Origin of the sequence: Pseudomonas sp. NPDC047961 (genome assembly GCF_050272435.1) — a bacterium.
Lineage (GTDB): Bacteria > Pseudomonadota > Gammaproteobacteria > Pseudomonadales > Pseudomonadaceae > Stutzerimonas.
Map to the genome: position 1 here is coordinate 1 of NZ_JBNNMD010000008.1, position 56293 is coordinate 56293.

The 56293-nt window shown below is 58.1% G+C and carries 57 protein-coding genes and 2 pseudogenes (1 of these 59 cut by a window edge); 51 read left to right on the forward strand and 8 right to left on the reverse strand.

Annotated features, from left to right (window positions below):
- Positions 1-122 precede the first annotated feature (122 nt).
- The 7 genes from ACQKIK_RS21500 to ACQKIK_RS21530 all read left to right on the forward strand — a co-directional run bounded on the left by ACQKIK_RS21500 (position 123) and on the right by ACQKIK_RS21530 (position 5579).
- Positions 123-359, forward strand: coding sequence for a hypothetical protein (locus ACQKIK_RS21500; RefSeq protein WP_499137406.1), 237 nt, complete (start codon positions 123-125; stop codon positions 357-359).
- A 39-nt stretch (positions 360-398) separates the two neighbouring features.
- Complete coding sequence (locus tag ACQKIK_RS21505) at positions 399-1871, forward strand: DUF6094 domain-containing protein (RefSeq protein ID WP_121498529.1); 1473 nt, start codon at positions 399-401, stop codon at positions 1869-1871.
- 89 nt (positions 1872-1960) lie between these two features.
- Positions 1961-2230, forward strand: coding sequence for a hypothetical protein (locus tag ACQKIK_RS21510; protein WP_121498528.1), 270 nt, complete (start codon positions 1961-1963; stop codon positions 2228-2230).
- Between the two features lie 20 nt (positions 2231-2250).
- Complete coding sequence (locus tag ACQKIK_RS21515; RefSeq protein WP_499137407.1) at positions 2251-4479, forward strand: SNF2-related protein; 2229 nt, start codon at positions 2251-2253, stop codon at positions 4477-4479.
- Positions 4480-4606: 127 nt separating this feature from the next.
- A complete protein-coding gene (locus ACQKIK_RS21520; RefSeq protein ID WP_041015683.1) occupies positions 4607-4855 on the forward strand; it encodes a hypothetical protein in 249 nt (82 codons plus the stop codon).
- 87 nt (positions 4856-4942) lie between these two features.
- Complete coding sequence (locus tag ACQKIK_RS21525) at positions 4943-5269, forward strand: hypothetical protein (RefSeq protein ID WP_058148352.1); 327 nt, start codon at positions 4943-4945, stop codon at positions 5267-5269.
- 43 nt (positions 5270-5312) lie between these two features.
- Positions 5313-5579, forward strand: coding sequence for a hypothetical protein (locus ACQKIK_RS21530; RefSeq protein ID WP_125884080.1), 267 nt, complete (start codon positions 5313-5315; stop codon positions 5577-5579).
- 63 nt (positions 5580-5642) lie between these two features.
- Here the strand turns inward: ACQKIK_RS21530 and ACQKIK_RS21535 are convergent, their stop codons facing one another.
- The gene (locus tag ACQKIK_RS21535) at positions 5643-6326 is read right to left on the reverse strand and encodes a hypothetical protein (RefSeq protein ID WP_058148351.1); all 684 of its coding nucleotides are present in this window, start codon (positions 6324-6326) and stop codon (positions 5643-5645) included.
- 150 nt (positions 6327-6476) lie between these two features.
- On the opposite strand from ACQKIK_RS21535, the gene pilL2 reads away from it, so the two are divergent.
- The 26 genes from pilL2 (at position 6477) to ACQKIK_RS21665 (ending at position 29864) form a co-directional block, all read left to right on the forward strand.
- On the forward strand, positions 6477-7085 hold the full coding sequence (pilL2, locus tag ACQKIK_RS21540; RefSeq protein WP_121498525.1) for a PFGI-1 class ICE element type IV pilus protein PilL2: 609 nt from the start codon (positions 6477-6479) through the stop codon (positions 7083-7085).
- An 8-nt stretch (positions 7086-7093) separates the two neighbouring features.
- The gene (locus ACQKIK_RS21545; RefSeq protein ID WP_499137408.1) at positions 7094-7810 is read left to right on the forward strand and encodes a hypothetical protein; all 717 of its coding nucleotides are present in this window, start codon (positions 7094-7096) and stop codon (positions 7808-7810) included.
- A gap of 12 nt (positions 7811-7822) precedes the next feature.
- Positions 7823-8569: a TIGR03759 family integrating conjugative element protein gene (locus tag ACQKIK_RS21550; RefSeq protein ID WP_121498523.1), complete on the forward strand. Its 747-nt coding sequence runs from the start codon at positions 7823-7825 to the stop codon at positions 8567-8569.
- Positions 8566-9120 (forward strand): lysozyme family protein, encoded by a 555-nt coding sequence (locus ACQKIK_RS21555; RefSeq protein WP_041015686.1) that lies wholly within the window; start codon positions 8566-8568, stop codon positions 9118-9120. Before ACQKIK_RS21550 ends, ACQKIK_RS21555 begins: the two co-directional genes overlap by 4 nt.
- Before the next feature lie 47 nt (positions 9121-9167).
- On the forward strand, positions 9168-9659 hold the full coding sequence (locus ACQKIK_RS21560) for an integrating conjugative element protein (RefSeq protein WP_230387625.1): 492 nt from the start codon (positions 9168-9170) through the stop codon (positions 9657-9659).
- A 1-nt stretch (position 9660) separates the two neighbouring features.
- Positions 9661-11829: a type IV conjugative transfer system coupling protein TraD gene (traD, locus tag ACQKIK_RS21565; protein WP_121498521.1), complete on the forward strand. Its 2169-nt coding sequence runs from the start codon at positions 9661-9663 to the stop codon at positions 11827-11829.
- A gap of 281 nt (positions 11830-12110) precedes the next feature.
- Positions 12111-12860, forward strand: coding sequence for a TIGR03747 family integrating conjugative element membrane protein (locus ACQKIK_RS21570; RefSeq protein ID WP_499137409.1), 750 nt, complete (start codon positions 12111-12113; stop codon positions 12858-12860).
- 37 nt (positions 12861-12897) lie between these two features.
- Positions 12898-13197, forward strand: a complete 300-nt coding sequence (locus ACQKIK_RS21575; RefSeq protein WP_041015689.1) for a hypothetical protein — start codon at positions 12898-12900, stop codon at positions 13195-13197.
- Between the two features lie 143 nt (positions 13198-13340).
- Entirely contained in the window at positions 13341-13685 is a 345-nt protein-coding gene (locus ACQKIK_RS21580; protein ID WP_499137410.1) for an integrative conjugative element protein, RAQPRD family, read from the forward strand.
- 5 nt (positions 13686-13690) lie between these two features.
- Positions 13691-13924, forward strand: a complete 234-nt coding sequence (locus ACQKIK_RS21585; protein ID WP_041015690.1) for a TIGR03758 family integrating conjugative element protein — start codon at positions 13691-13693, stop codon at positions 13922-13924.
- A 47-nt stretch (positions 13925-13971) separates the two neighbouring features.
- Positions 13972-14358 (forward strand): TIGR03745 family integrating conjugative element membrane protein, encoded by a 387-nt coding sequence (locus ACQKIK_RS21590; RefSeq protein ID WP_230387627.1) that lies wholly within the window; start codon positions 13972-13974, stop codon positions 14356-14358.
- Between the two features lie 30 nt (positions 14359-14388).
- A complete protein-coding gene (locus ACQKIK_RS21595) occupies positions 14389-14796 on the forward strand; it encodes a TIGR03750 family conjugal transfer protein (protein WP_230387629.1) in 408 nt (135 codons plus the stop codon).
- Complete coding sequence (locus tag ACQKIK_RS21600) at positions 14796-15458, forward strand: PFL_4703 family integrating conjugative element protein (protein WP_041015691.1); 663 nt, start codon at positions 14796-14798, stop codon at positions 15456-15458. Before ACQKIK_RS21595 ends, ACQKIK_RS21600 begins: the two co-directional genes overlap by 1 nt.
- Positions 15458-16363 carry a TIGR03749 family integrating conjugative element protein gene (locus ACQKIK_RS21605; protein ID WP_121498520.1) on the forward strand — a complete coding sequence of 302 codons (906 nt, stop codon included), beginning with the start codon at positions 15458-15460 and terminating at the stop codon, positions 16361-16363. Before ACQKIK_RS21600 ends, ACQKIK_RS21605 begins: the two co-directional genes overlap by 1 nt.
- The gene (locus ACQKIK_RS21610) at positions 16350-17843 is read left to right on the forward strand and encodes a TIGR03752 family integrating conjugative element protein (protein WP_121498519.1); all 1494 of its coding nucleotides are present in this window, start codon (positions 16350-16352) and stop codon (positions 17841-17843) included. The genes ACQKIK_RS21605 and ACQKIK_RS21610 overlap by 14 nt, the downstream gene beginning before the upstream one ends.
- Positions 17824-18252 (forward strand): TIGR03751 family conjugal transfer lipoprotein, encoded by a 429-nt coding sequence (locus tag ACQKIK_RS21615; protein WP_041015693.1) that lies wholly within the window; start codon positions 17824-17826, stop codon positions 18250-18252. Before ACQKIK_RS21610 ends, ACQKIK_RS21615 begins: the two co-directional genes overlap by 20 nt.
- A 2-nt stretch (positions 18253-18254) precedes the next feature.
- The gene (locus ACQKIK_RS21620; protein ID WP_121498517.1) at positions 18255-21167 is read left to right on the forward strand and encodes a conjugative transfer ATPase; all 2913 of its coding nucleotides are present in this window, start codon (positions 18255-18257) and stop codon (positions 21165-21167) included.
- A gap of 7 nt (positions 21168-21174) precedes the next feature.
- Complete coding sequence (locus ACQKIK_RS21625) at positions 21175-21480, forward strand: hypothetical protein (protein WP_230387631.1); 306 nt, start codon at positions 21175-21177, stop codon at positions 21478-21480.
- A gap of 147 nt (positions 21481-21627) precedes the next feature.
- A complete protein-coding gene (locus tag ACQKIK_RS21630) occupies positions 21628-22053 on the forward strand; it encodes a TIGR03757 family integrating conjugative element protein (RefSeq protein WP_170915900.1) in 426 nt (141 codons plus the stop codon).
- Positions 22054-22094: 41 nt separating this feature from the next.
- Positions 22095-23045, forward strand: coding sequence for a TIGR03756 family integrating conjugative element protein (locus ACQKIK_RS21635; protein WP_121498533.1), 951 nt, complete (start codon positions 22095-22097; stop codon positions 23043-23045).
- A 46-nt stretch (positions 23046-23091) separates the two neighbouring features.
- On the forward strand, positions 23092-24468 hold the full coding sequence (locus tag ACQKIK_RS21640) for an integrating conjugative element protein (protein ID WP_121498516.1): 1377 nt from the start codon (positions 23092-23094) through the stop codon (positions 24466-24468).
- A 13-nt stretch (positions 24469-24481) separates the two neighbouring features.
- Positions 24482-24817, forward strand: coding sequence for a hypothetical protein (locus ACQKIK_RS21645; RefSeq protein ID WP_041015696.1), 336 nt, complete (start codon positions 24482-24484; stop codon positions 24815-24817).
- A 10-nt stretch (positions 24818-24827) separates the two neighbouring features.
- Positions 24828-26354 carry a conjugal transfer protein TraG N-terminal domain-containing protein gene (locus ACQKIK_RS21650; RefSeq protein ID WP_499137411.1) on the forward strand — a complete coding sequence of 509 codons (1527 nt, stop codon included), beginning with the start codon at positions 24828-24830 and terminating at the stop codon, positions 26352-26354.
- 110 nt (positions 26355-26464) lie between these two features.
- Positions 26465-26683 (forward strand): hypothetical protein, encoded by a 219-nt coding sequence (locus ACQKIK_RS21655; RefSeq protein ID WP_499137412.1) that lies wholly within the window; start codon positions 26465-26467, stop codon positions 26681-26683.
- Positions 26684-26976: 293 nt separating this feature from the next.
- A complete protein-coding gene (locus ACQKIK_RS21660; RefSeq protein ID WP_499137413.1) occupies positions 26977-28782 on the forward strand; it encodes an HsdM family class I SAM-dependent methyltransferase in 1806 nt (601 codons plus the stop codon).
- Entirely contained in the window at positions 28782-29864 is a 1083-nt protein-coding gene (locus tag ACQKIK_RS21665) for a BsuBI/PstI family type II restriction endonuclease (protein WP_499137414.1), read from the forward strand. The genes ACQKIK_RS21660 and ACQKIK_RS21665 overlap by 1 nt, the downstream gene beginning before the upstream one ends.
- A 25-nt stretch (positions 29865-29889) precedes the next feature.
- Here ACQKIK_RS21665 and ACQKIK_RS21670 read toward each other — a convergent pair whose 3' ends face one another.
- Together ACQKIK_RS21670 and ACQKIK_RS21675 are read right to left on the reverse strand one after the other, a co-directional pair.
- On the reverse strand, positions 29890-30867 hold the full coding sequence (locus ACQKIK_RS21670) for a tyrosine-type recombinase/integrase (RefSeq protein ID WP_499137415.1): 978 nt from the start codon (positions 30865-30867) through the stop codon (positions 29890-29892).
- Entirely contained in the window at positions 30860-31018 is a 159-nt protein-coding gene (locus ACQKIK_RS21675) for a hypothetical protein (protein ID WP_499137416.1), read from the reverse strand. Before ACQKIK_RS21675 ends, ACQKIK_RS21670 begins: the two co-directional genes overlap by 8 nt.
- Positions 31019-31205: 187 nt before the next feature.
- Here ACQKIK_RS21675 and ACQKIK_RS21680 point away from each other — a divergent pair, with 187 nt between their 5' ends.
- Both ACQKIK_RS21680 and mobH read left to right on the forward strand, forming a co-directional pair.
- Positions 31206-31544 (forward strand): DUF3742 family protein, encoded by a 339-nt coding sequence (locus ACQKIK_RS21680; RefSeq protein WP_041013389.1) that lies wholly within the window; start codon positions 31206-31208, stop codon positions 31542-31544.
- A 351-nt stretch (positions 31545-31895) separates the two neighbouring features.
- Positions 31896-33773 (forward strand): MobH family relaxase, encoded by a 1878-nt coding sequence (mobH, locus tag ACQKIK_RS21685; RefSeq protein WP_499137417.1) that lies wholly within the window; start codon positions 31896-31898, stop codon positions 33771-33773.
- A 748-nt stretch (positions 33774-34521) separates the two neighbouring features.
- Here the strand turns inward: mobH and ACQKIK_RS21690 are convergent.
- Complete coding sequence (locus tag ACQKIK_RS21690) at positions 34522-35388, reverse strand: DUF6685 family protein (RefSeq protein WP_499137418.1); 867 nt, start codon at positions 35386-35388, stop codon at positions 34522-34524.
- 104 nt (positions 35389-35492) lie between these two features.
- On the opposite strand from ACQKIK_RS21690, the pseudogene ACQKIK_RS21695 reads away from it, so the two are divergent.
- Both ACQKIK_RS21695 and ACQKIK_RS21700 read left to right on the forward strand, forming a co-directional pair.
- Positions 35493-35897: pseudogene (locus tag ACQKIK_RS21695) on the forward strand (tyrosine-type recombinase/integrase); the annotation flags it as partial.
- On the forward strand, positions 35894-38059 hold the full coding sequence (locus ACQKIK_RS21700) for a site-specific integrase (RefSeq protein ID WP_011914409.1): 2166 nt from the start codon (positions 35894-35896) through the stop codon (positions 38057-38059). The pseudogene ACQKIK_RS21695 and the gene ACQKIK_RS21700, both read left to right, overlap by 4 nt.
- 144 nt (positions 38060-38203) lie before the next feature.
- Here ACQKIK_RS21700 and ACQKIK_RS21705 read toward each other — a convergent pair whose 3' ends face one another.
- From ACQKIK_RS21705 to ACQKIK_RS21720, 4 genes are all read right to left on the reverse strand, one after another.
- Positions 38204-38767: a chlorite dismutase family protein gene (locus tag ACQKIK_RS21705; protein WP_026084028.1), complete on the reverse strand. Its 564-nt coding sequence runs from the start codon at positions 38765-38767 to the stop codon at positions 38204-38206.
- 23 nt (positions 38768-38790) lie between these two features.
- A complete protein-coding gene (locus tag ACQKIK_RS21710) occupies positions 38791-39153 on the reverse strand; it encodes a cupin domain-containing protein (RefSeq protein ID WP_071534424.1) in 363 nt (120 codons plus the stop codon).
- A 644-nt stretch (positions 39154-39797) separates the two neighbouring features.
- Positions 39798-42764, reverse strand: a complete 2967-nt coding sequence (locus ACQKIK_RS21715; protein WP_027590725.1) for a Tn3-like element TnAs1 family transposase — start codon at positions 42762-42764, stop codon at positions 39798-39800.
- A 3-nt stretch (positions 42765-42767) separates the two neighbouring features.
- Positions 42768-43328 carry a recombinase family protein gene (locus ACQKIK_RS21720; RefSeq protein ID WP_015648284.1) on the reverse strand — a complete coding sequence of 187 codons (561 nt, stop codon included), beginning with the start codon at positions 43326-43328 and terminating at the stop codon, positions 42768-42770.
- A 277-nt stretch (positions 43329-43605) separates the two neighbouring features.
- Between ACQKIK_RS21720 and ACQKIK_RS21725 the strand changes: the two genes are divergently transcribed.
- The 14 genes and pseudogenes from ACQKIK_RS21725 to ACQKIK_RS21790 all read left to right on the forward strand — a co-directional run.
- The gene (locus tag ACQKIK_RS21725) at positions 43606-44550 is read left to right on the forward strand and encodes a chromate resistance protein ChrB domain-containing protein (RefSeq protein ID WP_126152496.1); all 945 of its coding nucleotides are present in this window, start codon (positions 43606-43608) and stop codon (positions 44548-44550) included.
- Positions 44547-45779, forward strand: coding sequence for a chromate resistance efflux protein ChrA (chrA, locus tag ACQKIK_RS21730; protein ID WP_174236539.1), 1233 nt, complete (start codon positions 44547-44549; stop codon positions 45777-45779). Before ACQKIK_RS21725 ends, chrA begins: the two co-directional genes overlap by 4 nt.
- Positions 45780-45838: 59 nt before the next feature.
- Positions 45839-46432 (forward strand): superoxide dismutase, encoded by a 594-nt coding sequence (locus tag ACQKIK_RS21735; RefSeq protein ID WP_023443146.1) that lies wholly within the window; start codon positions 45839-45841, stop codon positions 46430-46432.
- Between the two features lie 2 nt (positions 46433-46434).
- Positions 46435-46899, forward strand: a complete 465-nt coding sequence (locus ACQKIK_RS21740; protein WP_003155013.1) for a chromate resistance protein ChrB domain-containing protein — start codon at positions 46435-46437, stop codon at positions 46897-46899.
- Positions 46899-48113: an MFS transporter gene (locus ACQKIK_RS21745; RefSeq protein ID WP_126152498.1), complete on the forward strand. Its 1215-nt coding sequence runs from the start codon at positions 46899-46901 to the stop codon at positions 48111-48113. Before ACQKIK_RS21740 ends, ACQKIK_RS21745 begins: the two co-directional genes overlap by 1 nt.
- 129 nt (positions 48114-48242) lie before the next feature.
- Positions 48243-49115 (forward strand): DinB/UmuC family translesion DNA polymerase, encoded by an 873-nt coding sequence (locus ACQKIK_RS21750; protein ID WP_499137419.1) that lies wholly within the window; start codon positions 48243-48245, stop codon positions 49113-49115.
- Between the two features lie 55 nt (positions 49116-49170).
- Positions 49171-49365 (forward strand): ribbon-helix-helix protein, CopG family, encoded by a 195-nt coding sequence (locus tag ACQKIK_RS21755; RefSeq protein ID WP_041013382.1) that lies wholly within the window; start codon positions 49171-49173, stop codon positions 49363-49365.
- A gap of 426 nt (positions 49366-49791) precedes the next feature.
- A complete protein-coding gene (locus tag ACQKIK_RS21760) occupies positions 49792-50370 on the forward strand; it encodes a hypothetical protein (RefSeq protein ID WP_052462828.1) in 579 nt (192 codons plus the stop codon).
- 913 nt (positions 50371-51283) lie between these two features.
- Positions 51284-52138 (forward strand): ParA family protein, encoded by an 855-nt coding sequence (locus ACQKIK_RS21765; protein ID WP_041013381.1) that lies wholly within the window; start codon positions 51284-51286, stop codon positions 52136-52138.
- Positions 52139-52509: 371 nt separating this feature from the next.
- Positions 52510-53853 carry a replicative DNA helicase gene (gene dnaB, locus ACQKIK_RS21770; protein ID WP_499137420.1) on the forward strand — a complete coding sequence of 448 codons (1344 nt, stop codon included), beginning with the start codon at positions 52510-52512 and terminating at the stop codon, positions 53851-53853.
- A complete protein-coding gene (locus tag ACQKIK_RS21775) occupies positions 53850-54377 on the forward strand; it encodes a hypothetical protein (RefSeq protein ID WP_041013379.1) in 528 nt (175 codons plus the stop codon). The genes dnaB and ACQKIK_RS21775 overlap by 4 nt, the downstream gene beginning before the upstream one ends.
- Positions 54374-54532 (forward strand): annotated as a pseudogene (locus tag ACQKIK_RS21780) (Arc family DNA-binding protein); the annotation flags it as partial. The gene ACQKIK_RS21775 and the pseudogene ACQKIK_RS21780, both read left to right, overlap by 4 nt.
- An 82-nt stretch (positions 54533-54614) precedes the next feature.
- On the forward strand, positions 54615-56249 hold the full coding sequence (locus ACQKIK_RS21785) for a ParB family protein (protein WP_041013377.1): 1635 nt from the start codon (positions 54615-54617) through the stop codon (positions 56247-56249).
- Between the two features lie 5 nt (positions 56250-56254).
- Positions 56255-56293, forward strand: partial view of a DUF2857 domain-containing protein gene (locus ACQKIK_RS21790; RefSeq protein ID WP_041013376.1) — the start only. 561 nt of this gene lie beyond the right edge of the window; only the first 39 of its 600 coding nucleotides appear in the window; its start codon is at positions 56255-56257; its stop codon lies off the right edge, out of view.

Genomic DNA, 56293 nt, shown 5'->3' on the forward strand with positions numbered 1-56293 from the left:
CTGCTCAAAAATTGAGCAGAAGCAGTTGAACACCTGGGTCAGTTTTCAGTCGGCAGAACAGCCTCTACTGGGTCAGTTTTCGGTCAGCGGCAACAATCGCACTTCTTCCTCCTGGCGAAGCCATGAGTGAGAACGTGATTTGGCCACTGGTTCGTGAGACATGCCCGTTGCCACTGCTTGAGCATTGGCAACGCCCTGTGCTCGATCTGCTGATGGAACAGCAAATGCTCGTGCCCTTGCCGGCGGCCCTCGGGCCAGTCAAAGCATGGCGGTTGAATCTCAAGCTTGACCTTCTGGAAGCCGCTCTCGGCGACCTTATCCGAAACGGAATCCTCACCACCAGCGCACAGCGGGCATAGCCCGCTGCGCTTTTCTATACCCCGAATCAGGAGGTTCACATGGGACTCATGTTTCCACGTCTGGCGCGCAACTTTGCCAAGAACGGGTACTACCCAACTGACGAAGCGACCCTGGAGCGTGCCATAAGCGCGCTCGCACCCTCTGCAGGATCGATGAGGATCATCGATCCGTGCGCAGGGGAGGGTGTTGCTATAGCAGAGGCTGCACATGCGCTAGGCCGGGAAGACGTTCAGGTCTATGCAGTCGAATATGACCGTGAGCGGGCAGAGCACACCAGAACCTTGGTGGACCATGCACTGCAGAGCGATCTCTTCGACACACTCATCTCCAGGCAGTCGTTCGGCTTGCTCTGGTTCAACCCACCCTATGGTGACCTTGTAGCCGATCACAGCGGATCCTCGCAGTACCAAGGCAAGGGCCGTCGCCGGCTGGAGAAAGCGTTTTACCAGCGATGCATCCACTACCTGCAGTACGGTGGTGTGATGGTTTGCATAGTCCCGAACAGCTGTCTGGATCAGGAGTTTTCAGGATGGTTGTGCAATCACTTCTCCGAGTTGCGGATCTTCAAAGCTCCGGAGCAGCAGTTTCGTCAGGTTGTCATTTTCGGCATCCGCACCAAACGCAAGGATCAGGACCGGACCGTTCCCCATGGGGAGCTCAAGGACCACTTTCTTGCGATCGGGACCGGAGAGAAAGAGCCAGACGAGCTGCCTCTTGAGTGGACACTGGAGCCGTACACAGTGCCAGCAGCAACAGGAGAGGTAGAGCACTTCTACCGCGTGACTTTGGAGCCTGAGCAGTTCCTCGAGGAGACCAAGCGGCTATCTGGACTCTGGTCCGACTTCGGGTTGCACTTTCATCACGTAGGGACGCAACCGCGCCCTCCAGTTCGAGCGTTGTCTTCCTGGCACTTGGCTTTGGCCTTGGCCGCGGGGGCTATCTCTGGAGTTGTCACCTCCAAGACCGGCAAGGTGCTGGTTTTGAAGGGAAACACCCACAAGGAGAAAACGCGGAAAACTGAGTTCACCGAGAACGAGGACGGCTCTCTCAGCGAGGTTCGGATTCTGACTGACCGCTTTGTACCGGTGATTCTGGCTTGGGATCTCACTCCTGGTTCAGAGCACCTGGGCAAGATCATGCGGATCAGTTCGTCGCCTGCAGTAGAGGCGGATCCACAAGCACCGGAATCTAGTCCTGAGGACGAGGTTCAGGCGCTGAGGCTCGCAGCAGAGTCCGCCAGGTTCCCCACCGGGCATCTGGTGTTCACCTGCGGTGTTCAGGCAGCCGTCGCTGAAGGGCTATTCAATCCTGCCACCTACATACGCCGGCATTTCGCCGGCGACTGGGGTGAGTTGGACGAATCAGACCGTCGCATGAACGAGGCTGCATTGCACAACGGAGATCGCTTGTTCTCCTCCTATGACATCGACGCCGGCGCTGAAACGCGGCTTTGGATCATCACAGAGGCGGACAGGAGCGTCACCACGCTGTTGTTCCCGTCCGAGTACTAACCAACGTAGCAATTCGCTGCAAAACCACCCCTGTGGGCCTCTGCAAAGCCCGTAGGGGCCGCGCATGCCCATTTACTGAGGAAATAGACATGCGTAACGACAATTGCTCCAACGGCGCGCGCTCCGGTGACGCCGATCTGCACACCATCATTGCTGCGCTGCGCTACTGGCAGCAGCAGGGGATGTGCGACCCAGTGAACCGCTCTGACTGCATGCATGAGCTAGCCACCAACGGTGGCGAGGTTTTGTCATCGCTCAATGATGAGGCTCTCGATGAGCTCGTGGTGAGTCTGAACTTCGGCACCGTGCTGTTGGTGCGCGAGGAAGAAAACCAAGCAACCGCCGCGTCTGGCCACTGATCGTCCGAGGGGAGAACACCATGAACGACCTTACCAGCGCTGCGCTTTCGATCGATCTCAACGACTTTGTCGGAGAGTTTGGCGAAGAGTTGCTTGATTCACTCAACCGATCCAACCCTCCGGTTTATGCCGGCGTCACGGATCACAAACGGGCGGCTGTGATGGCCTCCCTCAAACGGCAGGCATTTCCGGCGCAAGCGGACGTGGTGCAAGCCATTGCCGCTTTGTTGCTGGATCGTGGAGAGCAAGCAGGCGTGATCAACGCAGAAATGGGGACTGGTAAGACGATGATGGCCATCGCGGTAGCCGCAGTGCTTTACCGAGAGGGCTATCGCCGGTCTTTGATCGTCTCGCCTCCACACCTGGTCTACAAATGGCGTCGGGAGATCCTTGAAACCGTTCCTGATGCCCGTGTCTGGGTTTTGAACGGCCCCGATACTCTCACCAAGCTGTTGAAACTGCGCGAGCAGCTGGGCTGTGCTGATGATGGAAAACAGGAGTTTTTCATTCTCGGCCGGGTTCGCATGCGTATGGGCTTCCACTGGAAACCCGTCTGTCTTGCCAAGAAGGTAAAAGGCCTGGCAGTCGCGCAATGTCCTCGCTGTTTCACCAAACTCACGGATGACGAGGGCAACTATCGGACCGTTGAGCAGATCCAGCTCGATGAGCGTCGCCAGAACTGTCCTCACTGCGGCGAGCGGCTGTGGACGCTGATGCGTCCAGGGAAGCCGGAAGGCAGCAGCCGGCGTTCTGTGATTCTCAAGTCCATGTGTCGCATACCAACGATCGGCCCCGTAAAGGCTGAGCAGCTGGTAGGCCAGTTCGGAGAGGAGTTTCTCGCCTCGATGCTGGCCGACAACGTCCACGAGTTCATCAATCTGATGGATCGCGACGGCAACTTCGTCTTCAGCGACAAGCAGGCGAAGCGTATGGAGCGGGCAATGGCAAACATCGAGTTCGGTCTGGGCGAGGGCGGTTACCAACCGACCGAGTTCATCAAGCGGTATCTGCCGGACCACACGTTTGATCTGTTGATCGTGGATGAGGGCCATGAGTACAAGAATGCTGGCACCGCACAAGGCCAAGCGATGGGTGTCCTGGCAGCTAAAGCGCGCAAGACGTTGCTGCTGACGGGCACCTTGATGGGAGGCTATGCCGATGATCTGTTCTACCTGCTGTTCAGGATCCTTTCGAGGCGAATGATTGAGGACGGGTATCGGCCCAATGAGCGGGGAAGTCTGGCGCCGGCGGTGATGGCGTTCATGCGAGAGCATGGGGTGCTAAAGGACATCTACACCGAGAAGGACTCGCGGTCGCACAAAACTGCTCGTGGGAAAGCTGTGAGTGTGAGGTCTGTAAAAGCGCCAGGGTTTGGGCCGAAAGGGATTTTGAGGTACGTGCTGCCATTCACTGTATTCCTGAAGCTCAAGGACATCGGTGGAAACGTGCTGCCACCCTACGAAGAGGAGTTCGTAGAGGTGGATATGGATGATGAGCAAGCTGCGGCATACGCCCGGTTGGCTGCAACCCTGACAGCTGAACTGAGACAGGCACTGGCTCGTAGGGACACAACGCTTCTAGGGGTTGTGTTGAACGTCCTATTGGCATGGCCCGACTGTTGTTTCCGGGCCGAAACAGTGAAGCATCCTCGCTCCAAGGCGCTGTTGGCATTTGTGCCAACGATCTTTCCTGATGCAGAGCTGATGCCCAAGGAGCGAAAGCTGCTTGAACTCTGTCGAGAGGAAAAAGCCAAGGGGCGCAGGGTCCTGGCCTACTCGGTCTACACGGGGACGCGTGACACGACCTCGCGGTTGAAGGCCATCCTGGAACAGGGCGGCTTGAAGGTCGCAGTGTTGCGCGCTTCTGTCGACACGGCCCGCCGTGAAGACTGGATCCTCGATCAAGTGGATAAAGGCGTTGACGTGTTGATCACGAATCCCGAGCTGGTAAAGACGGGTTTGGATCTTCTGGACTTCCCAACCATTTGCTTCATGCAAACAGGCTGGAACGTCTACACGCTACAGCAGGCTGCGCGTCGGTCTTGGCGGATCGGACAAAAGCAGGCGGTACGGGTGGTGTTTCTGGGCTACGCCAAAACATCGCAAATCGCTTGCCTGGAGCTGATGGCCAAGAAGATCGCAGTATCGCAATCCACATCTGGTGACGTGCCTGAGTCTGGGCTCGATTCGCTGAACCAGGATGGTGATTCGGTTGAGATGGCGTTGGCCAGGCAGCTCGTCGCTTGTTGAATCACTTTAAACGCTAGCCCCCGCAAGGGGGCTTTTTTTCATCTGTCGAAAGGACTTGTGCGAGCCTAAGAGTAGGCAATGCGCTAAGGTCGAGATTTGTGCAAACCGTATGGCAAAAGAAAACGTGATGGACGATCTACTAAGCAGGTTACGGATCGCCGCTAGGCGATACCGCGACGCCAACCCCGAGCGCCAAGGGGGCATTGTGCTGGTTTTTCAGGGCAAGGTTTACGGCTGGAAAAACTGCTTGCGAGATGCGGGGCACGAGCAGCCTGGCGCGTATGCAGTGGACGAAGACGGTCACGTTTTCATCGCAGAAGGCGGCAATGAGTACGACGGAGCCAAATGCTGGGTCGCTGTCGGCACCTCAAACTGATCGAGGATAACGGCACCGCTCTAGCCCCGCATCGGCCTGGGCTGTAGGAGAGGAGCGATCTCCACCTCACTGAATCGAGGACTTGGTATGCAGCACAAAGGCGATTTGATCGTCAACGATCAGCAAGAAACCACCGGCCAAATTACCGGGACAACCTATGTCAAAGCTGGTGGGCTACTGATTGCCCGTGGCCAGCTTGCTGGCGGGCTGATTATTGAAGAGGGCGGTAAGGCGGTAGTCCATGGGCAGGTGTCTCGTAATGTCGTGAACCATGGAATGCTTGAACTGTTGGGGCAGGTTTCGGGGAAGGTCATTGGCAATGCTCCCGTTAACCAGCTGAAGCCGGAACAAATTGTCGGAGCGGATCTACAGGTCCCATTCCGAGGACGAACAATCTCCTGGACCTCTACCTGATGAACAAGGAAAACTCCATGAAAGACCCTGAGGAGAGGTTTCTATGAGCAATGCGGTAAGCGACGCCTTCGCCAGAATGCAGATTAAGATTGCCGGTTTTGCTGGTGGAAAAAAGGGAGTGGCAGCGGCGCGGTATCAACAGCTATGCGGCGAAATCGCAGGCCTCCGGGATAGCGGGGAAATAACCGACCAACAATATCTAGATCTGCTGGCTGAACTCGAAAACGCCTACCAACAGGTAAACGCAGCACCAGACGTTACAGAAACGCGTCGGCTGAATAAGGACTCAGGCAGTAGCTTCGAACCGTAGGGTAGGTTTAGGCGCCTTGCTAGCACCAGACCGGGCTATGGCCCGGTAATTACTAGCTCAAATTCAAATGGTGGAGAGGGCTGGCACTAACCTCATCAAGTCCATGCGGCCCATCATCCGTCCGTAATCCTCGGACCACTGGCAGTAGTTCTGGAAATCGCCGTCTATCAAGTCCGTCAGGGCTTTCTGATGGTAAACGAGGCCGGTCATCATCGGGATATGTCGGCGGACGACTGTACCCGGCTTGCCGGTGTAGAAAACCGCATCTTCAAAGGAAAGCGGTTTGCCTGCGCCCGCCTTCTTACGGTGTTGCGATGCCAAGATCGTAGCGTCGATAACCGAGCCGTTCTCCAGCGTGATCCATGCATGCGCATTGATTGGCTTGCCGGCGGGGCGACCCTCGACAGAATCGAGCTGATAGCCCTCCAGCACGTCCCGCAGCAGCTGCTCTGAGCTCACATTCACATATAGCCCGTCATTCAACTCAACATCGCCTACGGTAACGGTATGTCTGATCCTCAGATCAAACAGCACGTAGGACAGCTCTCGGGCCACACGGAAGCATTTCCCAGGCAGAACGTCAGTGTGAGGAAGGAACTCCGAAAAATCCTTCGCAATGGCTAACGCTACAGCCGGCAAGTCGATGAAGTGAGAGGGCTCTAGCTCTAGGGGGTAGTTCGATAAGCCACGCGAAACCGAGTTTGTCCGCTCCATTGCTTCGCGGAATAAACGGATGTACTCCTCCATCGGGATGTCGCTCTACAACTGGTCATGGGGGAGCGAAGATACAGCGGGACCTTCTCCAAAAAAATAGGAAGCGGCCGGTTTCGCATTGTTTGCTGCGATAAGAAACCCGCAGAGTCATCGTGCAAGCCATCTCGGAATGAGGGCTTACACATGGTTGATCCCAGACATTCGGCCGCAGCTGCCCGGGGCTGCATCCAGGCCGGCGCTCTGCTATTTGCGATTGCCCTTGCGGGCTGCGCCCAATCGACACATAGGTCAGAGTCTGGAGCATCAGCAGGGACTGGCAACGCCAGCCGCGTCCCTGAGCAAGTGCGGCCTGATCTCTATCCCAATGGGGCTGCGCCGGTACCGGAGCCGGTAGTGCGGTATGGACGGTACACACTGGTCAGTACCTCTCCCAGGGCTGAGCAGCGAGATCTGCTAAGTCAGATCATCGATGTCACCGTTCCGCAGTCGATGAACCCTAGCGTTCACGATGCAATGAGCTACGTGCTGCAACGCTCTGGATACCGTCTCTGCCCTGCGACTGATGAGATCAAGGTGCTTTACGGACTGCCCTTGCCGGCCTCGCAATATCAGCTTGGGCCTATGACGCTGCGGAATACTGTTCAGGTCCTTGCTGGACCCGCATGGCAGGTCATTGTCGACGAGGTCTCGCGCAACATCTGCTTCGAGAAGCGTCCAGGATATGAGCGTATCGCTACACCTACTCCGTTGGTGAATGCTTCTGCCACCCAAGTGGAAGGGGGTGCCCGATGACTCCCCCCATGGCGCCGGAGGAGCGCCGAGTAGCTGATCGTCGTGCTCAACCGAAGAAGTCGCCCGCTTTGCTAATCGCGATCGGGGCGGCGTTCGTTCTGCTAGCTGCTTGGGGTGGGGTTCAGCAATGGCAGATCGGGCGTTTATCCAGCGCGCAACAAGACAAGCGACTTGAGCTGCAGATCAAAGGAGTCAATGAGCACCTGGCCCTAGTGGACGAAGAGCTGACAGGCATTGTCGATCGCCAGAAACAGGTGCTGCAGCGGAGTGATTTCGAATCGGCACATGCCGCACTGACTCGGCAGTTCGAGACGCTCAAGAAGCAGGTCGAATCGCTCCGCAGTGACGACAGTACTGCTCGCGATCTGCTTGCCCTCACAGCGCAGATTGAGACCTTGCAGACCGGCATGGATGCGTTGGGCAAACGCGTAGCTGCACTCTCAGTGCGCAAACCACCAGCTCAAACCCAGCCTGTCTCACGTCCAACCCAGAAGAAGCCGGCACCGAAGCCCGTAGTACTCACTCCCCCCTTCGACGTGGTGGGGATTGAGGTGCGCGGCGGTGAACGATTTCTCTCTATCGCTCCTGTCGGTAGCACCAGGCTTGACCAGATCTCGCTGATCCGCCCCGGGGACATCAGGCAGTCCTGGAGGCTGGAACGAATCGGCACTAAAACCGCTGAGTTTGATGTGCGCGGGACCGAACAAGTCGTCTTTCTTCGATAGGTAGGAGCTCACATGCGCTTCGTTCGTATCCTCCCCCTGCTGCTTGCGCTCACCTCAACGGTTCACGCTGATGGTTCGTCCTCGACGATGGTGGACAGTCAAATCCGTAACACCGAGCTCGCACGCACCGCAGAGGAGAAAGCTGCCGAGTGGGGCCTGACGGCCGAGGATTGGAAGCGATACCAAGAGTTGATGGACGGGCCGAGGGGAATCTATTCGCCAGGCCTCGATCCGGTATCCGTGCTAGGTATCGAAGCGCGCACTGACGAGGAGCGCATGCATTACGCGCGGATTCAGGCACAGATGGAGACGCAGCGGATGCAGAAGGAGCTTCTGTATCAACGTGCTTACGACGAAGCTGTAGGCGTCGTTGTGCAAGGGCAGCAGGTGGTAAACCTCAAGCCTGAAAAGCCTATGTTCAGTAGCTCGGAAGCAAGGCTTCCCGCCTCTGGTGGGAGTGGCCGGCTAGCTCTCTTCGTGGCCAGTGATTGTGCTCCATGCGTTCAGAAGGCTATCGCTCTGCAGCGGTCAAACACTCCCTTTGATATATACGTGGTAGGCAGCGAAGGTGACGACTCTAAGGTTCGCAGCTGGGCACGAAGTGCTGGGATCGAGCCGGAGAGGGTCCGTAGCCGGCAAATCACTCTTAACCACGACGAAGGGCGCTGGGCGGAACTACAAGAGAGTTCGGACGCAAAACTCGGTACTGACTTGCCGTTGGCCCTCAGATTCGCCAACGGAAAGTGGGTGCTCCAATGAGGACATTTGCGAGCCTCGCGCTTACGGGATTGCTGGCCCCGGCGATCTTTGCTGCGGAAACCCCTCCGCCTGCCTATCAGCTGGCCGCGCAGTCGGTTGGTGTGCCGTCACCAGTGTTGTTCTCCCTCGCCCTGCAGGAGTCAGGGACGAGGCTTAACGGGCGATACATTCCTTGGCCGTGGACATTGAACATTGCTGGTGAGCCGTACCGGTTCGCCACTCGCAGTGCTGCCTGCACTGCTCTGCTCATCGGTATCCAGGAAGTCGGCGCCAAGCGAGTCGACGCAGGGATAGGCCAGGTGAACATCGGTTGGAACGGCCATCATTTCAAGACTCCGTGCGATGCACTGGACCCTTATCAAAACCTACTGGTAAGCGCGCAAATCTTGCGGGGCTGGTACGACGAAACAGGTGACTGGACTGCCGCTGCTGGTAAATACCATCGTCCTGCAGGTGGCGAGGCCGCCGCGCGTTACCGCCTTGCGTTCGGTAAACAGCTTCAGCGCGTCGCAGGAGACAAGCTGACGACTCTAGTGGTGACGAACCCATGAAAACGGCGACTCATTCCAGGGGGGGCCTCCCTACGCGTCGTGCTCGCATGTCGTTATGCATTGGCGGAGCGCTGGCACTGGCCTGCGGGTTTGCTACTGCGGATTTGAAGGTGATCGAGGACCGTGGAGGCGAGGATGCTTCCCGCTATTACGAAGCGCTAGGCGGCAAGCCCGCAGCCAGGGGGCAGGAGCAACCCCTGCGACAAATTTCCGAAGCGAACATGCTCCCAGTTCGCGCTCAGCGCGTCACCCCAGGTCGGGTCCAGAGGAGAGAGATAAATGCCCCGGGTCTGCGGCCCTTCTTCATGGTTGGCGATGATGACCTGTCGAGACAGTGGCTCGTTGAGCGAAGCGAGGCGTTGAGCGCCATGGGAGCCGTGGGCATGGTCGTGAATGTGGAAACAGCTGGGCGACTCGCTCAGTTGAGGGCGCTAGCTCCTGACTTGAGGATGGTGCCGGCCGCGGGAGATGACGTTGCCGAGCGTTTGGGGCTCGACCATTACCCCGTCCTGATTACTGCCAAAAGCGTAGAGCAATAACATGCCAGTCAAACAACACGCGATAGAGGCGCTACTGAGGCCTCCCGTTGAGCTTTATACGGTGTTCGTCTGTTTCTGCGGCGCCTTCCTGAGCATCTACTCACCATGGGCGCTCGCTTTGTCACCGGAGTTCGGTTACGTCACTGCGGTTTTCTTCCTTGCTTTTGGGGGCGTCCGACTGAGGCAAGGGCTGACTGTGCTCCGGTACCAACGCAACATACGTCGCCTCCCCCGCTACGTGATGACTAGTAAGCAGGTTCCGGTCAGTAACAAGCGTCTTTTCATTGGCCGTGGCTTTCGGTGGGAGCAGAAGCATACCCAACGGCTGATACAGACCTTCCGACCTGAGTACCGCAACTACGTCGAGCCTCGCAGCTCATACCTCTTCGCAAGACGGCTGGAGGAAAAGCTTGAGCGGGCGCCTTTCCCCATAAGTCTGTTGCCGAAGCTGACGAGCTGGGATGTTTGGTGCAATCCCGTGCGCCCCCTCCCGCCTGTCGGAGGGAGCCCTCGCCTCCACGGCATAGAGCCAGACGAGGTTGAGGTTTCGCTTCCACTTGGCGAGCGGGTTGGCCATACCTTGGTACTCGGCACGACTCGCGTCGGCAAGACCCGCCTTGCAGAGGTGTTCGTCACCCAGGATATACGTCGAGGCGAAGTGACGATCGTCTTTGATCCAAAAGGCGATGCGGATCTGCTCAAGCGAATGTACATCGAGGCCAAGCGTGCCGGCAGGCTCGGCGAATTCTACGTCTTTCACCTTGGGTGGCCTGACCACTCTGCCAGGTACAACGCTGTTGGCCGCTTCGGACGTATCTCCGAGGTGGCAAGCAGGATCGCCGGTCAGCTGCCGAGCGAAGGCAACAGCGCTGCGTTCAAGGAGTTCTCCTGGCGGTTCGTGAACATCATTGCGAGAGCTCTAAACGAGCTGGGTCAGCGGCCTGACTACACAAAGATACAGCGACACGTCATCAACATCGAGGGTTTGTTTCTGGAGTACAGCCAAAAGTACTTCGACAGCCGAGACCCGAAGGCCTGGGAAAAGATTGTGGCGATCGAGGGGAAGCTCAACGACAAGAACATCCCGTTCAACATGAAGGGCAAGCCGATTCGGGTTGTTGCGATCGATCAGTACCTGTCCCAGACGCGAGTCGAGGATCCGGTAATGGATGGGTTGCGGAGCGCAGTGCGCTACGACAAGACCTATTTCGACAAGATCGTCGCTTCCCTGCTCCCCTTGTTGGAGAAGCTGACCACTGGGCGGATGGCTGAGCTCATATCGCCGGACTACAACGATTTGAACGATCCGCGGCCGATCTTTGACTGGATGCAGATCGTCCGAAAGCGCGGAGTCGTGTACATCGGACTGGATGCGCTATCCGACCCTGAGGTAGCAGCGGCTGTTGGCAACTCCATGTTTTCGGATCTGGTTTCGGTTGCGGGCCACATCTACAAGTACGGCGTCGATGATGGTTTGCCAGGGGCAGATGGGGGGTCTAAAACGCCGATCAACCTCCACGCGGACGAGTTCAACGAACTCATGGGCAATGAGTTCATTCCCATGATCAACAAGGGTGGCGGTGCTGGAATCCAAGTCACCGCTTATACCCAGACCATGAGCGATATCGAGGCGAAGATCGGCAACAAAGCCAAAGCAGGCCAGGTGATCGGTAACTTCAACAACCTCTTCATGCTTCGCGTTCGCGAAACCGCCACCGCAGAGCTACTGACCAGCCAGTTAAGCAAGGTTGATGTCTACACCACCACGCAGGTCAGTGGTGCCACCGATACCTCAGATCCCACTGGTAACACCGCGTTTACCTCTCAAACTCAGGACCGCGTGAGCACGGTCACGGTCCCGCTCATCGAGCCCTCAAACGTGGTGAGCCTGCCGAAAGGCCAAGCGTTTGCCTTGATCGAGGGGGGGAACCTTTGGAAGGTCCGTATGCCTCTCCCAGCGTCCGATCCGGATGAGGATATGCCGAAGGACTTACAGGCTTTGGCCGGGTATATGAGGAAAAACTACCTGGACGGTGGCGACTGGTGGAACGGGTCTGGATTCGCTTCACCGATCGCGAATGCGTTGCCTGATGACCTTGAATTGGACCAGGGAGATGTCGCGCAGTCAGTGGTGATGCCTGAGCAGACGCAGCAGGAGCCGAGCGCATGATGATGCAACCCCAAACTCCTACCCGTTCTGAGATCCGACTCGTTGAACTTGCGGCCGAAGCGAATGCTCCGTTGTCTTTCGCGCTGGTTCGACTCGTTGGTTTAGCGCGTCTGGGTTGGCTCGATGGGCAGACATTGTTCGATCAGCTGAATCGCCAGGGTTTGGCCCCGGAATGGGTTAGGCGAAACCTCTCCCCGGCAATACGCGTGGTAGATCCCGTTGCCGGCCAAGTGGTTCTGCGCTGCGAAACGGCTGTCGTCACAATACATTAGGACCCCGCCATGGCTGACCTGGCAAACACTGCACAGCAACAACAGATCAGAGAACAAGGTTGGTTAGGGAAGACGATCTCTCTCCCCTTCCGCTTCATCGGGGTGATGCTGCTATCTCTGTTTCTCAGCGTCATTTTTGAATGGATCGGCCTCTACTTCTTCTGGGGTGATCAGGGGTGGCACCACGCCCGCGACATGATGTTCCTTGAGCTGGACTGGATTTCGGAAGACTTCACAAACAGCCTCATCCTCGAGGAGCCAGGGCTGACAGCAAGCCAACTGATTGAGGCTGCATACAAGGCAGGCTTTGAAGATACCGGCATCGTGGAGTTCTTCCATGGCCAATCCGAGGCCTACCATCTAGAGAGCTTACGGGGCGACGGAAGCTTCGACCAAGCGATCGGCTCGGCCATGGTGCTAATCGAAGACTATGCCTTGGCTGCTGTGTTTTCCGTTCTCACATTTCTCGTTCGGCTGATTGTGCTAACCCTGACCACGCCATTGTTCCTGATGGCTATCGCGGTCGGCTTGGTAGACGGTCTGGTCCGAAGGGACATTCGCAGGTTCGGCGCAGGATTGGAGTCTGGTTTCGTCCATCACAGAGCCAGGGCGACCATAAAACCCTTGGCGGTAGCGCCGTGGCTGATCTACCTCTCGATGCCAGTTAGCATCAGCCCCCTTCTGATTCTGTTGCCCTGCGCTGCCATTCTTGCCCTCGCAGTGAGCGTTACGGTTGGCAGCTTCAAGAAGTACCTGTGATGGGTGTTGCGGGCCGCAACATGACGAGGAACAAACGATGGCGCGCTATGAATACCGAACGCATTTCGAACCGCTGACCTATCAGCAGGAAACAATCGGGCGGCTGATGTTTAAGCAGTCCAGAGAAGACTTTGGCGCACCTCAGGGTGCTGCATTCGCACTCCGGAGTCAGGAGCAGATTTTATCCGCCTTTGGCGAGGACGGGTGGGAATTGGTTTCCACTGAGGCTGTATGGAGGGCGGTTGGGCTGGCTGGGAACAATCAATCAGATCAGCCGGGTAACGGGCACTGCGTCGTTGACGGCTATCTTTTCTTCTTCAAGAAACAGCTGCCCTAGTTCGGGCTTCAGCGCGTCAACAAACCGGTCAACACTTTTCTTTCACGTCAATAAATAGGTGAACCGCGTAGATCGCATTTCCTGCGGATAAACCCGCAGAGGCTTGGCAACCTGACAATCAATGTCACGCCAGGATTCAGATGATGACGATCAACGAGGCCCCTCTCCGAAAGCTTACAGCGCCATTGCTCCTCGCCTCGGCACTTCTGCTTTCCCCTCTTTGCTCAGCCGCCGGGTCGGCAAATGAGCAGGCGAATCTGGAACTCATTCTTCGTCAGCTGAGCATGATCGAGAAGGTTGCGCAGAAAAGCGCAGAGCTGCCTGCCGCCGAGGGCGACCGTTATCACTTTGATTACGAGCGTCTGCTTGAGGACCTCGGCCAGGTGCGGTCCGGTATCCAAGGCTACCTCTCGCCTGCTCGCGCTCAGCCACGTGATCCCGGCCAGCTTTCTGGCCATTACACCCGTACTGGGTCTGACCAGCCGTGAGCGCGATGACAACGGCGCAGAGCGCTGCCTTCAAGGCAACGGGCGGCTTTGCTGCTGACAAGCTTTCGGATCTGGTCGTTGGGATCGTCCTAGCTGTACTGCTGCTCTGGGGCGCATGGGCAGTCACGACTGCCTACAAGGGCTGGGCTAGGGGGCAGGTGGAAAAGTCCGCGCTGGCGTCCCTGGTGGCGCGGTTCGCGATGATCTACCTGCTCCTGCTCGCGCTACTGGTCTCTTAAACCGATTTTTAGCTGTGTCACCCAACCAATGCCCAAGGAGGCATCTCATGAAAGCAACCGCGCGTATCTCACCAATGGCCCGTGTAAGCGACTGGGTAGGCTCGAAGAAGAACCAGGGGCTGCTGCTTGCCTCGATCGGAATGGGTGCGATGACCTCCGCACGCGCCGATCTACCAGAGGTCGAGCAGCCATCCCGTGGAGGCAGTGGAATCCTCGAGCTTTGGCAGAACTACGGCTATGACGTGATCCTGCTGCTGGCTCTTGCTGTTTGCAGCATCGCCTTCCTTGGCGTGGCCTATCACTCATTCAACGTGTATGGCGAAGTCCAGACGCGGAAGGCTACATGGGGTCAATTCGGGGCAACCGTCGGCGTCGGCGGCATCTTGCTCGTACTGGTCATCTGGATGGTCACCAAAGCCTCCGAGATCCTTTGACGATAGCTCCTGCTCCCGAGGACAGATCCAATGATGGACAGTCATGACCCGATCAGCTTCACATCAGAGGGCACGGTGAATTTTCTGCCGAACCGCCTCAACAGGCAGCCCATTGTTGTGCTGGGTTTGACGGCCAATGAGCTGTTCTTCGTAGGGCTGTCCTCGGCGATTGCAGGCCTGGTTCTCGGCGTTCCTTTCGCCATCGTTTTCTCTTCCATTGCCATGGTCCCGACAGTAGCGCTCGTAGCGGTGTTTCTGGGCATCGGCTTGGGCGGGCGAGTGCTGCGGAGGGTGAAACGAGGCCGGCCGGACGATTGGTTCTACCGCAATCTTCAGTGGCGGATCGCAAACCGCTTTCCTCTGCTGATGGCATGGACGGGTGGGCAGGATCTGATCAAGCGCTCAGGGGTCTGGTATCACCGGCGAGGGGAAAGATAGTGAGCAGAGTCAGAAACGAGGTGCGCCGCCTCGAGGGGCACGTGACCTCACTGAGAATTGCGTTGCTCTTGGTAAGCATGCTTGCTGCCTATGGCATCTACGGTATGAAGACAGCGCCGGACAGCCTGAATATTCACGTGCCGCCTGATCTCCGGTCAGGTAGCTCGCGTATGTGGTGGGACATTCCGCCGGAGAATATCTACGCGTTCACCAGCTACATCTTCCAGCAGCTCAATAGCTGGCCGGCCGATGGAGCCAAAGACTACAAGCGAAATATCCACGCTTTACAGAATTACCTCACTCCAGCTTGCAAGGTGTTCCTTGAAGGTGACTACGAGTTCCGTAACAAAAACAATGAGTTGAAAGGTCGGGTCCGTGGTGTTTATGAGCTGCCTGGCCGGGGCTATGCCGATGACGAGGCTCTGCGAGTACAGCAGCAGTCGATTAACGACTGGATCGTCAATCTCGATCTGGCAACGGACGAGTACTACTCCTCCGAGCCGGTGAAGCGGACCTTCGTTCGCTATCCGATTCGAGTCGTTCGCCTGGACAAGGACGCGGAAAAGAACCCGTGGGGGTTGGCCCTGGACTGCTACTCAAGCGCGCCGATGCGTATCGCAACTCCTGATGAACAAGCTGCAACATCCACGGAGGTCAAGTGATGGCTCGGACACAATTGCGCTTGCGCACGAGGCGGCTGCTGGCCTGGCTGGTGGTGATCGCCAGCGGCTCGGCTAATGCAGTAGAGATTATGCGGTGGGAGCGCTTGCCTCTGGCCGTACACCTTCAGGTTGGACAGGAGCGCATTATCTTTGTCGATCAAAATGTGCGCGTCGGCATCCCATCTTCCATTCGCGATGATGTCCGTGTGCAGAGTGCTAGCGGTGCCATTTACCTGCTGGCCTCCAAGCCGATCGAACCGACACGGATACAACTTCAGTCTGCAACCACTGGTGAACTGATCCTCGTCGACATTGCTGCCACTGCCGCGGAGGACGGAGCACCGGAGCTTGAGCCGGTGAAGATTGTGCGGGGGGATACCGCACCGGAGCGTTATGGCAGAGCTTCTGACAGCAGTGATGAAGTAGAAGAGGACGAAGCAGGGCCAGCGGAGCTTACTAAGCAGCCGCGAGAAACGCCGATTCCGGTAGTGCTTACCCGCTATGCAGCCCAGTCGTTGTACGCGCCTCTGCGGACGGTGGAGCCGGTCGAAGGCATTGCCCAGGTCAACATACATCCCCGTCTCGATCTATCAACGCTTGCGCCTTCATTGCCTGTTCGAGCACGAGCCCTGGCAGCGTGGCGGCTAAGTGATTACTGGGTCACTGCCGTGAAGCTCACCAACATGTCTGCGCACCCTGTCGATCTGGACCCGCGTGCTCTGCAGGGTGACCTGCAGACAGCTACCTTCCAGCATTCCTTTTTGGGGCGGCGAGGAGATCCAAGCGATACGACGGTGGTTTACCTGGTCACTAGAGGTCGCGACCTCGCCAAGTCAGTCCTGCCAACCCTGAGCCAGGTGGACTCGGCCAGCAATCTGGGAGGGGCCAACCATGGCGATAAATAAATCAACTGGACTCCTCAAGTGGCTCGCTGCAGGTGTTGCGGTGGTGTTGGTATTGGCCATCGTGAAAGTCATCAACAACGGCAAAGTCGACAAGGCGAGCACAGACGTTGTCGAGGTTCCGGTGCTCTCTGAGGAAGAGATGGAAAACCTGGGCATCCAGGGCGACACGCCACAGGACACCGTGGCCACCTTGGTGGGCCAAGTCAAAGCCATGCGTACCGAGATGAAAACAGCTCAAGCGGCAAATGAAGAGTTGATGAAAGAGAACAAACGGCTCAGGGCTCGTGAGCGTGACATCGACTCCCGCATCGCAACTGGCCTGGCTGGGGAGCGCGCCAAGATTAAGGATGACCGTGAGGAGGTAGAAAGGGCAAAGAAAGAAGCTCGAAGCCTGCTCGATAAGTTCCGAAGCGCGTATGAGAACCGCCTGCCCGGCAGCAAGGACGAGAAAGAACTACCTGTGGGCTTTGGGTTGAAGGAGGGAGAAGGATCGGAGTTCGCCAGCGACGGCGAGAGCATGGTTTGGATCGAGCCGTCGGACCAGCGCCAGGCAGACCCGAAGGCGGGCGGTTCTTCTAGGGCGAAGAGTGACAGCTACAGTTTCCCTACCAGCTTTGGCGAAGCCGTCGATAGCACTCAAGCGAAGCTGAACACTGGAGTAGCGAAGACCCCCGGGGGGGCGAAGAAAAAGGAGGTCAAGCCGGTATACACCGTGCCTCAGAACTCCACGCTGATGGGTTCCACGGCCATGACCGCTCTGATTGGTCGGGTACCGATCGATGGAACAGTGAATGACCCATATCCGTTCAAGGTCATCGTCGGCGCAGAAAACCTTACTGCCAATGGAATTGATCTGCCTGAGGTTGCCGGCGCGGTCGTCAGTGGCACAGCGACCGGTGACTGGACTCTGTCGTGCGTACGAGGTCAGGTCCGCAGCATCACCTTTGTATTTAACGATGGAACTGTACGCACCCTCCCTACCCCTGAGGATGCAGCTCAGGCTAAGAGCGGAACCAACCAGACTAATGGCCGGCAGCTGGATCAGATTCAGGGAGGACTGGGCTGGATCAGTGACCCATACGGCATTCCGTGTATCGCGGGAGAGCGTAAGAGCAACGCTAAACAATACATCGGCACGCAGAGCCTCGTGACTGCTGCAGGGGCCGGTGTCGCCACCCTTCTCGGAAACCAAGACGAAAGCAAAAGTGGAACAGCCGTCTTCGGGAGCACCGGTTCAGGCCAGTTCGCTTCATCCACCGTAACCGGTAACCAGGCGATGCAGCAGATCCTCAGCAGCGGCGTGAGCGATATCTCGGACTGGGTTAACAAGCTCTATGGAGAAGCCTTCGCAGCCATCTACGTGCAGCCCAACGCCAAGGTCGCTATCCACATCGATCAAGAATTGCAGATCGATTATGAAATCAAGGGCCGCAAGGTCCGGTACGCAATGGGGGCTACTCATGCTTCGACGCTCGATTGAGATTGCAGCGGTGATCGCTGTGATAGCTGCTGCACTACAAGGCTGCACGACCACCAAGGACGAGATGCTGCCTCATGGGGACGAGACGATGATGGACGTCTGGATGCACAGCACTGGAGGAGGTGCAGGGGGCATAGGCGAGCGAAAGCTGCTGGACGCGAGACAGGATCTTCGCCGGGCGATATCGACATCCGATTCGGTTCAGGAGGAAAACGCCAGATATACGCGAACGGCTCAGAATGAGATTTATAGCCAGTTCAAGCGCCTGCCCAACCCTGACCTGGTTATGTATGTGTATCCGCACCTTGCTGGGACCGATCCGGCTCCGATCCCAGGTTACAGCACGGTGTTCCCGTTGTATCAGCGGGTTCAATACGCAATGCCAGGTGAGCGGACCGAGGACTACTGACCATGACGAGCCAAGCAAAATTTTCGCTGGGTAAGCTGTTTGCACTGGGGCAGGGGCGCGCTCAACGGGGAGCTGCGCGCCCGGATGCTTGGGAGGAACATCTCGCGAAGCTACGTGAGCGTGGCATCCCTGAGCCAGGCGAAGCAGTTGAAGGCGATCGGAGCGCTGTGTCGGAGGCGGACTATCGCCGAGCATACGACGTGCCACCTTCGTTTGTCCGTATGCTGCCGTGGGCTGAGTACTTGCCCGATAGCGAGTGCATGCTTCTCGAAGATGCAGTCTCGGTAGCAGCGTTCTTTGAACTCTCTGCAGTCGGCACTGAAGGACGGGAGCCCGATTGGCTCCGCGCAGTGCGGGATGGGCTCGAGAATGCCCTGCAGGACAGCTTTGACGAACACGATGATCAGAATTGGGTGTGCCAGTTCTATGCACGAGAGGATACGAACTGGGACCCCTTCACTGAGCGTCTAGCGAACTACATCCAACCACGTGCGAAGGGTACGAAATTCACCGAAAGCTACTTACGTGACTTCGCTCACCACCTCAAGGGCGTCTCTCGACCGGGTGGATTGTTCGAAGATACGGCCGTCTCCCGATTACCGTGGCGTGGGCAGATGCGCCAAGTGCGGATGGTGATTTACCGGCGAGCCAACGGTAGTACAGCTCGACGTGGCCAGGCTCCAGAAGATGAGCTGAACACCATTTGTGATCGACTAGTGGGCGGGCTGGCCAACTCGAATGTACGCGCCACACGCATGAACGAAGCGAAAATTCATGATTGGCTGCTGCGCTGGTTCAACCCTAACCCCAAGCTGCTGGATGATAAGGACGAGTTTTATCGTCTAACCGCTTACCCTGAAACCACCGAACCAGGAGAGCTTGAGCTAGCTACCGGCAGGGACTTTTCCGATCGCCTTTTCTTCAACCAGCCCATCTCCGACGTCCAGAACGGGGTTTGGTATTTCGACGACATGCCTCACCGCGTCGTGATGGTCGATAGGTTGCGCAATGCCCCAAAAATCGGCCATCTCACAGGGGAGACCAAGAAAGGGGGGGACGCGATCAATGCCCTGTTCGATCAGATGCCTGAGGACACGACCTTGTGCATCACGATGGTTGTTACCCCGCAAGACATCCTTGAGGACAAGCTCAATTACCTAGGGAAAAAGTCCGTTGGCGACACCCTGGCTTCTTCTCAGGCACGCGAAGACATCGATCGAGCCCGAACGATTCTCGGCAGCTCCCATAAGCTTTACCAATGCAGCATAGGCTTCTACATTCGCGGCAATGACTTCCAGCAGCTGGACGACCGCACGCTACAGCTGCATAACGTGCTGCTGAACAACGGCCTACTGCCGGTACGAGAGCATGATGAAGTAGCACCGCTTAACAGCTATTTACGGTGGCTCCCAGCCTGCTTTGACCCATCGGTGAAAAACGCTGAATGGTACACGCGCCTCATGTTCGTCCAGCACGTCGCCAATCTGTGTCCCGTTTGGGGACGGAGTGAGGGCACAGGGCATCCTGGCTTTACAGTGTTCAATCGTGGCGGCGGACCGGTCACGTTCGATCCGCTCAACCCGCTCGATCGACAGATGAACGCTCACCTGTTCCTGTTCGGTCCGACGGGCGCGGGCAAATCAGCAACGCTAAACTCGCTGATCCATCAGGTGCTGGCTATCTATCGCCCTCGGATTTTCATCGTAGAAGCCGGAAACTCCTTTGGGCTGACTGGGGACTATGCGGCCCGGATGGGGCTTACCGTAAACCGAGTCAAGCTTGCTCCAGGCACCGGGGTCAGCTTGGCTCCCTTTGCAGACGCCACGAAGCTGCTTACGCCCGAACAGCAAAACCGGCTGAACGTCGAAGAAGAGGATCTCGAGGACGATCTCCAAAGTCGTGGTAAGAACACCCCCGCTCAAAGCTCTGATGACGATGACGAGCGAGACATCCTAGGAGAGCTGGAAATTACAGCTCGGCTCATGATCACAGGGGGCGAAGCCAAAGAAGACGCTCGCATGTCCCGGGCTGATCGAAGCGCGATCCGCCAGTGCATATTGAAAGCGGCAGAACGCTGCCAGCGCGAAGGTCGAACCGTGCTGACACAGGACGTGAGGGATGCCCTTCATGCGGCGGGACGTGACGAGTCGATGCCAGAGTCCCGACGGCACCGTATGCTTGAGATGGGCGACGCAATGGATATGTTCTGCCAGGGCGCTGATGGCTCCATGTTCAATCGTGAAGGCACTCCTTGGCCCGAGGCTGACATCACTATTGTCGACCTTGCCACGTATGCCCGGGAGGGCTACGGAGCACAGCTCTCCATCGCATATATCTCGCTCATCAACACGGTGAACAACATCGCAGAGCGCGATCAATACCTCGGGCGTCCGATCATCAACGTGACGGACGAGGGACATATCATCACCAAGAACCCCCTGCTCTCGCCCTACGTGGTGAAGATCACCAAGATGTGGCGGAAGTTGGGGGCTTGGTTCTGGCTGGCTACTCAGAACGTCGACGACTTGCCCCCTGAAGCCGCGCCGATGTTGAACATGATCGAGTGGTGGATCTGCCTGAGCATGCCGCCAGATGAGGTCGGCAAGATCGCACGTTTCCGTGAGCTGAACGAATCGCAGAAAGCCTTGATGCTCTCGGCCCGCAAGGAGAAGCACAAATATGCCGAAGGTGTTGTTCTCAGCAAGTCCATGGAGCTGTTATTCCGTACCGTGCCGCCGAGCCTGTACCTGGCTCTCGCAATGACGGAGCCGGACGAAAAGAACGAGCGTTATCGGATCATGAACGAACATGGTTGCGAGGAAGTGGATGCGGCGATCCTCATGGCGGAACGCATAGATAAAGCGCGCGGCCTTGAGATCATCAAGCGGGACAATGCGGGGGGACAGTATGAGTAGTCGAGCTATGGACACTGTAACCCAGGAGCTGATCGACACTTTGACTGATCTGCTTCGTGAGCATCCGGCTGCAGCTTTGCAATCGCTGCAAGTCGGGGCTCCCGCGCTGATTGACTCGTTACAGGTTGTACGAAGTTTTGCTGTCGATCGTCGTGAAATAAGCGCCTCTCTTGTCGAGAACCTCAAGGAGTGGCTCGCTCGACACCCTCAACCGGATGACGCCTCAGAGGAGCTACTTCAAATCAGAGCCACTCTGGACCTCCCCGAAATCCGCCTGCCGGCATGTACTGCCAATTTGCCGGTTTGCCGGTAAACCGGCACTGATCGAAGGGGCCGCAGGCCCCTTTTCTCATCGCAACGCCCCCCAAGAAAATAGTGATTCGCGAGATTCGCATTGTTTGCGGAAAGGCTAACGGGATTGCGTTTGACTGTCCTCAAATGAACCGCGAGGTGCAGTCCAGTGGACCCTTTCCGAATCGCCCGATCGCTTCCAGCCAGCGTTGGACCCGTACTTTGCCTACTGGCCGGCTCGTGCCTAGCCGAGACGATTGTCGTTACGGACAGCCACCATCCTGTCACCAATGCCGGCGATGCCAGGGTTATTGAACTAGACCGAGCGGAGCAACTCACGAAAGCCCTGTCCGCGGGCCTGCCGACGAACCCGCAGCTAGCGACTATTTCAGCCAAGAAGAGGCTGTCCAGCGAAGAAGGACGCCGAATAACGGCAGAGCTTAGGCGGGCCTACCAGGACGTTGCAGACGCCAGAGGCCTGAGGGTCCAGAAAATACCCGCTGTGGTCGTTGACCGTTCCTTTGTCGTCTACGGGCTGGCGGATGTAGCTGCAGCCACGGAGCTAATCGACGCTTATCAAAAGGGGGCGAACTAGCTATGGCCCTCCTGAAGCTGAACAGGATTCGCCGTTCCGTGATGATCGGCGCCCTGGTGATTTCCTCACCGGTCCTGGCGATTGAAACATCCACCCTCGTGCAGTCTGCGCTGAGCGAGGATTGCATCGAATATCAAGTGGTCGGCATTTGCTTTTGGTTGCGATGCACCAACTTCGGCTGTGACGTCGAAACGTCGGTCAAGGTGCGGCACTTCATTCCTGAAACGGTCGTGTCCAGCTACTCAGTAACCGGTCAAAACCCATGGACTGAGGTTGCCTCGTACAGTGGTCCGACCGGGACGGCACAGGACGGCGGCAACAGCACGACCAACCATAAGCGCGAAAATGAGATGAGCATCTTCAAAAACGTCGATGTCATCGGTCACCCCGGCACTCTGCTCAACGAGTTCGCGCAGTCAACTGGGTACATCTGCGATAGCGCAACAATCCCCTACGTTCCCTATTTCTTGAGTGTTCTGGATACCACTGCATGGCGATTCGGCATTCCCGAGATGGCCTATCCCCAAGCTCTCACACCAGGTGTGCGGGAAGTTGGCGGGATATTCGAAGGCAACACGTGGGGCAACGTCTATCCGCGCGAAGGTTTCCTTCACCAGGTTGACGATCACAAGGCATCAGCAGTCATGGCTCAGCGTGCAGGCGATATCGTCACCCGCACCTGGCAACCGCATGTGTACCTACCAATCACTGCAGACGAGAAAGATGGGTATTGGCCTCCCGAGCCGATCGTGGAAGGCGACATTACCAACCACAAGTGGCAGGAGCTCGTACCGACATTGAGGGATACCTGTGCAGTCTTTCCTCACGACATGAAGCGCGAACAGGCCGTAGATGGTGGTTATGCATGGGCTCTCTGGCGGCCATATAGCTGCTGTGAGCGTAAAGGGCAGATCTTTCTCGGCAGCGTCGATTTTGCCCAGTCGGGCTCTGGTGGAACTGGGTCAGACAGTGATTCTGGCGAATCCGAATGACGATATTGAATCTCCGACAACGGACTTTGGAACAGTGAGGTTATCGATGAAAGGTGCCGGCACCCCTCCCCTTCGCTCCTCTCTGCTGGTTGCTTCGCTGGCGGTCGCAATTCTGACGATGGGAACAAAACCAGTATCCGCGGCCGAGTATGGGTACGAAGCCTCAGGCAATGTGATAGCTGATGATGTGCTGTATAGCGTCGGTGGTGGTAGCGCGGTCGGGATGGGGCGAGCGGGCAGCATGCGTAGTCTCGGTGTAGGCGTCGGCTGGAATAGCAGTTTGGTCTGCGGAAATATGAGTCTGAGCACTACCCTTCAGAACCAGTTGAACGGTGCTACACAGGGTTTCCAGAACATCATGAGTAGCGTCATTCAGAACGCTACCAGCGCAGTCGCATCGCTGCCGGCTCTTATCATTCAGCGCGCAAACCCCGCGCTCTATAACCTCCTCACCAACGGCATTCTCCAGGCTCGGGTTGACTTCGATCGCAGCAAAATGACGTGTCGGGCAATGGCCGAGCGGATGGCCGACGCAGCCGGTCAGCAAATGGGCTGGGGCCAGATCGCGGAAGGGCAAGCGATGAGAGAAGCCATTCTTTCCTCTGATCAGGATGCGGTTTCTTCCGTGACCGAGGCAGAGGAGAGTCGCGGCCGTTACGGTGTTCCTTGGGTCGGTGGCCAGAACGCGGGAGGTGATGGCCAGGAGCCGATCCGGATAGTCAGTGACATCGCCAAAGCCGGATACAACCTCCTCAACGAAAGAGCTGTCATGGAAACCTCCTCGATCAGTGAAGAGGATTGTAACGACGGGCTAGTTTGTGATGCCTGGGAAAGTCCTGAGGCTGCAGCGGCATTTGCCGTTCGGGTACTTGGTGAAGAAGAGCAACAGACCTGCGAGGGCTGCACCAAGACATCGACCATTCCCGGGGTAGGGCTTACCCCGCTGATTCAAGAAGAGTACGAGCGAAAGCTGACGGCGCTGGAGAATCTGGTCTCAGGAAACACTGGAACAACATTGGAAAACCTGAAGGAAGCAAGCACTGCTTCCGTCCCTGTCACCCGACGTCTGATTGAGGCTTTACGCCAGGAAGAGGACCAGGATTTGCTGACGCGCCGGCTGGCTTCCGAGATCGCGCTGTCAAGCGTTGTTGAGAAAGCTCTCTTGCTGGTTCGTATTTTGTTCGCCGGTACCCGCGAACCAAATGTAGCCTCCAATGACCTCGCGCTAGCGGCGGTTGATAAGCAGAACCGCAGCCTGCAGCAGGATCTGGATAACCTCAAAACTGAGTTAGACCTGCGGCGTTCGCTCAGTGGAAACGCAGCGAAGACGATCATCGACCGCAACCTGGAGAAGCGTGAGAACTCTCGTGGCGTGTTCCAAGGTGACCCCGTGCCTGATCGCCTGCAGCAGATCGATCGATAGGGAGGCGACATAGATGGCCATCATGAAAATTCTGCGCTCTAGAGGCCTTTGGTTAGGTGTCGCCTCGATCATGGCCCTGTTTGTCGTCAGCCTGGTCGCCATGTCTTGGGGCGTGTCCGTGGTCGGCGGCGTAGGCGAGTGGCAGCGGATGCTCGAGGAAGCTGCGCCTCTCCTGTTTGTTTGGCGCTGCCTTGTCTATGCGGCAATGGTTTGGTGTTGGCTTTGGTTCAAACGCAAGCTTATTGAGCGCGACTCATCCGCAGAGGCACGTAAGCGGTTGCGCCGAGTAGAGATCGCGGTTGGCCTAACGGTAGTTTTGTTCGAGCTGGTTAAAGCCGGCTTCATCTAGGTACGAACCAATGACTCTCTACACGACGGATTACCTTGAGTACTTTCTAACGCTTGTGTCTTGGATCGTCAGCAATGGCATATGGGGGACGCTTGCGGACACGGGGCTTTTCGCTGTCCCCTTCTTCGTTATTGTCGTGCAGGAGTGGCTCCGCGCTCGTGCCGAAGGTGCCGATGAGGGCAACAAGGGCATGCTGTCCGCGTACAGGATCGAGACGCGGATCTGGGTTGCTGTTGTGGTTCTGATCTTTGCAGTCCTGCCACTCGTCACCGTCGACTTCTCCACGATCGAGTTCAATACCGAGCGAAGCAAACAATGTCAGGCATTCGTACCCACAGGCGAAGCGACGAAGAACCCTGAAGACACCGCCTATGGCGCGTCATTCTCTACTCTCAATGGGCAGAGCGCTAAGGTCCCGGTGTGGTGGTTCATGATGCACGCTGTGTCCCGTGCTGTGACCAGTTCCAGCATTGCCGCCATACCATGCGGCTTCGACTTGCGGCAGATGCGTATGGAGGTCGATACCACGCGCGTCAAGGATCCCCTTCTTGCGCAAGAAGTCGCTGACTTCACTCGGGACTGCTATGCGCCATCGCGTGCGAAGATGTTTCAGGATCGCCCGGAGCTCTCTGAGGAGCAGCTCTATGATGTCTCGTGGCCGGGGTCTAAAACATTTCTGGAGAGTGGGGACTACTACGGTACATTCAATTCCACCAAGCCCAGAGCTGACTGGCCTTATAGTGAGTCACGAGACGAGGGCCTTGCTCGTGTCGGCAGTGGTGGCGGCTACCCGACCTGCAGAGAATGGTGGGCCGATGAGAACATCGGGCTTCGTAGCCGTTTGCTCGGCGAGATCGAGCCGACCCTCCTTGAGCGCTTTAGCAACTGGCTTGCCGACCGAAGCCAGGAAGAGATCAACGACTCGCTTATTCGGGCTGTAGTCGCGCCCGCCCAGCAATCGATGACTTTGGGCCAGGTCTACGCTGATTACGGTGGGCAGGTCGGACACACATTGCCTAACGCAACAGCGCGGGTGGCCAGCGACATCGGCGCAGCTGCAGGAGCGTTGGCCTACTTTCCAGCGATGGATAAAGTCCGCCAGGCTCTACCGATGGTGCTTTCGTTTATCAAGCTGGCCATGGTCGTCTGCTTACCGTTTGTCCTAGTCATGGGAACGTACAGCCTGAAGACACTTACTACCGTGTCGATGATCTACTTCGGGATATTCTTCGTTGAATTCTGGCTTCAGCTGGCCAGATGGCTGGATTCGACGATCATCGACACTATGTACGGCAGCGGCGCCCCGCACTCCACGCTCAACCCCCTGATGGGGTTGAACAACGCGACGGGGGACATGGTGTTGAACTATGTAATGGCCGCGGTCTTCATTTTCCTTCCCCTGTTCTGGATCGGTGCCTTGAGCTGGGCCGGGTTCGCCGCGGGCGGTGCATTACAAGGGCTTCAGATGGGTACAAGTGGCGTGAAGGATGCTGGTGGCAAAGGGGGTGGCATGCTGATGAAAGGCGTCAAAGGCTAAGCGTGGCTTATCTCAAATACGCCTCGGCCGAGGCGGGTATGCTGTTGTGCTAAGGCAACAGCATAAGGCTGTATACTTATACATATACTGTCGGGCCGACGGGAGGATAGGTGACGAAGGACGAACTGCGGGCCGAGCTTGAACGCCAGGCGCGGCGCTATCAGGAGGTGTACGGCGGTGAGGTTACTCTCTATGCAGCGCAACCTGAGCCCGAGCGGAAGCCGTGGAAGAAGCGGAGAAGCCTATTGGATGAGGCCTTCCAGAACGAGCTGGCTAAGGCAGAGAAACAACAGGTCGAGCGCCAGGCCGCACGAGAGGATGCAAGCTGATTAGCTGATTGGGGGCGTCTCGCTTGCAGGGGTCACTGGAATCAGCTTCGTCGGATGGAACCAGTCGGACCTACCCTGGATGAAGACCTGACATCCAAGTTGCGATGCGACCACCAAATGCTCGCCGAAAACGCTGCGTACTACTTGCCCCGGCTCGAGCTGAGGGTAACTCGGTTGCATAACTGCCTCTCCTGCGATTGTTGGGTACCACTTTATCACGCAGTATTGCGCAATAGCGGTCGGCGTGCATGCCGAATCCTGTAGAATCCCGGCCCGCGAAAATAGGGGGGAATATGACTCACACGGCACAGGCGAAACAGGCACGGCAGGCAGACCAAACGGTTGCGGAGTCCCCGAGCCAGGTATTGGCCTCCGCCAGAGTCATGGCCCGCGCCTTGGCTAACACATTCCCAGCCGATCACCAGCTGGGCCTGGCGCGTGCGTTCGGCGTTCGCCTGGTCGAAGCTTGGTGGCGTGGCCTGACCAGCGTTGATATCGTTCCCCAGGAACTGCGCTCGCCGCTCCAGCCGTTCCCTACCGAGCCGCTGCCAGAGGCCGCCGCCGCAATTGCGGAAACCATTGGCCGAACTGCTTCGAATTTCGATGCCGAGACAGCCGCCTATCAGATCGGCTTGACCTACACCGGCATGCTCCCGGCCGAGCATCGCGGGGAGTACGGCATTTTCTACACTCCTCCTGTTCTGACCGCCCGCCTGATTGACCAAGTAACGGCCGCCAATGTCGACTGGGTGAAGTGCCGCGTGCTTGATCCAGCCTGTGGCGGGGGGGCCTTCCTAGCACCCATCGCACAGCGGATCATGGACGAGCAGAAGGATTGCAGCCCGAAGCTGCTGCTGCAGAGCATCGGCAATCGCTTACGGGGCTATGAGATCGATCCCTTCGGGGCCTGGCTCAGCCAGGTCACTCTGGATGCCGTGGTACTGCCGATCAGCCGGCTGGCCGGGCGCAAGTTGCCTGTCATGGTGACAGTTTGCGACTCGCTGCGTCGCAGCCCACCGAAAGACCGTTTTGACCTAGTGATCGGCAATCCTCCATATGGACGGGCCAAGCTCGATGTAGAGACACGCGAGCGCTACAAACGCTCGCTGTATGGTCATGCCAACCTGTATGGGCTGTTCACCGATCTGGCGCTGCGCCATACCAAGCTGGGCGGCTTGATTGCCTACGTGACGCCGACCTCCTTCCTGGCTGGCGTCTACTTCAAGAATCTACGGGCCTTGCTTGGGCGCTCAGCGCCGCCGCTGACCATCGATTTTGTCACCGCCCGCAAGGGTGTTTTTGATGACGTGCTGCAGGAAACCGCTCTGACGACCTATCGTCGAGGCGCGGATAGCGCCCCGGTCGTCGTTGCCGAGATTACTCCCACAAGGGACGGGCTTGAGGTCCAGCACACGGGTGAGATCGTCCTCCCCGCTGACCCATCGCAACCCTGGCTCTTGCCGCGTACGACTGAGCAAAGCGCCTTGGTCGAATGCCTTACCCACATGCCTCACCGTCTGGCCGACTGGGGCTATGGTGTGAGCACTGGCCCGCTGGTGTGGAACCGCTTCAAGAGCCAGCTCGCGCAGCGCCCAAGCAGCAAGCGCCTGCCATTGATTTGGGCCGAGGCAATTACAGCCGATGGCCATTTCGTGTTCCGCGCGGACAAGAAGAATCACGCTCCCTACTTCGAGCTAAAAGCCGGGGATAACTGGCTTGTGACCACCAAGCCCTGCGTCCTACTACAACGGACCACGGCCAAGGAACAGAGTCGCCGCCTGATTGCCGCCGCACTCCCCGCCGAGTTTCTGGAGAAGCATGGCGGCGTCGTCGTCGAGAACCACATCAACATGATTCGTCCGATCACCGAAGCGCCCCAAGTTAGCGCCGAGGTGCTTGGGGCATTCATCAACAGCGCGGCCGCAGATCGCGCGTTCCGCTGCGTCAGTGGCTCCGTCGCGGTCTCGGCCTACGAGTTGGAATCGCTGCCGCTGCCAGCACCCGAGGATCTCGTGGAGCTGACACGGTTGGTCGATGCCGGGGCCGACCGCGAAGCCATCGAGACTGCATGCAGTCGATTATTTGAAGGGGATATGTAGTGCTGCCACCTTACGTACCAAGGGAACTGGTCGCTGAAAGGCTCCCGCTGATCTTCCCGGAAGGAACTCCAAATCGAACGTACTGCATTCGCGAGTTGTCGGCCAGCACAGTGTTCACCATGCTATATATCGGGGCCGTCGAGCAATCCACGGTGCGACTAGGGCCGGTGCATGTCTATCGCATGACCGACCTGCAAGCAGCGGATGGCAGCGACGAGGCGCGAATCAGCTACAGGACGAACCTGCGAAAGCGGAAGTACAAAGTCCCTGGTGAACGCTGGTACGCAGACAACACCCGCGAGCCGATTCGCGATGAGACCCTCCGCGAGGGCTTGATAGCCGTAGGCGCTGTCTTAGAAGATAAAGAAGTAGCCACCACAGCTGGTGTTCCACGATACGCGCTCAAGACTGACCTAGCGGCCCTGTTCGATCCAGCACTCCAAGGCGAGCCCTTGGAAGCTGCCATTCTCAAGTGGCAAGAGGAGCACCTGAACAAAGGTGCCCTGGCCCGAATTTCGTTGATGCGTATGGGAGCAGCTGACAAGGAAGGCGTGCTGGTCCACTTTCCTAACGGTGAAACCCGCACGCTAGCCCATGGTCCAAGCTCGCAGATTTCACGGGCAGTTGTGGAGGTTTTCTCCAAGCTGTTCCTGGAGAAGCCAGCGGTTCTCTGGCTCAGCGAGTCGAGCAACAAGGTCGCCATCAAAGACCTGCGCATGGCATCGAGCATTGGCCTCGACATCGAGGCGCAGAAAAACCTGCCCGACTTGATCCTTGTAGACCTCGGGCCGAAGGACCCCCTGATTGTCTTTATCGAGGTGGTAGCTACCGATGGAGCTGTCACCTCGCGCAGGCAAGAAGCGTTGTTCGAGCTAACGGATAAGGGTGGATTCAACCGCTCGCAAGTAGCCTTTGTTACCGCGTATGCAGATCGGCAGTCGGCGGGCTTCAAGAAGACCGTCACCGGTTTGGCCTGGGGGGCGTTCGCCTGGTTCATGAGCGAGCCCGACAAAATTTTCATGCTCCGAGATGGAACCAGTCAGCTGTCTAGCCTAAACCAATTGGTTACAAATCAAGGCTGATTGCGTCTATGCAGGCCTTTCAATATCAGTAACGCACTTTGAAGGTGGGCGAGTCTTCCGGTCTGGATGCTCGCCGATCATAGATTCGCGTGGTGCTGATATTGGCGTGCCCCAGCCATTGCTGAACTTTGGCGATGTCGGCCTCGTGTTCAAGCGCATTGGTGGCGGCCGTGGCTCGCAGCCCATGCACTCCGAGCCCCGCCACTTCGATGCTGGCCGCCCGGGCATACGCCCCCACCAGAGCGTAGATGCCATTGGCCGACACGCCGGAGCCGGTGCTGCGACCGCGTAGAGGCATAAACAAGGGCGCTTTCTCCTGCTCCAGGTGATGACCTGACGCATCGAGGTAGGCATAGATCCGCTCGGCTGCAACCGGGTGTAAAGGCAGGTACCGCAGCTTGCCGCCTTTACCGTGAACACATAAATGCTTGATGCCCCGACGTTCCTGTAGATCTGGGACGGTAAGTCGTGCTGCCTCCTCGCGACGAAGGCCGTGATACAGCAACACCGCGAGAATCGCCCGATCACGCATGCCCTTGATTGTCGACGGATCCGGTGCATCGAGCAGTGCCTTCGCCTGGAAATCGCCTAGCGCCGGTGTCTTGCCTTCGTTACTTTCGATCTTCGGACGCTTCACCCCATGCACCGGGTTCCCGCCGGAGACGGCATTGCATTCAAGCAGGTGATCGAACAGGCTGGCCAGCGCCGCCAGCTTGCGCCGGATCGTCGCCCCGGCCAGGCCGCGCAGTTCGAGCTGACGGCGCCAGGCGAGGACATGCGCCCGGGTTACAGCTCGGAACTGGTCCGGGCTGCTGATACCAATGAAACTGTTGAAGTCCTCAATATCGCCCTGGTAGGCCCGGCGCGTGCGCGGGTTGTCCAAGTTCGCAAACCACTCGGCCGCGGCTGGCACTTCGGCCAAGCCCTGGAACTCGGCTGCCGTGAGGCGGCGCTCACTTGCGACCTGCAGGACACCGTCTGGTTGCGCGATCAGATCATTCATTCTCGTCCTCTGCCATGCAGGCGCACAGCTCATCGTCGTCCTGGAAGATCATCAGGTCAGTGAAGTCGTCACCGATCCCGGATAGATCCTCGATCCATTCCACAGCCTGATAGGGAAGGCCACACAGCGGGCAAGTGTTGTCGTCGGACATGGGGAACGTTCTCTTGATGGGTTCCCCTCTCCATTGGCTGTCACGACATGGCATAGCGCAATACCTTCGGCTCTAGGGGCCGTAAAAACTAACGATAACGTATTTTATCGTTATTTAATTGCTAGTGTGTGCCAAGAGCGCTACTCTGAAACTAACAGAGGAAAAAGCTTGACGTGAGGTTGCAGTTATGGCCGGTAAACAGCAGTCAGCGGCGATGCGAATCGGTGGGTTTGTTGGTCGCGCCTATCAGGGGTATGCCTCTGCCGAGGGACAGCTCCTAGGTCTCCTGCCAAGATCGATCGCGTTCACGATTCGAGTCGTCCTTCGAGCAGCAGTTGTTGCGACGCTGCTCTACTTCCTGTTTGTTCCAACCTTGCTCGTTCTGTGTGCAATTGGAGTGATCTCCAAGATCAGGGCCGGTGAGACGGTCGGGGATCTGGTGTCACAGCCAAGTTACTCGGAAGCAGAGCTGTTTGAAGGCAATGAGGGGTTCGGTCTCTACAAGGATGGCGCCCGAATCGGCTAAGCAGCACTGAACATCCCATCGGAGAAGCCCGCACGACGCGGGCTTTTTCGTATGGGCCGTTTTTAGGTGCTCATAAATAGGGTGGTCGGCCAGATCATCTTTTCCGTTGATCGACTGTGCGAAAAGGTAAAAGGTTGGAACAGCGGAAAGGGTAAGGGGTTAATGGAATGGGGCTTCAAAGGTAAAAGCCCTACCCTGAAAGGGTTACAACGACCCCCCTGGTAATCGCCTCAGAGGACAGATAACTCGTGAAAAGGCCAAAGGGCAAAGTGCAAAGGGGCGGCAGCGTGCCTTCGGCAGTGCCGTGTATGAAGTATCAGCCTGGACAGCGATATCTGCTGGAGTGCAGATATGCGTAGCCGAATGTTGGCGTGGATCCCATTCATTCGCGCGGCGCCGGCTGACAATGCGCAAAGAAACGCTGATGGTTTCGTTCCGTACATGTCTGCGGACGAGCTGCTTGCCACGCCGCGTCGGCAGTTGTTGCTCGAAAACATCTGGCACCGCACGTCGGTGAACCGGGATCAATTCAACAAACTCTACCTCGCCCCTATCAAGCGGTACGCGGAAATAGTCCAGCAGTTACCAGCATCCGAAAATCATCATCATGCCTACTTGGGCGGCATGATCGACCATGGCCTGGAAATCATCGCGTATGCCCTAAAACTGCGTCAGTCCTTCGTCTTGCCGGTCGGCAGCACACCAGAAGTTCAGTCGGCCCAGTCCGAGGCTTGGTCCGCGGCGGTTGTGTTCGCAGCGCTCCTGCACGACATAGGCAAGGTAGCAGTCGATGTCAAAGTACAGCTTCGCAGCGGTGATATCTGGCGTGCATGGGACGGCCCGATGAAGGAGGACTACCGATTCCAGTATGTGAAAGGCCGCCAGTACAAACTGCATGGGGCTGCTGCAGGACTGTTGTATACGCAGGTGATTCCTTCCGAGGTGATGAACTGGTTGTCGCAGTATCCAGAGCTCTGGGGTGCTTTGCTGTACGTCCTCGCTGGCCAGTTTGAACACTCCGGGGTTCTTGGGGACATCGTTGTAAGGTCTGACCAAGCGTCGGTCGCCCATGAGCTTGGCGGCAATCCAGACCGAGCTGTGGCAGCACCGCGTAACACGCTCCAGCGTCAGCTTCTCGATGGGCTGCGCTACCTGATGAAGAACGAGCTCAAGTTGAATCAACCAGAGGCTTCCGATGGCTGGATCACGGCCGATGCGATCTGGCTGGTTAGCAAGACCGTTTCGGATCGGCTGCGTGCTCACCTGCTCAGCCAGGGGATTGAGGGTGTTCCGGACCGCAACTCAACGCTCTTCAATGTCTTTCAGGATAACGGCCTGATAGTGGCGAATCCCGCTGGGAAGGCCATCTGGGATGCCGAAGTCCTAAGCCCTACGGGGTGGAAGAACACATTCACATTCTTGAGGGTTTCGCCTTCACTCATATGGTCAGCTGGAGAGGATCGTCCAGAACCCTTCGGTGGATCGGTTCAAGTTCTAAATGAAGAACCTGCCGAATCAGAAAGTCCGAACCTAGCTCCCGTCGCCCATGCGGCTGAGGATCTGGCCGAAAAGCCCAGCTGCAACGTTCAGCAAGGGGATGTAGTTGCGGTAGAGCCGCCAGTAACGAAACCTGCAGCAGCCGATGACCATGGCGCGCATGCCACTGAGATGGATGATACGGACTACCTTCTGGACCTGATGGATATGCGTGACGCACCGACCACCTCGGTTCCTGCCCCGGCTATGCCGGGTAGATCCGAGGTCCAACCTGCGGAGTCGGAGGATCAGCCTGTAACTGCCCCGGCGACAACAATCGCCGGGCCGGCCGGTGACACGCTGGGGCACCAGTTCATGCACTGGCTGAAGGTCGGTGTGGGCACCCACAAGATCATTATCAATGATGCAAAAGCCAAGGTTCACACTGTTAACGGCACGGCTTTTCTGGTGACTCCTGAAATATTCAGGAGGTATGCCCAAGAGCATCCGACGCTCTTCTCCGCGAAGGCTGGCGAAGGACAGCCCTGGCTGCAGGTCCAAAAGTCGTTCGAAAAGCTGAAGCTTCACGTGAAGAAGAACAACGGACATAACATCTGGACGTGCGAAGTGTTTGGGCCTCGGAAAACGAAAACACTGAAGGGCTATATGCTAAAAAAACCAGGCGACGTATTCACAACTGAGATGCTGGATAATCCCAACCTCAAACTTTGTGAGAGTCAGGACGAGCATTAGAGACATCGGATAGACCCTTGCCTGCGCTCTGACGCGGACTAGCGCCACGCGGGCAATAACTTGAGTCTGAGGAGACCTATATGCTGTGGAAAAAACACCTACCCCACTCTCGCCGCTATCAATATTTGGCGGTCCTAGAGGCAGAGGAAGTAGACAACGAAGGTATGCTTTATGGCCAAAGAGAGTTTCGTCTAAAGTTGGCCGATGGTTCGACTGTGAACCATACGTTCGAAGCGGACGAATATCAGAAATGGTGGTCCTCATTTCTGAAGGGCGGCCAAGTAGTTAACCCATAGGACAACGATAAGCCCATGAGTTATCGAAGAAGGCTTGAAAGGCTCTCAGCACTACCTTTCTTTGTCTGAGGCAGACGGCGACGCCTGGAAGCGCCGGATTGCACGGGACTGGGAGAAGCTGCCGCTGACTATGCGCATGTTCTTTCTCGCCTCGTTCTCAGCTTGGAGGTGGCTGCCATTATTCGGTTATGCATTGCTTGCAATGGTGCCGCTGATGTTGCTTGGCGCCATCCACGATTCATATTTAGTGGGCGGTTCAGGCCTGATAAATGAGCAATATCTACGGCTCGCCGGATGTTCTCTTATACTTGTAACGGTATTTGCAGCTATGTTGCCTAGAGCAATGACCTTGGGGGTCGAAAGCTGGTATCGGGCGAGACGAAACGAACTAGGGAGAGCACCCACTCAGGACCGTGCATAGAACAAGGATTCCGCAGGCGTCTGGGCTACCCTCATGATGGAGGACTGACTTTGTTGATGAGTGCTTGTGATTGGCCGGCTAGGCCAGCCAAGTAAGCGCCTAGGTCTTGAAAATTGTTTTCCTTGAGGATTTTTGCTACCAGTGCAGAGCGCTTCTCCTTGAGCGGCAGAAAAATTGCGCAACGCTGGTGGTTGTGTGGGCGAGGCAACGTCTTCCAATAGTACGTTGCCTTGAAACGAGCCATAGCATCCTTAAACCCCAACCAGGCATCTGGCTCGTGCGACAATACGAATATGCCATATTCGCGTCTGAGCTCAGTTATTGCCTGCTCACTTAACCCATAGATTTTATAGGTTCCGGTCAGCTCAACCGGCTGTTCAAGCCGCGCCGCGATGTATTTGGCGGCCGCGAAGTGATGCGAACCGCCGGAGTTCATCAGAAAGACTCGTCCGTCCCAAGCCCAAGTGGCGAAATAATCGTGATCGACCTGGCCGATGATTCGAATTTCAGGCCAAGCTAGATTCTTCGCCAACTTCTCCGGAGATATTTCGTCGATCAACTCGGTCGAGTTTCTTTCCACCATGTCATCCATAGTGGCGAACTCCTTGAGTTCGGATTTCGACGCGGCGAAGCCATCTACCTGTTGGATGTCGCACCGCCACCGTTCGATCTGCATCTCGCTGCCGATGCGTAATAGTGGGGCGCATTCGATGCTAGTCGAGCCATACCGACCATAGGTGCGGCAGTGGGTCCATCCATTCAGCTTATCGCGATATATCCCACGCTCATAAATAAGAGATCCGAACTCGTGCCACCTAACAACAGCTCCTGCACCAATACCTTTTGCTGTTTCCTGGATGGGCGAGTTAAGTTCGACTGAGCTCTTAATCAGCTTCATGAGCGTTGCAGGATACCCACAGTCCTCACGCACTGAGTCCCATAGAAATGTTCCTGCTCTGCGCCAGAATGGGAGGGGCTGATCTATCGTCATGCATTCACCATGTGTGCTACAGCCCAGACATTGCACCTGTCTTGATAGAGCATCTACATGCTCTTCGCGGCGCTGGCTGGATGCGAGGTTCGTTGTTTCGATCAGCATCAGATCGTAATCGAGGCTCGCCACTGTCCCGTTGGGCGTGGAGTAAAACGGTTGAAGGGTGGGCCAAGGAAGCGAAACTATCGCACCTGAGCACTCATACCTTTCGCCACCTTCGGCTTACCCATCTGGCCCGTGCGGGCTGGAAGCTCCATGAACTGACCACGTATGCTGGACATCGAGACCCCAAAACCACTTTGATTTACCTGCACCTATCTGGCGCGGATTTAACCGCAAAGATGGCGCACTCCGTCGGCAGTCTCGATGCTCGGATGTTCTGTGAACTCTTTGGGTCTGAGGCATTGCTATGAGCACCCCCTCAGTCACCCCTTATGTTCCGTTCGACGCGAGCAAGTACGTACGTCAGAGCGATCTATCGAAAATCGAGCTGAGCATACTTTCGAATCGCTCTCACCGTTCAGACTGGGGCTACCTCCAATCAGAGATACCTGAGCTCATGAGGCCGCTAGCTGATATAGCGGCGCACAGCGGCGTTTCTCAGCGATTAGCCATTTCATCAGTGGCAGTCATTCTCTGGAATGTCAGCAAAACCGGTAAACCCTACTGGTGTTGGTCTGAGTCGCAGTGGTTGACCTTGCTCAGTAATCGAGCAGGATCACGACCATATCTCGCTTCCGTTGCTTACCATCTCGGCGATTTTCGAACCCCGCAGCGTATCGCCAAATTCCGGCAGCCGGCGATATATGCTTCTTTTATCTTCGGCCATGCCGTGTTCAGACATGAGCACGTTCGCTTGAGCCAAGCGTTGAGATCGCTGGGCTACGCTGCTCGCCATCTTGAGCAGTTCCTTTCCAACGTGCTGGGTGCCTTGATGCTGGAAAACGGCGATCCGCGGTTGGAGACATTCACCGAGGAACTGCTACTGAAGGGCCAACAGCATCGAAGCGAAGGTGTCGCGAGATCGGTCGGAAAGGTATCTCACGGCCTCGCTGCCATGGGGATTTTGGCGAAACCTTTACGCATGCGAGGCTATACCTGTTGGCGGGCGAAAAGCATCGAAGGCATCGATCCGACTTGGGCAATGTGGTGCCGTCGATGGCGAGACACTTCCACCTTGCGTCCACGCACACGTGAAAGCAATTACAGTTTTATCTTGAGGACCGGTGTCTGGCTAGCGCGCGAGCAATCAGGAATGGCGGCGCCTACCGATTGGAGCATGTCCACTTGCGCTGCATTTATTGCTGCCGTCGACCGGATGACGGTCGGTGAGTGGGCTTTGGAGTCAGCGAAGGGAACACAGCTAAAGGGGCTTGGTCAGCCTATCGCTGCCAACTCGAAGCGCGGCTTTCTACATGCCTTGCGACGATTTTTTACAGACTTTGAACTCTGGGGATGGGGTCGTTTGAAGTTCAGCCCCCGGCATCACCTCGCCACCCCGCGATCCGTGACATTCAACTCGGGTATCAACCCGCGGGTAATTGATGACTCGACCTGGCTCAAGCTGATTTGGGCGAGTCTAAATCTTGAGCGTAGTGATCTGCTTTCGGAGATTCACTATCCGCTGTCGATGGTTCAAGCCATTGCTGTAGTGTGGACGCACGCTGGTTTGCGCAGCAATGAAATCATGCGCTTGGATAAAAGATGCGCGCATCCTCAGACCAATGATGTGGTACACGAGGATGGGACCATCGTTCCAGCAAAAACTTTATGCTATCTCGATATTCCTGCCAGCAAGACGTTCAAAGCTTTCGTCAAACCTGTAGCGGTGGTCGTGAAGGAGCGCATTGACGCCTGGCTGGAGGACAGGCCTGCTAACCAGGCCGCTTTGCTGGATGAGCGAACCGGGGAAAAAGTTAGCTACCTATTTCAGTTTCGAGGCAAGCGCATAGGCTCCAGTGTCATTAATGGCACCATCATTCCAATGCTATGCGCCAAGGCGGGTGTGCCACTGGAGGACAGTCGCGGGCGAATCACCAGCCACCGGGGACGTGCCTCCGCAGTGACGGCGCTCGCCAGCGTCCCTCAGGGCATGTCGCTGATCGAGCTAATGCAGTGGTCGGGACATAGCTCGCCGAATTCGACTTTGCATTACATTCGAATTCGGCCTACCAAGCTGGCAGCATCCTTCGTTAAAGCCGATCAAATGGCCCATATGGTCTCCGTTTTGATCGATCATGACGTAATTGTTCGCCATTCAGATGCCCCCTACACCTTCTATGACTTGGGCGACTCGTATTGTTCAAATCCCTTCTGGAGCAGCTGCCCACATCGCATGGCCTGTGCGGGGTGTGACTTCAACTTGCCGAAAGCCAGCGCAAGGGCCCAAGCATTGGAAAGCAAATCGTCTATCGGACGGTACTTGGAGGCCGTGCCTTTAACTCCCGACGAGCGAGCCATTGCCGAGGGCGACTTGGAAAAGCTGGAGAGCCTCATTCGAAAGCTGGACAATGTGCCGGCTCTAGACGGCAGGATGCCGAGGAGATCGATGAGAGAAAGAGGAGGCTATAAGTAGAAAAGTTCTTAAGCGACTAGTGGCTCGCTAGACATACCTGTCGCGTTACTCCTAAGTTATGCGACACACTAGATTTTTCGGGGTTTTGCTGGGCTGCGGGTGTCGCAGGAGTGTGCCGCACGTAGATCGAAGTTAAACCTGATGCTAGGCCGGCTCATGCACTAGCCGGATGTCGATTTCTCTGTCGACATACTGCCACTCCACCGAGGCTCGGAGTTCGGCCAGAAGCCTGTTAAAGGCCGTCTCATCAGACGGGGAATATTCGAACCAAGTCAAGAAGTCGAAGGGTTCGTTCTCGCCCAGGTCCCGACAATGGTGGAGGCGGCGGGCCACAGCAGGGAGATATTGGAGCCCGATGTGAATGTGACGGGACTGTTCCTCAAAAATCTTCCGGCGTTCGTCTTGAGACAGTCCCCACCATGAGGGGTTTTTCCGGATAGGGATCAGGGCGGCGCAGGTAGCCTCTGCTCGACCCAAGCTTGGCTGCTTCGCCACGAGACGATCCTTCTCTTCACGCACGACATAGCGCTCGTTACTCGTTATCCCGCGAAGGAGCCATTTGGTGCCCGGAGGCTGCGGCGAAACAGAGCCAGCGGCTACGTTGAGCCGTGGGATTCCAGGGAGAGGGGCTCCTGCCACGGCATTCATCGCAACAACGCGCCAAACCCCCGTTTCTCCACCAGCGAACGTAAATACTCGTGTATTCATCAGGTTCCTCTCAGGCCTTTCGCCTATTTCTCAGATAACGCAAAACCTGCACTGCCCGGCGCAACCACGGAGACAAATATGAAAGGTCCTGGACCAGAGTTCACGGCACCATGTACTTGCCCAGGTTTTGCAATGGCAATATCTCCAGCTTTAAGATGAATTTCTACGCCGTTGCCTTGATAATACTTGGCCTCACCTGAGATAACCGTCCAAGTATCTTGGCCGTGAGGATGGACATGGGCAGCTATTTCCTGCCTAGGGTAGGCGTGCCAAACTACAACGACAGAATCGTTGGTCTCCAGAACAACTGAACGGATCGGTTCGCCGTTAGACGGACGGACATATTCGTCCACCGAAAAAATCCGCGATTCCGTTTCTGCTTTCATGTTCACACTCCATTCCTGCACCGCAAGGTGACGTGCATCTGGCACTAACACCAAGACGAAGCCTTGATCTTGATGGGGGCGGAGAAGCTCGACACGCCGAACGGCATCATGAAGAGCACTTTCATGCGGCACCAACCATTTCTTTTAACGACACGAGGCTCGTATGCACATGACGATATGTACTTGAGCGCCTTTCGGAAAAGCTATGTTATAGGACGGAGACCGTCAATACTCCGTCGTGGGTAGGCATGACAGAACGGTAGGATAACGGCGACGTTTTGGTCATATGTACATGGGAGGGCGGTTCACCGCTCGGCAGGGGTGTTGTCGATGGACAGGTGTCCGCCTTCGATGTAACAGATCAGCTTTGACCGGTTACTAACAGGATGACCGGATGATCCGGTGAGCGACGGCGATCTCCTCAGAAGCTACAGCCATACCGGTTGGGTATGAGAAGCTCCAAGGGCGAGCATGGCCCGGTTCTTATTGACTTTCTATTACACATAAATGGCGAAGTTACGGCACGCGTCCAGGACACCATTGCCGGCATGGTTCCTTCGGTAGAGAAGTACAGTATCGACGAGTCCTTCGCTGACCTAACCGGCCTACCAGGGGAGCCCGCAGAATTCGGAAAAAATCGTACGCTAAGGTTTTCCGGGCATTCGTAGCGGGCGGAACTTACCGTCTTCCAGCCTGCGGCTCTGCCGCCAGACGTAATCGCCAGTCAGGTTGATGTGCTCCCAGCCCAGCGGCGACAGGTATTGCAGCAGCTCGCCGTCTACCGGCTTGCCCGTGTCGCCCATCGCCTGGGTGGCGCGCTCCAGGTACACCGTGTTCCACAGCACGATGGCCGCCGTCACCAGGTTGAGGCCGCTGGCCCGATAGCGCTGCTGCTCGAAGCTCCGATCCCTGATCTCACCGAGGCGGTTGAAGAACACCGCCCTGGCCAGGGAGTTGCGCGCTTCCCCCTTGTTCAATCCGGCATGCACGCGGCGGCGCAGCTCGACGCTCTGCAACCAGTCGAGGATGAACAGCGTGCGCTCGATCCGGCCCAGCTCGCGCAGGGCCACGGCCAGGCCGTTCTGGCGCGGATAGCTGCCGAGCTTGCGCAGCATCAGCGAGGCGGTGACCGTGCCCTGCTTGATCGAGCTGGCCAGGCGCAGGATGTCGTCCCAATGGGCGCGGACGTGCTTGATGTTCAGGGTGCCGCCGATCAGCGGGCGCAGCGTCGGGTAGGCCTGCACGACCTGCGGCACGTACAGTTTGGTTTCGCCGAGGTCGCGGATGCGTGGCGCGAAGCGGAAGCCCAGCAGGTGCATCAGGGCAAAGACGTGATCGGTGAAGCCGGCCGTGTCGGTGTAGTGCTCCTCGATCCGTAGATCGGACTCGTGGTACAGCAAGCCGTCGAGCACATAGGTGGAATCGCGCACGCCGACATTCACCACGCGGGTGCTGAACGGCGCGTACTGGTCGGAGATGTGGGTGTAGAACAGCCGTCCCGGCTCGCTGCCGTACTTCGGGTTGACGTGCCCGGTGCTTTCGCCCCGGCCGCCTGCGCGGAAGCGCTGGCCATCGGAGGATGAGGTGGTGCCGTCGCCCCAGTGGGCGGCGAAGGCATGGTGGTACTGGTGGTTGACCAGCTCGGCCAGGGCCGCCGAGTAGGTTTCGTCGCGGATGTGCCAGGCTTGCAGCCAGGACAGCTTGGCGTAGGTCAGGCCGGGGCTCGACTCGGCCATCTTGGTCAGCCCGAGGTTGATCGCATCACCGAGGATTGCGGACAGCAGCAACGTCCGGTCTTTGGTCTCGGCACCGTCCTTCAGGTGGGTGAAGTGGCGGCTGAAGCCCGTCCAGTCGTCCACGTCCATCAGCAGTTCGGTGATCTTGATGCGCGGCAGCAACTGGCTGGTCTGGTCGATCAGCGCCTGCGCCCGATCCGGCACCGCAGAATCCAGTGGGGTGATCTTCAGCCCGGACTCGGTGAGGATGGCATCGGGCAACTCGTTGTCCTTGGCCAGGCGGGTGACGATGGCCAACTGCTCGTCCAGCAGCTGTAAACGCTCTTCCAGGTACTGGTCGCTGTTCGGGTTGATCGCCAGGGGCAGGGCCTGCTCGTGCTTGAGCGCGGCGAACTTCTCTGCCGGCAGCAGATAGTCGTCGAAGTCGCGGAACTGCCGCGAGCCTTTGACCCAGATGTCGCCGGAGCGCAGGGCATTTTTCAGTTCGGACAGGGCGCAGATTTCGTAGAAGCGCCGGTCGAGGCCTTCCGGGGTGATCACCAGCGGCTTCCAGCGCGGCTTGATGAAGTCTGTGAGCGCATCGGCCGGCACCTTGCGCAAGTTGTCGGCGTTCATCTCGCGCAGGGTCTGCACGGCTGCCAGCACGCCTTGCGCGGCCGGTGCGGCGCGCAGTTCCAGTACCTCCAGCAGGGCCGGCGTGTAGCGGCGCAGGGTGGCGAAGTTCTCGCCGACCAGGTGCAGATGATCGAAGCCCTCCGGCCGGGCCAGCAGCTCGGCCTCGCTGACGCTCTCGGTGAACTCATCCCAGGGAATCACCGCCTCGATGGCCGCGTAGGGATCGCTGCCGCTTTCCTTGGCTTCCAGCAGAGCCTGGCCGATTTTTGAGTACAGGCGCACCTTGTCGTTGATCGCCTTGCCCTGCTTCTGGAACTGCTGCTGATGCTTGTGCTTCGCGCTGCTGAACAGCTTGACCAGGATACGGTCATGCAAATCGACCAGTTCATCAATCACGGTCGCGGTGCTCTCCAGCACCACGGCGGCCAGGGTCGCGTAACGTCGCTGCGGCTCGAACTTGCCGAGGTCTTTGGGCGTCATCTGCCCACCCTCGCGGGCCAGCTTGAGCAGGCGGTTCTGGTGGATGTGCCGGCCCAGGCCTTCGGGCAAGTCCACCAGCTGAAATGTCTTCAGCCGCTCGATGTGTTCAAGCATGTGCCGGGAGTTGGGTTTCAGCGGTGCCTGTCGCAGCCAGGTCAACCAGGTGATGCTGCTGCCGGCCTTGAGCTTCAACAGCTCGTCCAGCTTGGCCCGATGCGAGTCCGTGAGTGGTTCGACCAGGGCGCGGTAGACCCGCCGATTGGCCCGCGCAATGGCCTCCGAGCAGGCCCGGTCGATCACGCTCAGCGCCGGCAGGATGCGCCGCTTCTGCCGCAGGCTCTCCAGCGCCTGACCGGCCAGCAGCAAGCTCTTGTCGGTTTGCTGGGCCAGCTCGGTCAATTCGCGCACCAGGACGCGGAAGTCCGACAGGCCGAATGGAGCCAGTTGCAGGTAGGTGCGCAGTTCCTGGGCGTGCTCGCGGCGAGTCACGTCCCGCTCGCCGTACTTCGCCCAGCTCGCCGGCTCGGCCTGAACCTGCTTGGCCACCCACAGGATGACCGGCTCGGGCAGCTCGCTGTCGGTGCCCAGCGCATAGCCGGGGTAGCGCAGCAGGCAGAGCTGCACCGCGAAGCCCAGGCGGTTGGCGTCGCCGCGCCGCTGACGGATCAGCGACAGGTCGGAATCGTTGAAGGTGTAGTAGCGGATCAGGTCATCCTGGCTTTCCGGCAACGCAAGCAGGGTGTCCCGCTCCGTGGCCGAGAGGATCAAGCGACGCGGCATGTATCAGTCGTCCGTGCGGAGGTACTGGTAGAGGGTTTCCCGGCTGATGTTGAACTCGCGGGCAAGCTGCGCCTTGGGCTCGCCGGCAGCCGCCCGCTGCCGCAGGGTAGCAGCCTGCTCGTCGGACAGGGCCTTCTTGCGGCCCCGGTACGCGCCGCGCTGCTTGGCCAGGGCGATGCCTTCGCGCTGCCGCTCACGGATCAGGGCGCGCTCGAACTCGGCGAAGGCCCCCATGACCGACAACATGAGGTTGGCCATCGGCGAGTCCTCGCCGGTGAACACCAGGCCTTCCTTCAAGAACTCGATGCGCACACCGCGCTTGGTCAGCTTCTGCACCAGGCGGCGCAAATCATCGAGGTTTCGTGCCAGGCGATCCATGCTGTGCACCACCACGGTATCGCCTTCGCGGACGAAACCGAGCATGGCCTCCAGCTGTGGACGCTGGGTGTCCTTGCCCGAGGCTTTGTCGGTGAACAGCTTGCCGATCTCGACCTGCTCAAGTTGGCGTTCCGGGTTCTGGTCGTAACTGCTGACCCGGACGTAACCGATGCGTTGTCCCTGCAAGATGCCTCCATGGGCTGGATGGGCGGCAGGGCTTACGTTGGTTTTTGGTTCCATTGCGCCCTAAGCCTTGAATTTGTCAGGCTGAAATCTGTGACCTTGGCAAGCAGGTGTCAAAGAATATGAAAGTAGACTCTATTCTGACGGTGCGGCGCGGCCTTTCCTGACATCCAGTTAGGGTATGCCTTAAATTGACGCTTCAGCACAAATTGAGTTTTAACTATAACGTGATGTAGAGTCTATTACATTCGCTATTCCTTGTTGACGAAGGAGCCCGTGCTTGAGCTTTCTTGCCCTATTCATCAGCCTGCCCACCAAGGCATCGACCGGCCGCATGCGCGCCTGGCGCTCCGTCAAGGCGCTGGGCTGCGCAACGCTGCGTGATGGGGTCTATCTGCTGCCCGACACGGCCGACAACGCCGCAGCGCTGGACGAAGTGGCGGCGCAGGCGGCGGAGGCCGGAGGCAGCGGCGAGGTCTATCGTCTGTCGGGGTGTGACGAAGCCCAGGAGGCTGCACTGCGCGCCCTGTTCGACCGTGGCGAGGAGTACGCCGGCATCGCCGAGGAGATCAAGGAGCTCGGACGGAGCCTGACATCCCTGGATGGCGCAGCCGCCGCACGCAAGCTCCAGGCGCTCGTGCGCCGCTTCGAGCAGGTGGCGCGCATCGACTTCTTCCCTGGCGAGGCGCAGCGCCAGACCTTGAAGCTGCTCGACGACCTGCGCGACGCGATCACCCGCCGCCTGTCTCCCGACGAGCCGACCGCCCGGGAGGCGGATGTTCCGCGGCTGGGCCGCTCCGACTATCAGGGCCGCACCTGGGCCACGCGGGCGCGCCCGTGGGTGGATCGGCTGGCCAGTGCCTGGCTGATCCGCCGGTTCATCGACCCGAGCGCTCGCATCGTCTGGCTGGCGAGCCCCTCCGACTGCAAAGCTGATTGGCTCGGCTTCGATTTCGACGGAGCGGCGTTCAGCCACGTCGGCACCAAGGTCACCTTCGAGACGCTGCTGGCGAGTTTCGGACTTGATTCCGCCCCTGCACTGGTACGTCTGGGCGAGCTCGTGCATTGCCTGGACGTGGGGGGACTCCCGGTCGCGGAAGCGCTGGGCATCGAAGCGCTGCTCGCCGGCCTGCGCGCATCCGAACCCGACGACGACGCGCTGCTTACCCGCGCGTGTGAAGTCTTTGACTGGCTACTCAAGAGTTACGAGGACAAAGCAACGTGAACGCCCCGACCAGACCTCAGACCGCTGCCACGACTGAAGCCGTCCCTCCAGCGATGAGCTACCTGCAGCTCTTCGCGCGCTTCCTCAAGTTCGGCTTGCTCGCATGGGGCGGGCCTGTGGCTCAGATCGGCATGTTGCGCCGCGAGCTCGTGGACGAGGAACGCTGGATCTCCAGCAGACGCTTCAACAAGCTGCTTGCGGTGATGCAGGTGCTGCCCGGACCCGAAGCGCACGAAATATGCGTTCATTTGGGCATCCGAGCGAAGGGGCGGCTTGGGGGCGTACTGGCGGGACTCGGGTTCATGCTTCCCGGATTCTTGCTGATGTTCGCGCTGTCCTGGCTGTACTTCCAGATCGAATTCGTGGGCACCTCGCTGGGCGCGGCGTTCCTTGGCGTGCAGGCGGCCGTGATCGCCCTGATCGTGCGCGCCGTGCACCGCATCGGCGAGCACATCCTGCTCGATCGCTGGTTGTGGGCCATTGCCATCGTTTGCGCGCTGGCCGCCATGGCTCGTGTCGACTTCTGGATCACCCTGCCGGCGAGCGGCCTGGTGTACGCCCTGCTCGTGCTGAAGCATCGAGTCTTGGCGCTGCTGGTGACACTGGGGGCGGTGGCGCTGGCCGCGGCCGTGGCTTTGTGGGCTGCGCCGGCGGCGAAGCTGGTGGAAACGGTCGTTCAAGGCCAGGCATCGGTGCTGCTCATCTTCGCCTCGGGCCTGAAGGCCGGCTTGCTCACCTTCGGCGGCGCCTACACGGCGATCCCGTTCGTTCGCAACGACGCCGTCGGGCGCGGGTGGATGACGGATGGGCAGTTCCTGGACGGCCTGGCACTGTCCGGTGTGCTGCCGGCACCCCTCATCATCTTCGCCACGTTCGTCGGCTATGTGGCAGGGGGGCCGATCGGGGCGGTGGCCATGACGGTGGGTGTCTTTCTTCCGGCCTTTGCGTTCTCGCTGATTTTCTACGACCGGCTGGAGGCGGTCGTGGAGAACAAACGGCTGCACGCGTTCCTGGACGGCGTCGCGGCCGGCGTAGTCGGCCTGATCGGCGCAACCACCCTCGACCTGGCGCAGGTCACGGCTGAACGTGTGCCATCGCTGACGATGGGCATGTCAATCTTCGCCGCAGGCTTGGCATTCCTTTATGCCTGGAAGAACAAGCTCAACGTCGTCGTCGTGATCCTCGCGGCGGGATTGGCGGGCTGGCTGGTGTTTCCGAACCAAGGCTGAATCTGATCGAGTCAGCCTTCGCCGCGCCGTTTCCGATCCACCCTACTGAGGAAGCCAAGATGCCTTACGAACTGAAGCCCCTTTCGTGCGATCCGGCCAAACTCACCGGCCTGTCCGAGAAGCTCATCGTCAGCCACTGGGAAAACAACTACGGCGGGGCGGTCAAGCGCCTCAATGCCATCGAGCAGCGCCTGGCCGAATTGACCTGGGCCAGCGCCCCGGTGTTCGAGATCAACGGCCTCAAGCGCGAGGAGATGATCGCCAGCGGTTCCATGATCCTGCATGAGGTGTACTTCGATTCCCTCGGCGGTACCGGCGGCGACCCTGGCGGAGCGTTGAAGCAGGCCATCAAGCGGGACTTCGGCTCCGTGGACGCGTGGCGCGCCGAATTCACGGCCATGGGCAAGGCCCAGGGCGGCGGCTCCGGCTGGACCCTGCTGGTATGGAGCCCGCGCCGCGGGCGCCTCGTGAACGCCTGGGCCGCCGACCACGCCCACAACCTCGCCGGCGCCACGCCGCTCATCGCCCTGGACATGTACGAGCACAGCTACCACATGGACTTCGGCGCCAAGGCCGGGGCCTATGTGGACGCCTTCATGCAGAACCTGTCCTGGACGGCTGCCGACGCTGCATTTGCCAAGGTGGAGGGCTGAGCATGAAATGGATCACCCGCGAACGGCCCAAGATCGACCGCATCGCCTGCCCCTGGCTGGTAGCGCGCTTCGTCGACGAGGCCCCCGAGTTCCTGTACGTGCCGGCAAGTGACGTCATGAGAGTCGCGGCCGACACCGGCGCGATCCCCTATGACGTGCCGAATGTAGAGCTCGGCCACCACAGCGACCGCTGCAGCTTCGATGCCTTCATCGAGAAGTACAAACTCGACGATCCGGCCTTGAACAAGCTGGCGCTCATCGTGCGGGCCGCCGACTGTGCCCAGCCGCAACTGGCGACCGAAGCGGCCGGCCTGCTCGCCATCTCGCAAGGGCTGTCGCTCAACTTCGCCGACGACCACGAGATGCTGAAGGCAGGCATGGTGATGTACGACGCGCTCTACGCCTGGTGCGCCCACTCAACCACGGGGCCGCTGAAGACGGTCGCCCGCCTGCCCGGCCTGAAGTGATGCTGCTGCCCGCCGGCGTCGCGCCCGAGGCACGCCTGCTGCTGATCGGCCGGGCCCTGCGGGCCTTCACCGACGGCTTTGTGGCCATTCTGCTGCCGGTCTATCTGCTCACGCTCGGGCTCGGCAAGTGGGAAGTCGGGCTGATCAGCTCCGCCACCCTGCTCGGATCGGCGCTGGCGACCCTGGCGGTCGGGCAATGGGGCCATCGCTTTCCGCAGCGCCGGCTGCTCCTCGCCGCCGCCTGGCTGATGGCCGCCACCGGTCTGCTGCTGGCCGGCCTGGGCGGCATCGGCGCCTTCTGGCCGCTGCTGATCGTCGCCTTCGTCGGCACGATGAACCCCAGCTCCGGCGACGTCAGCGTCTTTCTGCCGCTGGAGCATGCGCGGCTGGCCGAATCGGCACAAGGCGAGGCGCGCACCTTCCTGTTCGCGCGCTACACCTTCGTCGGCGCCTTGTGTGCCGCGACCGGTTCGCTGGCGACCGTGATCCCGCAAGTGCTGACTGATGCCGGCCTGGCCCAACTCGACGCGTTGCGCCTGATGTTCGTCGCCTACGGGCTGATCGGTGTCGCGATCTTCGTCCTGTATCGCGCCTTGCCGGACCACCGCGTGCACGAGCAGGCGGCGCCGTCCGCAGCACTGGGGCCTTCGCGCGGCATCGTGATCAAACTGGCGGCGCTGTTCTCGGTCGATGCCTTCGCCGGCGGGTTGATCGTCAATACCTTACTCGCGCTCTGGCTGTTCGAGCGTTTCGACCTCTCACTCGCCGCTGCCGGCCAGTTCTTCTTCTGGGCCGGACTGCTGTCGGCCGGCTCCCAGCTCGCCGCCCCCTGGGTGGCACGCCATATTGGTCTGATCAATACGATGGTGTTCACGCACATCCCGTCCAGCGTCTGTCTGATCCTCGCCGCCTTCGCCGATAGCCTGCCGGCGGCGCTCGCGCTGCTGTTCCTGCGCAGCGCCCTGTCGCAGATGGACGTGCCGACGCGCTCGGCCTTCGTCATGGCGGTGGTAACGCCGGCAGAGCGCGCCGCGGCGGCGAGCTTCACCGCCGCTCCCAGGAGCCTTGCCGCCGCAGCGAGCCCCGCCATTGGCGGCGCCCTGTTCGCCGCTGGCTGGCTGGCGGCGCCGCTGGTTGCCTGCGGCCTGCTCAAGATCGCCTATGACGTTGCACTTTGGCGCGCGTTTCGGAAGCACGAGAAACCCTCCTCTTGAGAGCGCTCGCGCGCAAGCAGATGGGGCGCCTTAGCGTACGATTTTTTCCGAATTCTGCGGGCTGCCCTACCAGAACCGCTGGCTGAGCATTGCCGTTGCATTCAGTCGCGAGTCCTCAAATGGACTGGCATGAGGGTCGGTATAGGCATAGGGCACACGAAAACACTGGCCAAAGCCGCGCAACACGCCAGTAAGGTGTGGCGTGAAAAGACCGGAGGTGTGGTGGATTTGCGGTCGCCGCAGGCAGTCGAGTGGCTGCTGAAGCGCATGCCTGTTGATGAGGTTTGGGGCGTCGGTCGGCGGATCAAGACGCGGCTTGAAGCCGAGGGGGTTGATAACGCTTGGCAACTGTCCCAGCTAGATCCAGCTGGGGTTAAACGTCGGTATAGCGTTGTGCTTGAGCGCACCGTGCGAGAGTTGCGTGGCGAAAGCTGTTTGGACCTCGAAGAAACTGAGCCAGACAAGCAATCCATTTGCTGCAGCAGGATGTTTGGAGAGCGAATCACGACACTTGCGGCCCTCAAAACTGCGGTGGCCACCTATGTCGATCGGGCTGCCGGCAAGCTGAGAAAGCAGTCCTCGTTGGCAGGCTATATCCAGGTAGGAATCCAAACAAGCTTTCACGGGGAAGGGGCTAAATATGCCCGCTCGATCGTCTGCGCCCTGCCCTACCCTACCGACGACGTGAGGGTCCTCACCACATCTGCTCTGCGGGGCCTGGAGCAGATTTTCCGGGTGGGCTTCAAGTACAGCAAGGCGGAGGTCCTGCTTATGGATCTGCGAAAGCGCGGAGAATTTACGGCTGATCTGTTTAGCCCAGCGCAACCGCCGGCTGCCGATTCAGTCATGGTTGTGCTGGACCAGATCAATGCAAGATGGGGACGAGGCACGCTGAGGTCTGCGGCAGTAGCTGCTGACCCTCGGTGGGCGATGCGGCGCAATTTGCTCAGCCCGAGCTACCTGACGGACATCGATCAGCTGTGGAAGGTAAAAGCGATTTGACGGCAGGGGAAACTAAGGTTAACTTTGGTTAACCATATACACCCAAGGAGTGACCATGGGTAGTGATGAGCCCTTGCGGACCATTGGGGTGAAGCTCCCCCAGTCAAAGAAGGAACGTTTCGAGGAAATCCTGCAGAAGCGTGGGACAAACTCGTCCGTTTTCCTGCGGCAGGCCATCTATGACTTCTTGGACCGAGTAGACAACAACGAAGAGGATCAGCTATCGCTGCATCTCGACGGAAAAAAATAGAATCCTGAAAACCAAGAAGCCCCGGTCTGCAAACCGGGGCTTCTTGGAGGAAAAGTGAAGGGTCAGTTCTTGGCGGAGCGGAACCCTTCAACCACTTGGTGAGCAGATTATGGCTTTCACTGTGAGTTCGTGCAACCTAAAAAATGCACGTTCATCGCAAGCTCACCGCCTCCGTGGCGGTGGGTTATGCATGTAGCACGCACCTACGTACCTCGGGTCAATACCGGCGGTAATTTCTGTGGGCATTCCCCCGACTCCCCTCGATTGGAGCTGCCGGTAGCTTCGACCTTGAAGGCTCGTCCCCGTGTGCTCGCCCGACTGCAAGAAGAGATCCGGCAGTACTACCGATCACCTTCTCGACTGCCCTCCCTCAATGCTGCGAACAAGAGCAAGCGGCAGCAGCGCAGTGAGCGCCGAGAGGCATGCTTGCTCGCGCTATCGGCCATTCTTGAATTCACGGACCTGAGTTCTCTGCGATGCGGGATACCGACGCGAGAAGGTTTCGTCTCACTCACGATCGATTTCCTGGTCAAGTTCACAGGCATGGGGTTGAGGCGGATGGAGCGCGCTTTGGCGGACCTGAAGCAGGCCAACATCCTCACAATTTCCCAGCCGCGACAGTTGAACGAAGACGGCTCGTGGCGGGGGCTCGCTGCGGTCAAAGCAGTAAGCCGCCACCTATTCACTGCCTTCGGCCTTGCGCGCTGGCTCAAGCATGAGAGAGATCGAGCCGCTGCCAGGCTTCACAAGAAGACGAAGAAACAGGGTGGGACACTGACCCAGTGGGCTCGAAACCACTTAGTTGTGGGTGGCGTCGTTAAGAGTGCCGGCAGACGGCACGACCTGGCCAATCGCTCGCCGGTGAGTGCAGGCGTTGACCGCGAGGCCTACAGCAGAGCTAGGAATGATTTGCTCATGGCTCTTTATCAGGAGCGTCCTGGCTGGAAGGCAGAGGAACTAAATGCGGAAGTGGATAGATTACTAGGGGTTCGATTTAAAGCCTAACGGGATTAATCCGTCCAAAGAGCGCCATGCGCTCTTTTTTTTTGCTCTGAGCCCCTCTTCTATTCACTAGCTGGGAAGCCCCCTCTCTTTTTGTAGCCATTCTGGCCAATTTGCTTAGCCGCGCGGCTCGAACTTAGAGGAGCTGTGGATAAATAAAACTTAAGTGTCGGGATGGTATGACTTTAAGTGTCGCTCCTTAATCAGTCCGCTTTTCTTATTCAGTTCACTCGGCACTGCGTGCCTTAGTTCAGTGCACTTCGTGCCTACGGCACGGCACTGAACCTGGGGCTACTCGCCCCAGACCCTCGGCATGGAGCTGCGCTCCCTGCACCCGCAGATGCGCGCTTAACCACCGAGAAAAACAAAGCGTAAATGGGGCGCGCAGTGCGATTTTCGCGGGGGCGAGCCTCTTGGTCCCGCGAAGAAAAACCGCGCTGCCTTCAAGCCCGCGGTGCCGAGGTAGGTCGACAGCCCGGCCGCTGCGCGGGTATCGCCGCACAAACTCTGTTGTCCACTGAGGGTATTTGTGGCGGCTATCATGCCCTTCGGGCATCATGCAGCGCGGCCCGCAGCGGCGTCATTCGCTCGGACTAGGTGGCCTCTGGAAGCCGCATTCTTGAGGCTTCCGCCGCTCCGCTTGGATTAGGTGATGAACGGCAGCTATTAATCCAGGCGTCGTGTTGACATCAGAATCATTCTTTACTAATTTCAATCGTGACGGCTGGGTGTCTGCATAGATATCTTTTTTACAAGTATTCTGGAGAAACGAGACAATTCGCTTGGGTTTATCAGCCCTGAATTACGTGATATGACGGCTATCACGTGGATAATCTGATCCTGTCGGATCAGTTCCATCTTGCTTATCTGTTACTTGTAGTTCCCAGCCCTCTAAACTTATTTAGAGGCGAGTATCATGAAAGTAACGACCATCATTGCCACCAAAGGCGGCATTGGGAAGACGACGACTGGTGCCAACCTGGGAGCAATCAGTGCCGATGCAGGCCTGCGGACACTCCTGATCGATGCGGATCCACAACCCTCGGTTTCATCGTTCTTCCAGCTCGAATACGAGGCACCTTGCGGCTTCTACGAGCTAATCGCCCAGAACGAGACCAACCCTGAGCGAATCATTTCTCGAACCGTTATTCCCAACCTTTCGGTCATCACCAACAACGATCCGCATTCCCAGCTCGTAAACATGATGCTGCAGGCTCCGGACGGACGTATCCGTCTGAAAAATCTGATCAGCAGCTTCTCTGACTTCGATCTGGTGATCATCGACACTCAGGGCACTCGCACTGTCATTCAAGAAATGGCCGTGCTCGCCTCAGAACTAGCGATCTCCCCAATTCAGCCTCACATGCTTGCCGCGCGGGAATTCCACCGCGGTACCGGTCAGCTTTTTAGCGACCTGGAGGGATTCAAGGCACTCGGCTTGACGATCCCCCCCTGCAAAATCGTTATCAACATGCTCGATCAGACGGCGGATGCTCGGATGATCGCTGATCTGATCCGGACGAACTTCAACCAAGGCCTTTTCGAGGTAGTCGAGACGGCCATTCCTCAGGCAGTTTCATTCCGTGGCGCGGCAACGCAGGGTATTCCCACTCATCGCCTGGAATATCGCGCGCCATCAGACCGTAAATCCCCCGCTGCCCTAGATATTTTGCGTTCACTCGCGATCGAGCTTTTTCCCGAATGGCGCGAGCGTTACGAAGCTCTAACTGCCGATGTGGTTGAAGACATTGTGAGGGGGGCTAACTCATGAGCCGCCCTTTTGATTTCGAAGTCACGCTCCTGCAGGTAACTTCGTGCGGTGATCTCGTGTTCAGCCATCATGGCTCCGAACAGAAGCTCATTGCAGCGCAAGGCTCGATCGGAGGCACTCCTACTGTGCCCGCAAGCGCGACCGCCTGGGCTGCACTCGTTGGCCGCACTGGCAAGCTGACGATCGCTTGGTATCCAAGCACGGAGCACCCTGCCCTGTTTTCGTTCATGCCGTATGCCAACCCTACGTTGCGACGGGCCACTGTGCTAGACGATGCAGGAAGCAACCCAGCTCTGATCGGCTGGCGGGACATTAATCAGCCCTACGGCTTCCTAGCTCCCGTATACCAAGATGGAAGGGGAGCATGAATTATGTCCCCCATCGATCTCACTCCGCCTCATTCGGTTGAAGCGGAACAGGGGGTGCTGGGCGGACTCATGCTGGATAACTCCACATGGGATGACATCGCTGACACCCTGGCCGCTGATGATTTCTACATTCGCGAGCACCGGCTGATCTTCAAAGCTATCGCGGACTTGGCGAAGGAAGGTACACCCTTCGATGTTGTGACCCTTTCAGAGAAATCTGTGGACGTCCAACAGGAAGTAGGACTGGCTTACCTTGGTGAGCTGGCTATGAGCACGCCTTCAGTCGCGAATATTCTGGCTTACGCGAAGATCGTTCGCGAAAGATCTCATTTGAGGAATCTGGTAACGCTCGGCTACGAATGCAGCCGCCAGTCGTCCGCGCCGGGAGCGGTTGCCACAGATGTTCAAGAGTCAGTCGAGCGGCAGCTGTTTGCTCTCGGACAGAATCGCCTCACTGCCTTCACTGATATTGGGCAGATGCTGAGTGCAGTGGTCGACAAAATCGATCACCGATTCAACTCGGGTGAGGACATTACTGGCGTTACAACCGATCTCTCCGATCTGGACGAGCTTCTGGGAGGCTTGCAGCCCAAGGATCTTGTGATCGTTGCGGCCAGGCCTTCCATGGGCAAAACAGCCTTTGCGCTGAAACTGGTTAACGCTGCATTGGCTCGTACCAGCAAATCTGCACAGGTCTTCAGCCTGGAGATGCCGGCCGAGCAGCTTGTGTTCCGATTCCTTGCCTTCCTGGGCCGTATCGACCTGTCATTGTTGACTCGCGGTCGATTGCAGGATGACGACTGGCCAAAGCTTACTGCTGCTGTGGCAGCGCTACATAGCTATGGTGATCGCCTTGTCATAGATGACACGCCTCAGCTCACTCCAACTGAGCTTCGGGCACGTTCACGCCGTGCGGCTCGTAAGTTTGGCGACCCCGCACTGATCATGGTCGATTACCTGCAGTTGATGCAGAGCTCGGGTAAAGAGAACCGCAACCTAGAAATAGCTGACATCTCAGCCTCGCTTAAAGCGTTGGCCAAGGAGATGGATTGCCCCGTGGTTGCACTGTCGCAGTTGAATCGAAGCCTTGAGCAACGCGCTAACAAGCGCCCCCTGAACGCGGATCTCCGGGAATCCGGGGCTCTGGAACAGGACGCTGACGTGATCATGTTCATTTACCGGGACGAGGTTTATCACCCTGACTCTGAGGACGCTGGTATCGCCGAGATCATCATCGGTAAGCAGCGAAACGGTCCTCTTGGCACTGTACGCACTGCGTTTCTTGCTGCCGAGACTCGATTCGAAAACCTCGACGCGAGCTATCGCTCGCTGGGAGTTTCGCGATGAACAGCGCTCTTTCCGACGTCAGGGCTCACCAGCTGCCGAATGTTTCCTACGAAGAAGTAGCAGCAACTGCTCGTACTGATATACAGCTCTTCGAGTTGAACCAGCTGATGACCAAGCTCTATCACAGCGACCAGGCTGAGCCGGTTTGCGGCGCCCTGGCAAAGATACTCAAGCCTCTGGATCAGTTGGGCTTGGTACGCCTCAGCTCTACCTCTCCGGTCCTTGGGCAGCCAGTTACGGTGACTCGAATTTGCCCGCCCAGCGTGCTTCTCCACTTCTTCTGGGGTGACTGGCTCCCTGCTTATTACAAAACGCTCGGGCGTCAGCCGAGCGTCAGCCACTCTGCGACCCCAGCGCTCTGCACAGTTGTGCTTGAGCTGCCAGAGAGCCAGCCAAGCCTCGCGGACGTGCTATTCGAGTTGAGCTTGCGGCTGGAGGTTGCCGGTGTGGCCGAGGTCGTTCACATCGAAAGCGGCGATGTCGCTTCTCATAGCACTCATCTGGATACGGAGGTGAAGCCGTGAGCCTCCCCTCTCAAGAGCAGAGTGTTGCGGACCGCAACACTGACCGTTTCACACTCCGCCTACCTGCTAACGGCATGCACGAACGGATCGCCGAACAAGCGCGACTCAACCACAGAACGATGAACGCCGAAATTATTGCTCAGCTACAGAGCGCCGACTTCTTGCGGCAGGAGCTTGATCGGTTGCGTCGTCTAGTAGACGCGCTGTTCGGTTCGAATGCATTTCCGGAGATGAATAATGGCCAAGAATAAAAAACTCGACATCCAGCAGATCGGCAACAAGCTGCTGTCGCCGGGTTTCGCTGGGCGAAATGCTCCGCATGAAAACGTTGCCCCCTCGGACCCGGTCGCAGATACCCCTATGGTCCTGACACTGGATCAGCTGCGTCCGTATGACAAGAATCCCCGGATCAACAAGAACCCCAAGTATGACGAGATCAAGGAGTCGATTCGGGCTCGAGGGCTTGATCAAATACCTGGCATCACGCGCCGGCCAGGAGAAGAGTTCTACATCATCAGAGATGGGGGGAATACTCGCCTATCGATCCTCAACGAGTTGTGGCTAGAAACTCGAGATGATCGATTTTTCCGCCTTAATGTGCTGTACCGACCCTGGCAGGGCGAGATCCGCGCGCTGACCGGGCATCTGGCGGAAAACGATGTTCGAGGAGGGCTCTCCCTAATTGAACGCGCGCTTGGCGTTGAGGCGGCGCGAGCCGAGTACGAACAGGCCGAGGGCGGTCCGATATCTCAGCGAGAGCTTTCTCGCAGGCTGAAGGCCGATGGGTATCCGATTTCTAACTCGCACATCAGCCGGATGCAGGACGTAATCCGCTACCTTCTTCCGGCAATTCCGCAGGTTCTGTATGCAGGGCTAGGTATCGACCCGGCGGTGAAGCTCATAGGTTTGCGTAAAGCCGCTGAAGCAGCTTGGGCAAAGCACAAGCCGGCCTCCGAGAACGAGTTCGACGAGGTGTTCATCGAGGCACTGAGCGCCTTCAATGAGAACGAGGACACCCTCAACTATCAGCGCGTGCTCGATGAGCTTACCGGACAAATGAGTGACGCCCTGGGTGTGGATTACAACCTAATTTCCCTCGATATTCAGGAGGAATCCAGCAAGTCTCGCCGCCCAGAACCAACAGTTGTTCCGCCAACTGCAGCAGAGTCTGCTGCGCCCGATTCGCAAGTCGCTGGTAGCGGTGAATCGGAAATCGCGCCCGGGCAAGAAGAAACGAGTGCTCAGCCTGGCAACCACTCCGGCCTCAAGCAAGAAGAGCAGGAATCGATTCCTCAAAAGACAGCTGCCGCTGTCACTAAAAATGGAAACCTCAGGAAGAAAGACCCCGCGGCGACAGAGGTATCTTCTTCTTCAGGATCTGCAGGCGAGACCTCGACTGGCACAACCCATTTGGATATCTGGCACATCGGCCAATCGCTTGATGAGCCGAGCGAGCTTCGCGAGGAGATCGTGGAGCTCGTTCGCGGCATAGCTGCAGAGGTCGGCCTGCCAGACAACTTCCAACCGATAGATGGCGGCATCGGGTTTCACTATGCACGCCCTTGGAGCGAACAACCCGAAGAGCTCAGCAACACCGCGCTGTCGACACTGATGCTGTTCGAGTCACTCAGTGGAGTTTATGCCGTAGTGCAGGAGTCGCTGGAGGCCGGAACCGCGCAGGCGGAAGGCCTTATGGAGTTTCAGTTTTCGGCCCACCTGGGCCAGCTTTTGATGGGCCACCCCGCTGAAGTGAGTGAGGGCACGCCCTCCTCTAGTGGCAGGTTAAGCGATGCTGCCGTGATCAAGTTGTTCCGCGTAATCCGCTTGGCAAGACGCCTCATCGATCTAGATAGCGACCTTCGTCAGGAGTAGGAGCCATGCCGAATTCTTCGTCGGTTCAACAACCGCTAAACCAA

Bases quoted from the DNA above. Each gene is read 5' to 3' on its own strand.
- ACQKIK_RS21500 (WP_499137406.1), top strand. From the start codon at position 123: ATGAGTGAGAACGTGATTTGGCCACTGGTTCGTGAGACATGCCCGTTG.
- ACQKIK_RS21505 (WP_121498529.1), top strand. From the start codon at position 399: ATGGGACTCATGTTTCCACGTCTGGCGCGCAACTTTGCCAAGAACGGG.
- ACQKIK_RS21510 (WP_121498528.1), top strand. From the start codon at position 1,961: ATGCGTAACGACAATTGCTCCAACGGCGCGCGCTCCGGTGACGCCGAT.
- ACQKIK_RS21515 (WP_499137407.1), top strand. From the start codon at position 2,251: ATGAACGACCTTACCAGCGCTGCGCTTTCGATCGATCTCAACGACTTT.
- ACQKIK_RS21520 (WP_041015683.1), top strand. From the start codon at position 4,607: ATGGACGATCTACTAAGCAGGTTACGGATCGCCGCTAGGCGATACCGC.
- ACQKIK_RS21525 (WP_058148352.1), top strand. From the start codon at position 4,943: ATGCAGCACAAAGGCGATTTGATCGTCAACGATCAGCAAGAAACCACC.
- ACQKIK_RS21530 (WP_125884080.1), top strand. From the start codon at position 5,313: ATGAGCAATGCGGTAAGCGACGCCTTCGCCAGAATGCAGATTAAGATT.
- ACQKIK_RS21535 (WP_058148351.1), bottom strand. From the start codon at position 6,326: ATGGAGGAGTACATCCGTTTATTCCGCGAAGCAATGGAGCGGACAAAC.
- pilL2 (WP_121498525.1), top strand. From the start codon at position 6,477: ATGGTTGATCCCAGACATTCGGCCGCAGCTGCCCGGGGCTGCATCCAG.
- ACQKIK_RS21545 (WP_499137408.1), top strand. From the start codon at position 7,094: ATGGCGCCGGAGGAGCGCCGAGTAGCTGATCGTCGTGCTCAACCGAAG.
- ACQKIK_RS21550 (WP_121498523.1), top strand. From the start codon at position 7,823: ATGCGCTTCGTTCGTATCCTCCCCCTGCTGCTTGCGCTCACCTCAACG.
- ACQKIK_RS21555 (WP_041015686.1), top strand. From the start codon at position 8,566: ATGAGGACATTTGCGAGCCTCGCGCTTACGGGATTGCTGGCCCCGGCG.
- ACQKIK_RS21560 (WP_230387625.1), top strand. From the start codon at position 9,168: ATGTCGTTATGCATTGGCGGAGCGCTGGCACTGGCCTGCGGGTTTGCT.
- traD (WP_121498521.1), top strand. From the start codon at position 9,661: ATGCCAGTCAAACAACACGCGATAGAGGCGCTACTGAGGCCTCCCGTT.
- ACQKIK_RS21570 (WP_499137409.1), top strand. From the start codon at position 12,111: ATGGCTGACCTGGCAAACACTGCACAGCAACAACAGATCAGAGAACAA.
- ACQKIK_RS21575 (WP_041015689.1), top strand. From the start codon at position 12,898: ATGGCGCGCTATGAATACCGAACGCATTTCGAACCGCTGACCTATCAG.
- ACQKIK_RS21580 (WP_499137410.1), top strand. From the start codon at position 13,341: ATGACGATCAACGAGGCCCCTCTCCGAAAGCTTACAGCGCCATTGCTC.
- ACQKIK_RS21585 (WP_041015690.1), top strand. From the start codon at position 13,691: ATGACAACGGCGCAGAGCGCTGCCTTCAAGGCAACGGGCGGCTTTGCT.
- ACQKIK_RS21590 (WP_230387627.1), top strand. From the start codon at position 13,972: ATGAAAGCAACCGCGCGTATCTCACCAATGGCCCGTGTAAGCGACTGG.
- ACQKIK_RS21595 (WP_230387629.1), top strand. From the start codon at position 14,389: ATGATGGACAGTCATGACCCGATCAGCTTCACATCAGAGGGCACGGTG.
- ACQKIK_RS21605 (WP_121498520.1), top strand. From the start codon at position 15,458: ATGGCTCGGACACAATTGCGCTTGCGCACGAGGCGGCTGCTGGCCTGG.
- ACQKIK_RS21610 (WP_121498519.1), top strand. From the start codon at position 16,350: ATGGCGATAAATAAATCAACTGGACTCCTCAAGTGGCTCGCTGCAGGT.
- ACQKIK_RS21615 (WP_041015693.1), top strand. From the start codon at position 17,824: ATGCTTCGACGCTCGATTGAGATTGCAGCGGTGATCGCTGTGATAGCT.
- ACQKIK_RS21620 (WP_121498517.1), top strand. From the start codon at position 18,255: ATGACGAGCCAAGCAAAATTTTCGCTGGGTAAGCTGTTTGCACTGGGG.
- ACQKIK_RS21625 (WP_230387631.1), top strand. From the start codon at position 21,175: ATGGACACTGTAACCCAGGAGCTGATCGACACTTTGACTGATCTGCTT.
- ACQKIK_RS21635 (WP_121498533.1), top strand. From the start codon at position 22,095: ATGATCGGCGCCCTGGTGATTTCCTCACCGGTCCTGGCGATTGAAACA.
- ACQKIK_RS21640 (WP_121498516.1), top strand. From the start codon at position 23,092: ATGAAAGGTGCCGGCACCCCTCCCCTTCGCTCCTCTCTGCTGGTTGCT.
- ACQKIK_RS21645 (WP_041015696.1), top strand. From the start codon at position 24,482: ATGGCCATCATGAAAATTCTGCGCTCTAGAGGCCTTTGGTTAGGTGTC.
- ACQKIK_RS21650 (WP_499137411.1), top strand. From the start codon at position 24,828: ATGACTCTCTACACGACGGATTACCTTGAGTACTTTCTAACGCTTGTG.
- ACQKIK_RS21660 (WP_499137413.1), top strand. From the start codon at position 26,977: ATGACTCACACGGCACAGGCGAAACAGGCACGGCAGGCAGACCAAACG.
- ACQKIK_RS21670 (WP_499137415.1), bottom strand. From the start codon at position 30,867: ATGAATGATCTGATCGCGCAACCAGACGGTGTCCTGCAGGTCGCAAGT.
- ACQKIK_RS21675 (WP_499137416.1), bottom strand. From the start codon at position 31,018: ATGTCCGACGACAACACTTGCCCGCTGTGTGGCCTTCCCTATCAGGCT.
- ACQKIK_RS21680 (WP_041013389.1), top strand. From the start codon at position 31,206: ATGGCCGGTAAACAGCAGTCAGCGGCGATGCGAATCGGTGGGTTTGTT.
- mobH (WP_499137417.1), top strand. From the start codon at position 31,896: ATGCGTAGCCGAATGTTGGCGTGGATCCCATTCATTCGCGCGGCGCCG.
- ACQKIK_RS21690 (WP_499137418.1), bottom strand. From the start codon at position 35,388: ATGAAGCTGATTAAGAGCTCAGTCGAACTTAACTCGCCCATCCAGGAA.
- ACQKIK_RS21700 (WP_011914409.1), top strand. From the start codon at position 35,894: ATGAGCACCCCCTCAGTCACCCCTTATGTTCCGTTCGACGCGAGCAAG.
- ACQKIK_RS21705 (WP_026084028.1), bottom strand. From the start codon at position 38,767: ATGAATACACGAGTATTTACGTTCGCTGGTGGAGAAACGGGGGTTTGG.
- ACQKIK_RS21710 (WP_071534424.1), bottom strand. From the start codon at position 39,153: ATGAAAGCAGAAACGGAATCGCGGATTTTTTCGGTGGACGAATATGTC.
- ACQKIK_RS21715 (WP_027590725.1), bottom strand. From the start codon at position 42,764: ATGCCGCGTCGCTTGATCCTCTCGGCCACGGAGCGGGACACCCTGCTT.
- ACQKIK_RS21735 (WP_023443146.1), top strand. From the start codon at position 45,839: ATGCCTTACGAACTGAAGCCCCTTTCGTGCGATCCGGCCAAACTCACC.
- ACQKIK_RS21740 (WP_003155013.1), top strand. From the start codon at position 46,435: ATGAAATGGATCACCCGCGAACGGCCCAAGATCGACCGCATCGCCTGC.
- ACQKIK_RS21745 (WP_126152498.1), top strand. From the start codon at position 46,899: ATGCTGCTGCCCGCCGGCGTCGCGCCCGAGGCACGCCTGCTGCTGATC.
- ACQKIK_RS21750 (WP_499137419.1), top strand. From the start codon at position 48,243: ATGAGGGTCGGTATAGGCATAGGGCACACGAAAACACTGGCCAAAGCC.
- ACQKIK_RS21755 (WP_041013382.1), top strand. From the start codon at position 49,171: ATGGGTAGTGATGAGCCCTTGCGGACCATTGGGGTGAAGCTCCCCCAG.
- ACQKIK_RS21765 (WP_041013381.1), top strand. From the start codon at position 51,284: ATGAAAGTAACGACCATCATTGCCACCAAAGGCGGCATTGGGAAGACG.
- dnaB (WP_499137420.1), top strand. From the start codon at position 52,510: ATGTCCCCCATCGATCTCACTCCGCCTCATTCGGTTGAAGCGGAACAG.
- ACQKIK_RS21775 (WP_041013379.1), top strand. From the start codon at position 53,850: ATGAACAGCGCTCTTTCCGACGTCAGGGCTCACCAGCTGCCGAATGTT.
- ACQKIK_RS21785 (WP_041013377.1), top strand. From the start codon at position 54,615: ATGGCCAAGAATAAAAAACTCGACATCCAGCAGATCGGCAACAAGCTG.